The sequence below is a fragment of the Rothia sp. HMSC065C03 genome, from assembly GCF_001837295.1.
GTDB lineage: Bacteria > Actinomycetota > Actinomycetes > Actinomycetales > Micrococcaceae > Rothia.
In genome coordinates this window covers 103,784-161,454 of sequence record NZ_KV832006.1, presented here as the reverse complement: position 1 = coordinate 161,454, position 57,671 = coordinate 103,784, and the positions used below count along the sequence as shown (strand labels likewise).

Below are 57,671 nucleotides of genomic sequence, written 5' to 3'. Positions count from 1 at the left end.
CAGCGCGCGCACGTCTTCGGCGAGTTCGCGGATCAGGTCGCGTTCGGCGGGTTCGAAGGAGGCGGTGTAGCCTCCGGGGGTGCGACGGAAGGGCCGTGCCATTAGTTTTCTACTTTCTCGAAGGTTGCCAGCAGACCCCAGGCGTGCATTGCCTGGGTGTGTTTTTCGGCGTCTTCGCGGGAGCCGGTGAAGACGATTGCCTTGCCGTTGTTGTGCACCTGCAGCATGAGTTCTTCGGCGCGGGCACGGGAGTAGCCAAAGTGGCTACGGAAAACGTAGGACACGTAGGTCATGAGGTTGACGGGGTCGTTCCAGACGATGACGTTCCAGGGGATGTCTGCGGCGAGGATGTTCTCCAGGGCGGTGTCGAGGTCGGTGTCCTCGAGGGTTCCGGTGGAGAGGGTCACGGCGGTAGTGTTCATTGGTTTCCTTTGCGGCCGGTTCCCTTTGATTATACGGGCGGGTATGTGTTGCCCCTGTGTGGCCCCTGTGTTCGTCCTGTACTGCTCCCGCACAGAGTGCTGGTAATTTGTCATACTACAGTACTTAGAGTCAAGAATACTTTATGTAGTGATTGACACGCCGACTCAAGAGGAAAAATACCCTAATCCCCCACTACAATAAACACATGGCTACTACTTCCCTTCTCACCGACCACTACGAACTGACCATGCTCCAGGCGGCACTCGCCTCCGGCGCAGCCAACCGTAAGTGCACCTTCGAAGTCTTCACCCGCCGCCTGCCCGCGGGCCGCCGCTACGGCGTCCTCGCAGGCACCGGCCGATTCCTCGAAGGCCTCGCTAACTTCCGCTTCAACGACGAAGAACTCTCCTTCCTCTCCTCCCGCAATATCGTCAACAAAGAGACCCTCTCCTACCTCGAATCCTTCACCTTCAGCGGCAATATCCGCGGCTACGCAGAAGGCGAAGCGTTCTTCCCCCACTCCCCCGTCCTGCAGGTCGAAGGCACCTTCGCCGAAGCGTGCGTCCTCGAAACCTACCTGCTGTCCATCCTGAACTTCGACTCCGCCGTGGCAAGCGCCGCCTCCCGCATGAGCGCAGCCGCAGGCAACCGCCCCTGCCTCGAAATGGGTTCGCGCCGCGCCCACGAACGCGCCGCCGTCTCCGCCGCACGCGCCGCCGTGATTGCCGGCTTCGCGGGCACCTCCAACCTGGAGGCTGGCCTGCGCTACGGCCTGCACACCATCGGCACCAGCGCCCACGCCTTTACCCTGCTGCACGACAGCGAACGTGAAGCATTCGAGGCGCAGCTGCGTTCCCTCGGCGCCCGCACCACCCTGCTCGTCGACACCTACAACGTGGACGAGGCAGTCCGCCTCGGCGTGGAACTCGCGGGCGAAGAGCTCGGCGGTGTGCGCCTGGACTCCGGCGACCTGGTCGCCACCGCGGCACGTGTGCGTGAACTGCTCGACTCGCTCGGCAACACCCACACCAAGATCACCGTCACCAGCGACCTGGACGAGTACGCCATCGCATCCCTGGCGGCAGCGCCCGTGGACTCCTACGGCGTGGGCACCAAGCTGGTCACCGGCTCCGGCGCGCCGACTTCCTCCATGGTGTACAAGGTTGTTGAGCGTGAGAACTCTGCCGGTGAAATGCAGCCGGTCGCTAAGGCGTCGGCTGGCAAGGCGTCCATCGGTGGCGCCAAGCGTGCGGCCCGCCGCCTCAACAGCATGGGCATTGCGACCGCCGAGGTTCTGGGCACCCACGAGGACCCGAACCTGCTCGAGGGCACCCGCCCGCTCATGGTGGACTTCGTCCGCAACGGCGAGCTGCTCCCCGGCTTCACCGGCGAGGAAGGTGTGCGCCGCGCAACCGCCCGCCACGTAGCATCCCTGGCTGAGCTTCCCGAAGCTGCCCACCGCCTCTCGGAGGGTGAGCCGATCATTCCGACCGAATTCATCTAAACCACCCTTCTGAGATACTGTTTTCACCTGGCGAATCAGAGTGAAAACTCATTCCTACTTGTAAAGGACAGACATGTCTAAGGCACTGATTATTGTTGACGTGCAGAACGATTTCTGCGCCGGCGGCGCCCTCGCCACCGAGCGCGGTGCGGACGTTGCCGCGCTGATTAGCGAATACGTGGAGAACAACCACCACCGCTACGACGCGATTGTCGCCACCCAGGACTGGCATATCGATCCGGGCTCGCACTTCTCTGACACCCCCGACTACGTTGACTCCTGGCCGGTGCACTGCGTCGCCAAGAGCGAAGGCTCGCAGATTCACGAGAACCTGGACACCGACTACATTGAGGCGTACTTCCGCAAGGGCCGCTTCGAGGCAGCGTACTCGGGTTTTGAGGGTCTTCTCGCCCCCGAGGATGAGGTCGCAACCGGCGAGCACGAGCCCGGTGCGGATGCGTCCGAGGACGGCCCGCAGACTCCCCTGTCGGAGTGGCTGGATGAGCGCGGTATCGAGTTCGTCGATGTTGTCGGTATCGCCACCGATTATTGTGTGTCGGCAACCGCTCGCGATGCGGTCGATGCAGGCTACGAGACTCGCGTTCTGGTTGACCTGACCGCGCCCGTGCACGAGGACAAGCTCGACGACGTGGTTGCCGAGCTTGAAGATGAGGGCGTCGAGGTGGTTGAGGTTCTCTAACCTCCACTAGCTCTGCCGATGACTCGCCATTTCAGGCGGGTACTAAAGATACAGAGACGTTGAATACACAGAGGCGGGGAGCCTGGGATGTACTATCCCAGGCTCCCCCCCTCTTAGCGTGCCCAATATCCTGGCGTGCCCATAACTTATCGTGCCTGCAACCAGCCGAGGTCATGAAACCTCTGCGGTTATGCAGCAGATTGAGCCGCATTACTTGAAGCGGACCTCCGCCATGCCGTTCACGCGCACGTTCGGGCCGGCCGGCGCCTCCTTAGTGCCAACAATCGCGCCGTTACGCACGCTCGGCGCCAAGTAGGATCCGCCAGCACCACCGGCACCGCCCTGCTGAACGTAGCCGACCGCGCGGCGCGGGTTCTTCGGGTTGTTGCACCACTGCTGCGAGATGATGATTGCCGAAACCGCGTTCGCCACGCCGGAGCCGCCACCACCGTAGCCTGCACCGCCGCCAGCAGACACCACGGTCTGGTAGCCGAAGAAGTTCTTGCTGATGGTGATGCTGGTGGTTCGTGCGGTTGCGGTGCCGGTCAGGTTCGCGGGGTCGTTCTTGTCGTACTGGTAGGCGTACGCACCCACGCCGTCCGCACCATTCGCGTTGAAGCCGTTACCGCCGGTTGCGCCCGCGGCACTGGTGCTGTGGATGACCTGCTTGTTCTGGGAACCGAAGCCGACCAGACCGTGGTCGCCGGTGGGCAGGCTATTGGGAATAGCGCCCATGCCGCCTCGACCGCCAGAGCCACCCGTGCCGGGGGTTGCGATGATCTGCAGGTTCGCCTCGACGCTGTAGGCGTCGCTTGCGGCGGCACCTTCATAGCCCATGGAGGCTTCTGCATTGCCGCCGGAGCCGCCGCGCACCCATTCCAGGCCACAGACCGGACTAATGGCGTAGCTGGAGCCGGGCAGCGGTGCGGTGGAGCTGGAGTTACGCACGTGTCCACCGCCACCACCTGCTGCGATAGCAACCACGGTGCCGTTGACCAGCAGTGCGGAGGAGCCGCCACCGGATGCGGCGTAAATGCTGCGCTTGAAGTGGGTGTGGGGTGCACCGTCGCCTGCGGTGGGGTTACCGTAGGTGCGGGGGTTTGCCGCGTCGATAATAGCCTTCGGACCTGCGGGAACGGTGACCTGAGCGGCGGAGGAGCCGCCCTTGCCGTAGCCTTCGCCGCCGGTGGCGGGCTTGGATTCGTTCCAGCTTGCGCCGTTGCGGGTGACGCGCTCAAGCACGCCGATGCCGCCGGCTGCCGCGACGATTTCTACGGTTGCGCCCGGGGTGACGCTGACGGTGCCGGTGACCTTGGCACCGCATCCGCCCTGGCTGCGTGTCATGACGGTGCCGCCTGCACCGCCGGTGAGGGTGAAGCTGAGTTCGTGTACGCCCGCCGGGACGGTGAAGGTTTTGACGGTCTTGCGGCCGTTTGCCTGTCCCTTGATGGTGTGGGAGGTGCCGGTTTGCGCGCCGTTGGCGGCGTATGCGGGTACGGCTGCGGAGGCTGCGATGATGGGCAGTGCCCAGGCAGCGCCGGTGAGGATGGTGCGGCGGGTGGGGTGTGCGTTGTGTGGCATAAGGTTTTCTTTCATGAGGATTGAGAGGATGCAGGTTGAGTGGGGTGAATAATTTACACCTATGTGCACTGAGTGCAATATTCATTTTCTAGAGTATAGACACCGAAAAACATTCTCAACTCACCACGCCATGACTTCGACCAACCCGGCATTTCTCAGACATAGCGAAGGCCCGCAGACATCAAAGTGTCTGCGGGCCTTCCAGTTGGCGCATTACTACCAACCTTTTCCTCAAAGCCATTGGTTTCATCGTTGAGACTCAACGAGACATCACTCAATGGCGTTCTCCGTGAGTGGCCAAAATACACCAAGAGACCACTCGCCAGAGAAGTACACAGTCCTCATGCCAGATATGCGCGGATGCGCCACTGGAAGGACTAAAACTTAGGGGCCGATTCTCCCGCTCCTGAGGAAAATTTCAGGAGCGGGAGAACCGGAGGGGCTAGTATCTAACCCACCGAGTAACCCAAGAGGGGGACTCGGATAAGCACGCTATTAGGAGCGCTTGCAGAGGAACACTGCAACAGAGCCGTTACCGCGGGTACCGCTCTTGGTGGGAGCATTGCCAGCAGTCTCGATGCGGCCGCCGGAAGCGTTGGGGGCAATGTAGGAGCCACCCGCACCGCCGCCACCGCCAAGCTGACCGAAGTCAGTGTTCTGACGGATACCGTTGGGGTTGTTGTTCCACTTCTGGGTCAGAATAATACCCATCGAGGAAGTAGAAGCACCGGAACCACCGCCGCCGTAGCCTGCACCGCCACCTGCGGAGATGACAGACTCATAGCCGTTCCAGTTAACACCGTTGGGTGCATCGTCAGGCTCGTCGCTGCCGTAGTAGTGCAGGGCCTTCGTCTTACCGTTGCTGAGAGTGATAACTTCAGGGCGGGAGGTATCGTTGTTGTCAAGCATGTAGGAGTAGGAGCCCACACCATCGCCACCGTTACCGTTGAAGCCTGCGCCACCATCGTTACCGGAGTTAGAGGACTGGAAGATTTCCTGGTTGTTGGTGGAGTAGTAACCGATTACACCATTGGTGGACTTGTCGGTAGGCAGAGCGGTCTTGGTACCACCGTTACCACCGATACCTGCGGAACCACCCTTACCAGGCTCAACAATGGTGACCTGAGTGGTGTCCGCGGTGCGAACCAGCGAACCTTCCTTACCTGCAGAACCTGCAGCAGCCTCAGCGGAACCACCGGTGGAACCGATAACGGGGTAAGCGTTGCGCTGCTTGTTACGCGGCTTTTCAGTGGGCCACAGGTAGCCAGCATTCACCGCGCCAGGGAAGGCGAACTTTTCGTTGTTGTTAGCGCCACCGGAGTTAATGAAGCCAGCGCCACCGCCGCCACCTGCAACAGCAACGGGGGTACCATCGATAACCAGAGCGGAGGAGCCGCCACCGGATGCGGAGTAGGTAATACGCTTGTTTGCAGAGTCTGCAGGCCACACAGCATTAACACGCTGCATAACGCTGTTAGGAATCGGGGTAGGCAGGTTGGAGGAACCACCGTTACCGTAGCCCTCACCACCATCTGCGGGCTTCAGAGGGCCGTTACCGATACCACCGGCACCAGCCACAAGCTGCACAGTCTGGCCGGGCTTCACAGCAATTTCACCGGTCAGCTTAGCGCCGGAACCTGCGAGGATATCCTCATAGTTGGTACCACCAGCACCACCAATAACAACGAACTTAATCTTGTCGACCTTCTCGGGAACGACGAAGGACTGGGTGCCCTTAGCACCTGCGTCGGTACCGGAGATGGTGTAGTCAGCAACGGTATCGCTTGCGTACTCACACACAGTGGAAGAAGCGAAAGCGGGAACTGCAGCAGATGCTGCGACAACCGGAGCAGCCCATGCTGCGCCAGCGACAACCTTGCGGCGAGAAATGTTAGTAGACATGTATGTCCTTCGAGAGTGATATCTTGGGCACTCACTCTCACCAAGAACGCGGCCGATAAATCCACGCAGGGCAAACGCACACACAAAAGTGAAGATAGCGTGCAGAAGAGAGTGAATGCATGATGTTTCTATACAAGCGTCAGCCCCTGCACGCCCAGAAGATCAAAAAACACATAGGTCAGCTTCAAAAGCACAGGGAAACCCAACACTTGGAGAAAGCATACCCCCCCCCGTATTAAATTTTCAAGCGAAAAACGCACATAATCTTCCATAAACCCACTTTGACATGCAGTATTCAACCAGTACTTGAACTTTTATTCACACACATTTCTCCCCTAAATCCCTCTGATACATCTTCCATAAACAACCTTCAGACGATGTTTTTCTCAAATTAGGGGGCAAAAACCAACATTAAGTTTTTTAAGAACCACCTATTCCCACTATCTATCCAACTTATTTCCCCGCGTATGTGCTTTTAAGCACCTGAGAAAACCTTCAGGTAAAAATCACTCAAAGAGGTACAGCTTTCCTCCACGCACAGAAGCCCCGCGAGCGCACACACTCGCGGGGCTTTTCCCTCCGTTACGTTCTATTCACGTTCTAGCGTCGACCCACGAACCAGTCCGACAGCTTATCGATACGCGCCTGAATCTGCTCAGCCGAAGCCTGCGCGACCGCCGGGCCGCCACAAATCTTACGCAGCTCATTGTGAATCACGCCGTGCGGCTGACCCGAACGAATCGACCACGCCGCCACATTCTTCGCCAGCTTATTGCGCAACTCCTTCAGCTGACGGTGATCCACCACCGATGGTGCCGCGGTTGCGGGGCGGCGTGCCGCGTGTTCACGCTGATGCGCGCGCAGCAGCGTACCGACCTGCTCGGCGTCCAGCAGCCCCGGAATACCCAGGAAGTCCTGCTCCTCCTCGCTACCCACGGCGAGGTTGCCGGAGGCGAACTCGGCACCGTCAAACAGCACGCCGTGGAAGGACGCCTCGGAGCCGAGCGCCTCGAACTTGCCGCGTGCCAACTGCTCGGAGGCGCGCTCCTCGCGGTTCGCTTCCTCAATCAGGTGGTCGTCCAGACCCTCGACCATGGGGTCGATTTCTTGGGGTGCGCCGCGGTCGAGGGCGTGGTCGCGCTCGACTTCCATATCGTTGGCCAGCATCATCAGCTGCGGCACCGAGGGCAGGAACACGGATGCGGTTTCGCCGCGCTTGCGGGCACGCACGAAACGTCCGATAGCCTGCGCGAAGAACAGCGGGGTGCTGGTGCTGGTGGCGTACACGCCCACGGCGAGGCGGGGCACGTCCACGCCCTCGGACACCATGCGCACGGCGACCATCCACCGCTGCATGCCCTCACGGAACTCATCAATTTTCGCGGAGGCTTCGCGATCGTCCGAGAGGATCACAGCGGGGTATTCGCCGGTAATTTTCTGCAGCTGCTCGGCGTAGGCCTTGGCATCCGCATGGTCGGTGGCGATGACGAGCGCACCGGCGTCGGGCACGGTGCGGCGCACCTCGGTCAGACGCTTGTCGGCTGCCGCGAGCACGGTCGGAATCCACTCGCCGTTAGGGTCGAGGGCGGTTCGCCACGCCTGGGAGGTAATATCCTTCGTGAAGCCCTCACCCAGGTTTGCCGCCATTTCCTCACCAGCGGAGGTGCGCCAACGCATCTGGCCCGAGTACGCCATGAAGATGACGGGGCGCACCACGTGGTCCTTAAGCGCGGGACCGTAACCGTACGAGTAGTCTGCCTTGGAGCGGCGAATACCGTCGTTATCGACCTCGTAGGTGACGAACGGAATCGGGGAGGTATCCGAACGGAACGGGGTACCGGTCAGCGCCACGCGGCGGGTCGCGTCATCAAACGCTTCACGCAGACCGTCGCCCCAGGAGAGGGAGTCGCCGGCGTGGTGAATCTCGTCAAAAATAACGAGGGTCTTCGTCGCCTCAGTGTTGCGGGCGTGTAGCTGCGGCTTATTCGCCACCTGCGCGTAGGTCAGCGCCACGCCCTTGTAGTGGCGGCTGATGGTCACATCCGCGTTCTTGAAGTTCGGGTCAATGGGAATGCCGACCTTCGCGGCGGCGTCTGCCCACTGCTTTTTCAGATGGTCGGTGGGCGCCACCACAATAAGCTGGCGGACCGTGCCGCGGTTGAATAGTTCCTTCGCGAGGGTCAGCGCGAAAGTGGTTTTACCCGCGCCGGGGGTTGCAACTGCCATGAAGTCGCGGGGGTTGGTTTCGAAGTACTTCTGCATGGCTTCTGCCTGCCAGGCGCGCAGGCTGACGGAAGTACCCCAGGGGGCGCGGTCGGGGTATGCCGGGGAGAGCTTCGGCTTCACCATACTGTCGAATAGGGTGGGTTCCTCTGCGGGTGCGCTCATTCTCTCCTTCTTCCTCGTCTGCCTCTGCTGTTGCGGCGGGTTAGGCTCGGGACGGCTGATGCCCGCCGGGCACAGCGAGGTTAAATTCTAGCACCACATCCGCGGGTTGGGCCGGGCTGTGGTGCAAGAATTTGGTGCTCGTCAGCAAAGTCTCATAAGCGGTGTTGGGCCGTTGAGTCTCGCTGTTGCGGCGTGCTATTTATTCGTATTTATTCAGGCGTATCGCCCAGGTTGTATCGCCCAGGTTGTATCGCCCAGGTTGTGTTGTCTGAAGCGTGTCGCCTGGCGCGTATTATTCGCCGGAGCCGTTGTCGCCGTCGTTGCCGGGTGCAAGGCCTTCGTAGATTTCCTTGCACTGGGGGCAGACGGGGAACTTCTGCGGGTCGCGGCCGGGTACCCACATTTTGCCGCAGAGGGCGCGTACGGGTTCACCGGTCAGCGCCGATTCGAGAATCTTTTCCTTGCGTACGTAGTGGGAGAAGCGCTCGTGGTCGCCGGGCTCAGAAAGCTGGGTTTCTTCGCGTTCGAGCAGGGCGGTGCCGCCTGCGGTTCCGGGGCCAAAGGGGTCTTCGATGCCTTCGATCGAGCTCATGTTTCTCCTTGATGATGAGGTGGGATACATAGGGTGAGGGGTGCCGCTGCACGGTTGGGTGATTGGCGCCTTCTCTATTTTAGTAGCAGTTGGGAGGTGCCGAGCCCCCGGGCGGTCAATATGGAGGCAGGCCACAGCTCAACCATAGGCTCTTAGGTATTGCGGTGAGCTTCTTTCCGTCAGAAGTTCGAGGCTAGAATTTCGGGCGGCATAGAAGCATAGAAAAGGGGTTCCGCGCCAGGCGTAGTACCTAACACGGAACCCCTCTCGTTTATTCCTGATGTGCTGGAGCTTCAACTCTTGTTAGTTCGCTTGGAAACGTGCCACGCGTTCCAGCATCTTGGAGCTGACCTTGTCGTAGCGGTGACCGCCCCACGCCACGCCGCCCACGAGCAGTGCGGCACCAATCAGCAGCTGAATCAAGCCGCCGAAGACGAGGGTCAGCATATCCTGCGTGCTGAAAATATACACGATAACGGAGATACCGCCGGGTAGTGCGCTGAGCATCACCAAAATAATGGTGAGCATCAGCAGTAGCTGCTTAGCGAAGCCCTCATTGTTCTTCGGGTTCTTGAACGGGTTAGCCCCGGGAGGCGCCACGGGCGGACTAATGAAGGTGTCCATCACGCTGCCCATGCCAGCCGCTGCGGCGAGCACGCCCAGCTGGTGCATCAGCACAATGGGGAAGAGCTCCAGGTGCCCATTTACCGCTGAGGCGACGAACACCATCACCACTACGATCGGAACCATCAGGATGCTGTAACCCCAAAGACGGCCGATGCGGTCATCAATACCGCGCAGCGGAGAGAGTACGTGCAGGCTGAATGCAGTGTTGTCGTATGAGACGAGGTAGCACATGTAGTAGCCGGTGAAAACGGTGCAGAAGTACATCCAGAATCCGAAGAGCTGCATGACGCCGCTATTGATAATCTGGTTGGCTTCAGCCGCGTTGATGCCATTAAAATCAACATGAGTTTTAACGGACCCTACAGAGCTCAGGAACAGCGGCATGCCCACCGTCAGTATCAGGTAAAGCATGGCGGTGCTTACGGTTAGCAACTGCAGACGGTTGTCTTTCATGAATGAGTGCAGGGTTCGTGCTGCCACGGCGCCACGCGGGGTTGCGGGGAACCGTGCAAACAGGCCCAAATCGCCTGCAGCGACTTCGGCAGCGCTGGCGTGGTGGGCGCTACCGCCCACATTCGCCATGGAGCGTGCCAGGTTCTTACCCCACAGCCACCAACCGCCGACCAGGTAGACGAGGGTCAGAGCCAGGCAGCCAAGGGCGGCGCCCATATTGCCGCTCGCCATAAAGTAGGGCACCGCAAACGCGGAGCCGAAGGGGGTCACGCTGAGCCACGGCAGGTAGGGCAGCACCTCTTCCCAGTGCTTGGTCAGGTAGGTTATCGTTCCACCGAAGATAAAGCCGGCGCTCATCATCAGTAGCATGGCAACGATCATCAGGGTATTGGCGATGCGCGGGTTATCGTTCAGCGCCATGCCCAGGCGGTTAGCGAGGCGCGCCCACACCATGAGGTTCGCAAGGCCGAGCACGCAGCAGATGAGGTACACGACCAGCGCGAGCGGCTGCGATATAAACGCGATCGCGCCCAGCAGCACGGCAATGATGCTGGCAATGCCGGGGATACCCACGAACCCGCCGAGGAACTGGCCCTTCTGCAGGGTGGAGGGTTTGATGGGGAAGAGCACGAATCGGCTCTCGTCCAGGGTGCCGTCCAGTCCGCTGAAGAAGATAGGGACGATAGCCCAGGCGAGCGCAATAACCGCGCCTACCAGGAGGGTTCCGAGCTGACCGTATTCGGGTACCTCCGAGTTAGCGATAACGTATGCGGAGCCGAGGCCGAAGAGCATACCGCCCGCATAAAGCGCCGCAAAAATCAGGCCGATGAGCGCCCAGATGCTTCGGCGGAAGGAAGCGAGCACATACTGCCACTTTAGTGAGACGAGGTGCCCAACCATGACAATCCTTCCGAGGAGGTGCGGCCACCGACCAGCTGCACAAATCGTTCTTCAAGGCTCACGCCGGCGCGTACTTCGTCGACGGTTCCGGCGGCGAGAATACGGCCGGAGTCCATGACGGCTACGTGGTCGCACAGGCGCTGCACAAGGTCCATCACGTGCGAGGAGATAATGACAGTTCCGCCGGATGCGACGAAGCCGCGCAGAATGTCCTGAATATTGGCGGCAGAAACCGGATCGACCGCCTCGAAGGGCTCATCCAGAATCAGCACGGAGGGTGCGTGGACAAGCGCGGCGGCGAGCGCAATCTTCTTGGTCATACCGGCAGAGTAGTCGGCGACGGCGCGGCCCGCAGCGTCGGTCAGGTCCATGGCCGCGAGCAGATCCTTAACGCGGGAGGCGACGGTTTCCTTATCGATTCTGTGCAGGTAGCCGGAGTAGGTGATGAGCTGCTCGCCGGTGAGCTTGTCGAAGAGGTGCACGCCGTCGGGCAGTACACCCAGGTGTGCCTTGGCTTTGAGCGGGTCGGCCCACATGTCGATGCCGCGCACGTAGGCGGTGCCTTCGTTGGGCTTGAGCATGCCGGTGACCATGGAGATGGTGGTGGTTTTACCGGCACCGTTGCGGCCGACCAGTCCGTAGAAGGATCCGGAGGGGATATCCAGGTTGATGCGGTCGACGGCGACCTTCTGACCGAATGCCTTGGTGAGGCCGCGGATTTCGATGGCGGGGCGGGCGCCAGCGGTCGGTGCGGTCTGCGGGGTGACGGGTAGCTGCGGTGCTACCGATGCGGGAACTACAGCTTCTGGAGCTGCAGGCTCAGGGTTTACAGCTTCCGGGGCTACAGATTCGGGGACTATAGCTTGAGGTACTGCCGCGGCGGGGGTTGCCTCTACTGCGGTCTCTTGTACCGGGCTGGTCTCTTGTACCGGGTTCTGCGGTGAACCTGGTTCTTGCGGATTCGGGTCCTGGGAAAAATGACTAGTGTTCATATTGTCACCCTATCACCCCTTGTAGAAAGGTCTATAGGGTTTGGCGATAAAACCGGCATATTACGCATCTGTCATGCAGTATATGGACATTCCGGAGCTCTATTTGTAGCGTTCAGCCACGCTATCTGTCAGGTTGGGCTGGTCGCTCTCCCCCACCCCGAACCCGCTCTCAACAGCAGACGCAAAACGGGCTACCGCCCACCCAGCAGCACGAGTGCAGAGGTAGACGATAGCCCATCCGTATTCAAAGTTTCAGCCGGTTAGACCGGCTCAGCTCCCTTCGCGAGCTGTTTTGAGAACAGCGCCTTTTAGAACAGCGCCATGGTCAGTGCCGCACGCGCCTTCACGGTGCGCGGGTCAGATGCACCCACCACGTCGAAGAGCTGCACGAGGCGCTCGCGCACACGCGCCTTATCGTCGGGACCTACCGCGCTGAACAGGCGCAGCAGACGGTTGTAGGAGTCCTCCACGTGGCCGCCCACCAGATCCAGATCTGCTACGTTGAATGCCGCCTCAATGTTCATGGGGTCTGCCGCGGCGGCCGCACGTTCGGTTGCCATGTTCAGGTCCTTCACGCGGGCGAGCAGTTCAACCTGTTCCAGGCCGAGCTTCGCTTCCTTATCGCCGGGGTTCTCGGTGATTGCCTTGCGGTATGCGGCGCGGGCGCCCTCCAGGTCGCCGCGGTCGAGGGCGGCGACGGCTTCTGCGTGCAGGGGTGGCAGGGGCTTTTCGTCGTCGGGAACGACCGGGTCGAAGCCGCCGGGCAGCTGGTACTGTGCCGCGAGCTGCAGAACCTGGGAGAGCACATCGCCGAGGTCTTCTGCGCTGACCGGGCCGGTGTAAATCGGTGCCGGGCGGCCCGCCAGAACGGCAACGCCCGCGGGCACGCCGCTCACGCCGAATGCCTGGGCAGCTTCGGGGAGCTTGGTGACGTCCACGGCGGCGCAAATCATGGTGCCTGCGGCGGAATCAACAAGCTTCTGCACGCCTTCGAGCATCTGCAGGGAGGAGGGCGAGTGCGGCGCGTAGAGCGCAAAAATCACGGCGCCCTGGTTGGAGAGCTGAACGAACTTCTGGAACTCTTCAGGGGTGTTGACCTCGTAGCGCCAGGTGGGAGCGGAGGGGGTCTGCTCGCCACCCTGTTCGCCAGCAGACTGTGCCGCGTTGGGGTTCAGTTCCATGGCGTTGCGTACGGAGGCGGGAATCTCCTGCGCTGCACCACCCTGTGCGACATTACCCTGCGCCGCGTTCTGGGATGCGCCGCGGTCTGCCGGATCAAAAATAATGCTCATCCTGGGCTCCTTTACGTTCTGTATCTATTGTTGCGTGCGGGCTAGACCCTTCACGCGTTCCTTCCTCTATTATCTCCACAACGCGCCGTTGCGAGCGCCCGTTCTCTGTCGCCTACGCTCTGAGCTCATGCCGGGACTAGCGCTTAGACTAATTCTTGAACAGCGCGCAGATACCTCTCCCACATGCACTCCCCTGTCCTTGGGATTCACCGTGGACGCCGTAACAAAGTAAACCAGCCGGTAGAATGGCACAGTAGAGAAAAAATACCCGGAATGATCCGGAAAGGAAGAGCATGAGCGAGAAGAAAGCCTCAGCAGCTCACGAAGAGACAACATCGTCCCACGAGCCGCGCAAGAAGGAATCCCTCACCGATCAGCTAACGGAGACCTTCAGCGAGCTGACCGAAAGCATTAGCCAGGTGCGTTCCAACCGCCGCCGCGCTTCTATGCCTCCTACGGATACCATTCCGGTGGTTCCCGCCGCTTCTGAGGACGCTCCCCCGGCGCCGAAGGTGGTCGGTAACGGCAAGACCTCCATGATGCACAACCCGGTTGCGTTCGGCTTCCTCATGACCGTTGGCGTTGGTTTGGCGCTCTTCGCCTACTACATTTTCAATAATGTGGGTGCCCTGGTGGGTTGGGTGACCGGTGCTATTTTCATTGCTTTGGGTCTGGACCCGATTGTGCGTCGCCTGGAGTCGTGGGGCATTAAGCGCGGTATCGGTGTGATTGCTGTGCTTGCTGGTTTTGCTGGCGCCGTGACCGGTCTGGTCATGACCATTGGCCCGATTATTAGCGAGCAGGCGTCTAAGTTTGTTCAGTACGCGCCGGGTATCTATCAGAACACGATTGATTCTGATTGGTACCACGAGCTTGATCAGCGCTTTGATATCAGCACCTGGGTGAATGAGAACATCCCGAAGTTCTTGGAAACGACTTTCTCTTCGTCTCAGGTCAATAGCTTCATGTCGAGCCTGGTTTCTGCGGGTTCTACTCTGGCGCAGAGCGTGACCGGCGTGATTATTGTGCTGTTCCTGTCTCTGTACTTCCTCACTTCGATGGAAACCATCAAGGCGTGGGGTGTTCGTCTGGCGCCGGCGTCTAAGCGTGTGCGCGTCAAGTACATTACCGACAAGATTACCGAGTCGGTGGGTAACTACGTGATGGGTCAGGCTCTGGTTGCTGTTCTGAATGCTTTTGTGGCGTTCTTTATTATGCTGTTTCTGGGCTTCAGCTTCCCGCAGTTGATGGCTTTGGTGGTCATGATTCTGGCGTTCATTCCGCTGGTTGGTGGCGTGATTGCGCTGATTTTGACCTCGCTGATTCTGCTGACTCAGGGTTGGAGTCTGGCGCTGTGGTTTGCGGTGGCGTACTTCCTGTACTTGCAGGTGGAGGCGTACCTGATTTCTCCGCGTATTATGGCTCGCGCTGTTTCGGTTCCTGCCGGTGTTGCGATTATTTCTGTGGCTGCCGGTGGCGCGCTCTGGGGCGTGCTGGGTGCGCTGATTGCTATTCCGGTGGCGGCTTCCATGCTGATTCTGGTGCGTGAGGTGTTCATTCCTCGCCAGGACCAACTGTAGTCACCGCCCAGTTGTAGTCGCCTCCCAGCTGTAGAGTCCCCTCTAGGTTCTCTACGCGCTCACGGCTCTTCCACCGAGCAGGCGTTTAAGACATAAGGCGGCGGCTTTGGATGTTCTATCCAAAGCCGCCGCCTTGATATTTTTATGCAGTGTTTTTACGCTGTGTTTTTATGCCAAACCTTTAGAGCTCAGTGATTTCTTCTGTCACCGGGCCATTGTATTCGGTGGGCAGCTCAGTGGGTACACCGGTCACGATGCTGACCACGGTGTTGAGGACCTGCTGCACGGACTTCTCGCCCACCCACAAGTGCTTGCACCCCTCAAAGGGAATCACCCGAGTACGCGGTACAGCCGCAAAACGCTCACGCGCTGCCGGAGGCTGCAGGTAGTCGTCGTGCTCGGGCACCAGCGCGTACAGCGGGTTCGAGATCTTGTTCCATTCGTCCAGCTCAGCCGGGTGCACGCGGTGCAGCGGCGGGGAGAGCAGAATAGCGCCGGTGAACTCGTTCGCGTATTCGGGCGCGTACTTGAGCACCAGCTCGGTGCCGAAGGACCAGCCGACCAGCCAGGGGTTCGGCAGGGCGCGCTCGCGTACGAACTTCAGGATTGCGTCGAAGTCCTTCTTCTCGGCAAAGCCGCCGTCAAAGACGCCTTCGCTGGTGCCGCGAATCGAGGAGGTGCCGCGAGTGTTGAAACGCAGCACCGCAATGTTCGACAGCGCCGGCAGGCGGAAGGACGCCTTCTTGTACACGTGCGAGTCCATGTAGCCGCCGTGGGTGGGTAGCGGGTGGAAGGTCACCAGGGTTGCCTTGACTTCGCCTTCGGGCAGGGCGAGTTCACCGACGAGGCGCTTGCCGTCCGCAGTGGTGACGGTAAAGTTCTCACGGCGTGCCGGAAGCACAGTACGTGCCTTAATGGGGGTGGGCTCAGCGGCGGTGCTGAAGACGTAGCGGGCGGGATCAAATTCCTGCGCGCGGGTGATATCGGCGGTGTTGCTCATTGCGTTCCTTCAAGAAATGGATTCGAGAATGTGGTTTTGGTCAAGAATGTAGTCTTAGGCTGCACCTTAAGTGCAGTGTTCAGCCTATTTGCGGCGGGTGCGCCAGCAATGCTGATGCCAGTGCCTGCGCTCATCAATGGCGCGGCTACGGCCCATCGTGTGGCTTTCCTGCCACACCACCAGGTGCGCTGTTCTGGGCGGAATCGAGCGGTAGCATTCGGGGCAGGTGTAGGTTTTTTGGGCGTTGACGGCGGGAATGTATTGCACCAGCCAGTCACCGTATCGGTCACGTTCCAGTCGAGGTGCAGGGTCGAGGATCCTGCTGATATCACGCCCTGCGGGTGCTTGACGGTGCCACTTATCGCTGGTGGTGCCGGATACTCGCCTGCCGGGATGATTCTTACGTGCCATGAGCCCTATTCTACCGCGCTGCTCAGCTATCTCTATCTACCTACCCTGCCGCTGTTCGCTCTGCGCTCTTCCTCATACTGGCGTGGTACTCATGCTGAGGCGGTACTCCCCCGCTCTGTGCCGCACCTCCCTACTGTGCCGTACTTCCCTACTGTGCCCCCGTACCGCGACCTGTACCAAGCTCAGGTTCCCTAGCTCATACCCTCACCTGCTAGAGCCAAACACTCGTACCTGCTAGAGTGGACGGATGCGTATTGTCATTGCTGAATGCTCCGTAGATTATGAGGGCCGCCTCCGCGCCCACCTGCCCCGCGCTACCCGCCTGCTGATGGTCAAGAATGACGGCTCCGTCCTCATTCACTCCGACGGCGGTTCCTACAAGCCCCTGAACTGGATGAGCCCTCCCTGCTCCCTGCTGGTAGCTGAGCGTGAGGACGTTCCGCAGAGCATCCGTGAGGACCTAGAGTCCGATGTTCAGCAGCTGTGGACCGTTCAGGCAGCTAAGAGCGATGACCGCCTCATGATTCGCATCTACAAGATTGAGCACGAGCACGCCACCGACCTGGGTGTTGATCCCGGCCTCATCAAGGACGGTGTGGAGGCTGATCTGCAGCGTCTGCTCGCAGAGCAGATCCACACTCTCGGTGAGGGCTATTCGCTGGTGCGCCGCGAGTACCCGACCGCTATCGGTCCGGTAGACATCATGGCGAAGGATGCGCACGGCGTCTCCGTGGCGGTTGAGCTCAAGCGTGTGGGCGATATTGACGGTGTGGAGCAGCTGACCCGTTACCTGGAGTTGCTCAACCGTGACCCGCTGCTGGCACCGGTGCGCGGCGTATTTGCGGCACAGACGATTAAGCCGCAGGCACGTACCCTGGCTGAGGACCGCGGTATCCGCTGCGTGAGCCTGGACTACGATGCGATGCGCGGCGTGGACGACTCCGCTGACCGTCTGTTCTAGCTGACCGTCTGTTCTAAACGGCTCTAGGCTAAGCAGCTGCACATAGCTTGAGGGGCGCCTCCCGACCATGGGAGGCGCCCCTTTTCAGCCCATCATCTTTCTGCCCGCGCTCTTTCGGCGCACGCGTTCTTTCTGTGCACACTCTCGTTCTGCGTAAACAATCTACCCCCGGATACACCAATCGCCGGTGCCCCTCCCCTTTCAGGGTGGAACACCGGCGAGGTGTACACAGTGGCTAATTCCCGCTGAGGGGAACCAGCTTTAGATCTGTGCGTGCTTTGCAACGATGGTCACGTGATCGTTCGAGACGGTCAAGAAACCTGCGTTGAGGATGGTCTTAATGGGCTCACCATCAACGGGTTCAATGAGCAGCTCGCCGTCCTGTGCCAGCAGCGTGCAGGTGGGGATCATGCCCGGCAGGATGCCGAGGTCACCGCTGACGGAGCGTGCACGAACGTACTTCGCTTCGCCAGTCCACACGACGCGTTCGCGGGAAACAACTTCAACTTTCAGAGCCATGATTACTTAGCTCCAGTCTGTGCCTTGATTTCCTCGTAGCGGCGCATAACGTCGTCCATACCACCAATGTTGTAGAACGCCTGCTCGGGGATGTGGTCGACATCGCCGTTGCAGATCATCTGGAAGGACTCGATGGTGTCCTTCAGCGGAACGGTCGAACCCTCGACACCGGTGAACTGCTTTGCAGTGTAGGTGTTCTGGGAGAGGAACTGCTCGATACGACGTGCACGTGCCACGACGATCTTCTGCTCCTCGGAGAGCTCGTCCACACCCAGAATCGCGATGATGTCCTGCAGTTCCTTGTTTTCCTGCAGAATAGCCTTCACACGAATTGCGGTGTCGTAGTGCTCCTGACCGATGTACTGTGCGTCCAGAATTCGGGAGGTGGAGGACAGCGGGTCAATTGCCGGGTACAGACCGCGCGATGCGATTTCACGAGAGAGCTCGGTGGTCGCATCCAGGTGCGCGAAGGTGGTTGCCGGCGCCGGGTCGGTGTAGTCATCCGCAGGCACGTAAATTGCCTGCATGGAGGTGATGGAGTGACCGCGGGTGGAGGTAATACGCTCCTGCAGCAGACCCATTTCGTCCGCCAGGTTCGGCTGGTAACCCACTGCGGAGGGCATGCGGCCCAGCAGGGTGGAAACCTCAGAACCTGCCTGAGTGAAACGGAAGATGTTGTCGATGAACAGCAGCACGTCCTGGTTCTGAACATCGCGGAAGTACTCCGCCATGGTCAGACCGGTCAGTGCCACGCGCAGACGGGTTCCCGGGGGCTCATCCATCTGGCCGAACACAAGAGCGGTGTCCTTCAGAACGCCTGCTTCTTCCATTTCGACCCACAGGTCGTTACCCTCACGGGTACGCTCGCCAACACCGGTGAACACGGAGGTACCACCGAAGTTACGAGCCACACGGGTAATCATTTCCTGGATCAGCACGGTCTTACCCACGCCTGCACCACCGAACAGACCAATCTTACCGCCCTTGATGTAGGGGGTCAGAAGGTCGATGGACTTAATACCAGTCTCCAGCATTTCGGTGGAGCCTTCCAGCTCTGCGAAGCCGGGAGCGGCACGGTGGATCGGCCAGTAGGTGTCAGCCTTGATCTCGGAGTTCGGCACGTCGAGTGCGTCACCGAGAACGTTGAAGATGTGGCCCTTCACGCCGTCACCAACGGGGACGGAGATCGGTGCGCCGGTGTCGACTACAGCCTGACCGCGGACCAGGCCGTCAGTCTGCTGCAGGGAGATAGCGCGAACGATCGAGTCGCCCAGGTGCTGTGCGGTCTCGAAGGTGATGGTGCGGGTGCGACCGTCGAGGGTCAGCTCGGTGGTCAGAGCGTTGTAAATCTCGGGGACCTGACCGGCGGGGAACTCGACGTCGACCACGGGGCCGATGACGCGGGCAATACGACCCGTTGCGCCCTGAGTCGGTGCGGAGACCGATTCGTTGTAGGTGGCAGTCATATTTCTCACTTACTTAGAAAGTTTGGACAGTTGATGGCTTCGTTGGCGTACAAGTACTAGGAGCCGAGGGCGTCTGCGCCGCCCACGATTTCGGAGAGCTCCTGAGTAATTTCCGCCTGACGTGCGTTGTTCATCAAACGGGTGTACTTGGTAATCAGCGTCTCAGCGTTGTCACCTGCGGTCTTCATCGCGCGCTGGCGGGATGCCAGCTCACTTGCTGCTGCCTGCAGGAGGCAGGAGAAGATACGCGATGCAATGTAGCGCGGCAACAGCGCGTTGAGCACTTCCTCGGCGGAGGGCTCGAACTCGAAGGATGCCGCCTGCTCGTACTCAGCCTTGGTCAGTTCCTGGTCGGGAACGATTTCCTCGCCCATAGCCTTTGCGTCACCCACGTGGATGGGCAGCAGGCGCAGGATCTTGGGTTCCTGAACAACCATCGACTTGAACTCGGTGTATACGATGTGCAGTTCGTCCACGCCGCCCTCTTCGAAGGGCAGGTCGTAGGCTTCGAGCAGCGCGTCACGAATTTCGACGGCAGTTTCAACACGAGGTGCATCGGTGTGCCCCTCCCACGCACGGGCGTAGGGGCGCTCACGGAACTCGAAGTAAGCCTTTGCCTTACGGCCAACCAGGTACAGCTGTACCTCCTGGCCGTTAGAGCGCAGCCTCTCAATCAGAGATTCGGTACGACGCAGGATAGCGGAGGAGTACGAACCTGCCAGACCGCGGTCACTGGTAACAACCAGGATTGCGGAGCGACGGTGTTCGTAGGTTCCGAACTCGTGCGGCTTGTGAATCAGCGGGTGCTTAATACCGTGCTGAGTCGCAACCGCAGTCACCACGCGGGTCAGAGCGTTCGCGTAAGGGCCGGCTGCCTGAGCAGCGTTACGAGCCTTGTTAATGCGGGAGGTCGCGATCATCTCCATCGCCTTGAAGATCTTCTTCATAGACGACGTCGAAGCAATCTTCTGTCGGTAAACCCTAATCTGGGCTCCCATAGAGCTTCCTTTCTCCTTGCTTTCTGCCCCGCCCCAGCCTCATAGCTGAGGCGGGGAGAAGGCGAGGACTAATCGCTAACCGATGGTTTCCTGAGTGATGTCGCTATCGCGAGCTGCCTTGTGCTCCTCGTGACCTGCGTCGACGAGGTGGCTGCTGCCCTCAGACTTGAAACCCTGCTTGAAGTCAGCAACTGCGGACTTCAGAGCTGCAACGGTGTCATCCTCAAGCTTGCCGGAGGAAGCGATATCGGTCAGTACCGAGGTCTTGTGACGCAGGTACTCGATGAAGCCTTCCTCGAAGCGCAGCACGTCGGAAATCTCGATGTCGTCGAGGTGACCGGAGGTACCAGCCCAAATGGAGACAACCTGCTCTTCAACTGCGTACGGGGTGTACTGCGGCTGACGCAGCAGCTCGGTCAGGCGAGAACCGCGGGTCAGCTGTGCCTTGGTTGCATCGTCCAGGTCGGATGCGAACATTGCGAACGCTTCCATCGAACGGTACTGTGCCAGCTCCAGCTTCAGGGTACCGGAGACCTTCTTCATAGCCTTGGTCTGTGCGGCACCACCAACACGGGAGACGGAGATACCGACGTCGACTGCCGGACGCTGGTTAGCGTTGAACAGGTCGGACTGCAGGAAGATCTGGCCGTCAGTAATGGAGATGACGTTGGTCGGAATGAAGGCGGAAACGTCGTTTGCCTTGGTCTCAATGATCGGGAAGCCGGTCATCGAACCTGCGCCGAGGTCGTCGGAGAGCTTAGCGCAACGCTCCAGCAGGCGGGAGTGCAGGTAGAAGACGTCACCGGGGTATGCTTCACGTCCCGGCGGGCGGCGCAGCAGCAGGGACACAGCGCGGTATGCTTCTGCCTGCTTCGACAGGTCGTCGAAGATGATGAGGACGTGCTTGCCACCGTACATCCAGTGCTGGCCGATAGCCGAACCGGTGTAGGGTGCCAGGTACTTGAAGCCTGCTGCGTCAGATGCGGGAGATGCCACGATGGTGGTGTACTCCAGCGCGCCGCGAGTCTCAAGGGTGTGGCGGACAGCTGCAATGGTGGATGCCTTCTGGCCAACAGCCACGTAGATGCATCGAACCTGCTTCTCGGGGTCACCGGAAGCCCAGTTGTCCTTCTGGTTCAGAATGGTGTCGATCGCAATAGCGGTCTTACCGGTCTGGCGGTCACCAATGATCAGCTGACGCTGACCGCGACCAATCGGAATCATCGAGTCGATTGCCTTCAGACCGGTCTGCAGCGGCTCGTGAACCGACTTACGCTGGGTCACGCCGGGAGCCTGCAGCTCCAGTGCGCGGCGACCTTCAGCCTCAATGGGGCCCAGGTCATCGATCGGGTTACCCAGGGGGTCAACAACGCGACCGAGGTACGCGTCGCCAACGGGCACCGAGAGGACCTCACCGGTGCGGTGTACGACCTGGCCCTCTTCAATACCGGTGAAGTCACCCAGGACGATCACACCAATATTGCGGGTATCCAGGTTCTGTGCGAGGCCGAGGGTGCCGTCTTCGAAACGAAGCAGCTCATTCGCCATAACCGAGGGAAGGCCCTCGACACGAGCGATACCGTCGGAGGCCGATACAACTCGACCCACCTCAACACGTTCTGCATTGCCGGGTTCGTAAGACGCTGCAAACTCGTTCAGCGCATTACGGACATCTTCGGCATTGATGGTCAGTTCGGCCATCTTGTGTCCCTGCTCTCTCATTGTGGTTGCGTTCCGTCAACGGAACCAACCGAAACTTGCAATTCGGGTTGAACGGGCGGGCAATGCCGCCGCTTCTGCGAAGGAGGCATCTGCCACGCACCCGCTACCCGAGGTATCTTCTAAATCACCGTTGCGACGAACGGTTCAGCGTCGCTAGCTTGAGCCGCTAGCCGATGGAACGAGCCAGGTCGGACATGCGGGTCTCGACGGTACCGTCGATCACCTCGTCGCCCACCTGAACACGCAGACCGCCCAGAACGGCGGGGTCCACCGAAACGTCGAGCTTCAGCTCACGGCCGTACACGGCGTTGAGCGTGCGACCGAGACGTTCAAGCTGTGCCTGCGACAGCGCAATCGCGCTAGTTACTCGCGCAATGTAACGGTTCTGTCGCGTGACGATGATTTCTGCGAACTCATCGGCTACCCGTGCAGCGTGACGGCCGCGGGGGTTGGAGCCAACTCGTTCGAGCAGAAGCACACCTTCGGCGGTGGTGGCGGGGCCACCGAGCGCCACGGCGAGCTTCTTCTTTGCTTCTTTGCTTGCCTGATGGTCGGACAGCGCTTCCTGCGCCTGAGCGTTGGAATCAACGGTACGCACAAAGGTGAGTAGTTCGTTGAGTACCTCGTCCAGGGCGTCCACGCCACCGCGAGACTGAGCCGATGCGGTCACGGCGAGCACTGCTGCACGCTCCAGGGCATTCGCCAGATCAGCATCATCGGACCAGCGCTGAGCCACCGCACTGGTGAGCACAGCCATAGCCTGAGAAGAGATCTTGCCGCCGAAGACGGTGTTAGCGATACCCTGACGTGCTGCTGCATCACGCGAAGAATCGGTGACAGCACGGCGCAGGGTGCCGTTGTGGTCGAGAACATCAACCACAGCGAAAAGCTCGCTCGCCAGGTTCAGGGGCTGCAGGGAAGCGTGAGCTTCCAGCACCTCTTCCACCTTGCTCAGTGATTCAGTAGATACTCCTGCCATTACCGAGCCGCACCTGCGTTCTGCTTCTCGGTTTCAAGGTCAGCAAGAAAACGATCTACCACACGGGCCGATCGCTCATCATCGTTGAGGGCTTCGCCCACAATCTTGCCGGCAAGGGTCGTAGCAAGAGTGCCAACCTCGGAACGGAGGGACACTGCTGCTGCCGCACGCTCTGCCTCGATAGCCTTTGCTGCATTATCGCTAATGCGCTGAGCCTCAGCGGTTGCACGCTCGCGAGCATCGGCAATGATTGCCTCGCCCTCTGCGCGTGCCTCTTCACGAATCTTCTGAGCCTCCAGTCGAGCGCTTTCGAGCTGCTGGGTGTACTCATCGCGAGCCGCTGCAGCCTCTGCCTGTGCCTTCTCGGCCTTGGCAAGGCCACCTTCGATTGCTTCCTTACGGTCCTGGTAGATCTTCTCGAACGCCGGGACAACGTACTTAGCAACGATGTAGTAGAGGATCAGGAATCCGATGAGGGTAATGACAATTTCCCCGACGTCGGGAATCAGGGGGTTCGAAGTTGCCTCCGCTCCCCCTTCGCTTGCCAGATAAATCATGGAGGGAATCCTGTTCTATGGGATGGGTCGTTTAGGATGTGGCAGAGCCGGTTACTTGATGAAGACGAGAACCAGGCCCAGAATTGCCAGCGCCTCGACCAGTGCGAAGCCCAGGAACAGCATGGGCTGCAGGGTCTTCTGGGACTCGGGCTGACGAGCAACGCTGGTCATGTATGCCGCGAAGATCAGACCCACGCCGATGCCGCCGCCAATAGCTGCCAGACCGTAGCCAACCGCAGTGATGGAACCAACCATTATTTTTCCTTTCAACAGTGTTCGACCGGGAACATACCCGGACCGAACAGAGTTTGATTTGAGTTAATAGCCCGCACAGTGAACGTGTGGGTTGCTTTATTCACGCCCAATGACGAACGCGAAAACCTAAAAAACTAGAGAGTTTAGTGTCCCTCGGAAACCGAGCCCTGCAGGTACACAGCCAGCAGCAGAGCGAACACATAAGCCTGGATGCACTGAATCATGAATTCCAGGAAGTACAGGAACAGGCCCAGAGCACCGGGAGCAATAGCAGCCAGGTAGCCGATACCACCCAGGGTCTCAACCATGTAGGTCACCATGCTGGATGCAACCATCAGCGCCAGGTGACCACCGAACATGGTCGCGAAGAGACGTAGCGCGTGAGTTGCGGGACGAATCAGCAGGTTCGAGAAGAACTCGATCGGGATCAGGATGGGGTAAATCCACACCGGCAGACCCGAGGGCATGGTGATGTCCTTGAAGAAGCCGCCCAGGCCCTTGCGCTTGATACCAACGCCAACCCAGGTCAGGTACGCTACGCCAGCCAGCGCGTAGGCGCTACCGGGGTGCGAGAAGGTGGGCAACTGAACAAACGGAATCGAACCGTAGAGGTTGTTCACCAGAACGAAGAAGAAGGAGGCGAACAGAATCGGCACGAACGGCTTGTAGTGCTGTACGCCCAGGGTTTCCTTACCGAGGGAGTTACGAGCAAACATGTAGCCGGACTCAGCGATGAACTGAGTCTTGCCGGGAACCATGGCGCGCTTACGTGCTGCGGTGAGGAAGAAGACCGCGATAATCACCACGGACAGCAGAATCAGTACGTTCTGCTTACCGAAAGCGAAATCACCAATGGTGAAGAAGGGTGGCAGATGCATGTCTTCGGGGGTCGGCGGCACATAGGCTTCCGCGAGGATCAACCCGTTCTCGATCAAAGCAAGTCCTTTCTTGCTACTAGTGGCTATCAAGAGCCCATGTCTGCCTATAAACGACTGACATGCTAACTACATGGATGAATGTGTGACCTGGCGGTCCGCGTTCAATGACCTAACGGTCTTTATTCTGCCTGGTCATGTGGGTAAAGACGAGGGTCAAACCTCCAATAGCGCCAATCAAGACGCCAACCCACACCAGCCAGGTGGTGGAGAAGACCAGGTCACCGAGGTAACCGATGCCTCCCCACACTGCTACACCGATGATCAGATAGAGAATCGACATGACTGCACCGGAGAGACCTCCGTCAGATACCAATTCTCCGGTGGTGCGGAGCTTTTTATCTCCGTCCCACCACTTCTTCTCTTCGGCCAAACGTTTTTCCTTTCAAACACCGATCGTGTTACCGACCATGGTCTTCCGAGTCGGTGTCGAAGTACAAAATTCTCAGTCGTGCGATGCTAACTGTTTCAATAACAATCCACAGAATCACGCCGGTACATGCGCCTGCGAGAGTCCAACCGTGCCTCAGATTCTCGGGGAACGGCACAAACATCAATACCAGACCGAGCAGAGCAATCTTCACGAGGTAGCTCACCACCAGCGATTTGGGTACACCCCAGTCGAAAATGGGAGCAACCAACATAACCAATACGCCCAGAGTGAAGCATATATAGATTATCAGAAAGCCCAATGTTATTCCTAGCGCGCCCACGGGGCCCGCAAACAGGTACGCACTCATCATACCGCCCAACCAAGCCAGCAGAGAGTAAGCCGATACCCTGTAGAACAAAAATTTCCAGGAAAGCTCTTGACTCTCGAAAGAAGAGGCCTTCAAACCTGCTTGAGCACGCTCTCGGCGGTGTTTCTGCTGCTTCTTGCGCTCCGCCGGCGGATACCACAGAACGTCCACCACGCGCCTCCAGAGAGGCTCTGCAGGAGCCTGAGATTTAGGCTGCTCAGAAGCCATTAGTGTTTCTCCCCACGGTTGCGATGAGAAGAAGGCTGAACAGAGGAGCGAGCAGCAGAAGAGCTATCTGCACGGTCTTTCACGGAATCCGGCATGATCGGCTCCGGATGCAGCGAGGTCGGCTCTACGTTCTCAGGAGTCGCCGGAACGCCAGTCGCCGAGGTCAAAGAGCCGGTAGCAGGCTCTGCAGTTGCCGACTTCGCCTTCGGCGCCGAACCCTTCGAATCCGCCGCAAAGCGCTTCGACAGGTCAATCGCAGAAGTAGGTGCCTCACCGCCAAAGAGCTGCGGCATACGCAGGTACACCACCAGCACGGCAAGAGCCACAAGAACCACACCAACAGCCGCCAGCACGGCGCCCGAAGCAAACAAATCAGAGGCAAACGCCAGCAGCACCCACACCAGAATGGTCGTACCGGTCACCACGGCGGTCGAACCAAGGTGGCTGAAACCAACATCCGTCAGACGCTGATAGGTGTGAGTGCGGTGCGGCTTGTACCACTGCTCCCCCGCCATAAAACGACGGAACAGAGTCGTACCCGCGTCCGCCAGATACGTCATCAGCGGAGCAAAAGCCAACAGGAACGGAACATCCGCAAACCACGCGCCCACAGCCAACGTGCCCAGCGCCGCGCCCAAAACATAAGAACCCGCATCGCCCAAAAACACGTTCTTACCAGGGCGCACATTCCACGGCAGGAACGCCGCAAAAGCACCGGCAACAGCCACACCAGCCAAAGCCAGCCACGGAAGGTTCACCATCCAACCGGTCAGCGCATACGCCAAACCAGCCACCAGACCGTGAGCACCAGAAATACCGTTAATGCCGTCCATAAAATTCGCCACGTTAATGTAGCCGGCAACAAAAATCGCGCCCAGAATCAGCAGCAGAATGTTCGTGCCCTGCACCGTCGCAAAGCTCACGCTCACCAGTACGCCAATCACCAGCTGCAGGCCCGCACGACGCACAATGCTCACGCCGCGAATATCCTCAAGCCAGCCCAGGGCAAGAGCACACAGAATCGCCGCGGCAATCGTCACCGCCAGCTGCAAAGACTCAGCAGAACGGTACGTCCAGCCGAACAGGGTAGCCGCCACAAACGCCACAAAGGTCGCAGCCGCAGTCGCCAAACCCATACCGCGGTAGGTCGGAGCAGTATGCGAAGAACGCTCATTAGGAACATCCACCATGTTGTAGCGGTGCAAAATCGGGCGCACCGCAAACGGCAAAAGGGCACCCAAAACAAAAGCAAGAGCAAAAATGCTCAACAGCTCAGAAAAGGAGGTCATACCAGCTCCAAGGCATTGGCGCCGCTCCCCTGGACGCAAGCTCCAGAATTGCAGCTAAGGGACGATGTGTGCGTAGTGTGTGTGTGTTTACTTCGTATTCTATAGAACTCTTCAGTAGCCCGGGACTAAACATTACAGATTCTCTCCATACGTTCTGCATATTCTGCGTCCTGAAATGTTCTACACCCGAGAAAGAGAAAACACCGGATACCGCACCCGCCACGCAAGTGCAGCATCCGATGTCATTCCCTAAAGATTAGAACGTCTGCGCATCCGCCAAAGTACGCGGATCAGGGGCACGCTCCAGGCCATGACGCTCATAGCCACTGTGCTCCCGATAGTTCTGAATCCACAGCTCATAATCGAGCTCATCAGGGTCAAGCGCCGGAGCACTCGACCGGGAAATATACCGGTTCTCCTCACTAGGTACCAGCTTCTCGGTACCGCCGAAGAGAGCCTCATCCAGCTTCTCACCCTTGCGAAGACCAATCTCCTTGATCTCCACGTCATACCGCTCATACGCCTGGCGCATCGCCTTCGCAACGTCCAGGATCTTGACCGGCTGACCCATATCCAGCACCATGACCTCACCCGGGCGACCAATCGCACCGGCAAGCATCACCAGCAAGCAGGCATCGGTAATCAGCATGAAGTAACGGGTCGCGCGCTTATCCGTCAGGGTAATCGGACCACCCGAGAGGATCTGCTTCGTAAAGAGCGGCTTAATCGAACCGCGCGAACCAAACACGTTGCCAAAACGAACCGACACGTAGGTATTGCCGGTCTTCTCACCAAAGTACGCAGTCAGACGCTCCGCCACACGCTTGGACTGACCCAGCGCAGTCTTCGGATCCGCAGCCTTATCGGTCGACACGTTCACGAAGGTCTTCACGCCCACCGCCTCCGCGGCACGCAGCACGTTCAGAGTACCCAGAGAGTTCGTCTTCCACGCCTCCTGCGGGTACGCCTCCAGCGCCGACACATGCTTCAAAGCTGCAGCGTGGAACACTACCTCGGGGCGACGGTCACGGAAAATCTCCAGCAGGTTATCACCCTCACGAATATCAGCCAGGATGATGCGGTCATCGTCCAGGCTCGACTCGTGAGTAATCGAAACCTTCGTCTCCATCAGCAGAGTCTCATCATGATCAAGCATCATGAGGGTCTCAGGCTCAAACTCGCTAATCTGACGGCACAGCTCAGAACCAATCGAACCGCCCGCACCTGTGACCAGCACGCGCTTACCGTGCAGGTACGAACGCAGAATATCGCGGTCAATATCGTAGTTAATCTCACCACGAATCACGCGCATCAGGTCGTTATCGCTCGCGGTAATCAGACGCTCACCCATCAGTCGAGCATTCGCGCTACTAATACGCTGAACCTCAACCTTAAGCTTACGCATGCGGTTGCAGAAGGACTCGAAGTAATCCTCCGACATATCCGAAATCGTCACCAGAATCTTACGGGTACCCGACTCACGAATCACCTGCTCCAGCTCGCGGTACGTCGTAATCACCGAAATGCCGTGGAACTTCGTACCAGCCTTCAGCTGATCATCGTCGAAGACCGCAACCGGGCGAAGCTTCGCATCCTCATCGTGCAGCATCGAATCCATGACCATGCCGCCAATAAAGCCGGCACCGTACACAATCACCGGTTCACCGGTCAGCTCACGCACAGCACCGCGCTCAGTGTACACACGCTTCGCCATGCGAGCGCCCGCCATCATAATCAAGCTAAATGCCGCCGCAATCGCAGGCACACTATGCGGCATATGGGGCAGACCCAACAGCTCATCCACAAAGGAGAAAGCAGTCAACGCCGCACCCGCGCTCAAAGCAGCCGCGCCGGCACGCCAGGACTCGTCAAACGAACCGTACGAATACACGCCGTTATAAATCTTCACACCCGCCAGACCAATGACCAGGTGCAACACCACAGCCAACGTAGCGGTCATCGTCAACGACGCCGGGTGAATAATATCGAACACCGAACCGTTACTGAGCAGCACACTATAGCGGAGCATGTACGCGAACAAAACCGCCAGCAGCCACGCGCTCGAATCGATCAGAGCCTGCGCAATCAGCCACCACGGCTTACGCTCATACAGGCGGTTCACCAGCATCGTGCCAGAGTCACCCTCCGTCACCATCGTGCCGCGCTGAGCCGCCTTCCGCATCACCACATGAGCGTGAGGTTTCAACTGAGCCACTACATGCCTCCTTCAGATGCGGTACCAGAAGAACGAGAAGAAGCACGAGCCGTCAAAGACGACAACGCACGAAACGCCGAACGGCGCGCCTGCTCAGGAACAAAACGGTACACACTACGCACCGCCATATTCTGAGCCCACTGAAGCTTAGAAATACCGTGACCGGTGTACAGTCGACGCTGAATCGCCACATCCTGCAACCAGGCGTCCACTCCCCCGCGCTTCGTGTACGCGCCCGCACCCACGCGGTAACGCACCAGAGCCTCAGGGATATTACCCAGACGATAGCCGGCATCGCGCAGACGCATCCACAGCCACCAATCCTCAGCGCCGGGCACGAACTCGTAACCGCCCAGCTGCTGCACGGCACTCTTCACGAACGCCACGGACGGGTGATAAATCGGGTTACGCGAATCCATCGCGCTGAGCAGACGCGCAGAATCAACAATCGCCTCGCGGGTCGACTCCACCGAAGTATTGCTCTCATTCACCTCAAGCATGGCAGAGCCCAGCACCGTGTAGCCGCCCTGCACCAGGGCAGGAATCAGACGCGCAAAACGAGTCGGCTCAGACAGATCATCAGAATCAGCACGAGCAACCAGCTCATACAAACACGCCTGCAGACCGGCGTTCAGCGCCTCCGCCAAACCAACATTCTGAGCCAGATCCACCACCTGAATCGGCGGGCAATCCAGATTCTCGGCGCGTTGAACCCAGCGGTCCACCACGGCATCCAGCTCGGGGGTCAGCGGACCATCCTTCACCAAAACCAGCTCGGAAGGACGCACCGTCTGGTTCAGCAGATTCGACTCCAACGCCTGATCCAGATAGGAGGGGTTCTCCTTCGCGTACACGCTCATCAGCACCGAAAAATCGGGTACGGAGCTCACGCAACCGCGCGCCTTCTCAGACTCAACGGCGTTAGCAGTAGCCGGCACGCCATAGCGGCCGGGGAAAGTCAGCGGGTAAATACCCTCAAGCACCTGGCGGTTCGGGGTGGGTGCCCGCAAACCGTCACGCACACCATCGAGGAAATACCCCAGGTAGGTGCGGCGATCATCAGTACGCAGAACAGTAGAAATCCACAGGCGCGCCGAGGAGCCACCGTAGAGCAGCTTCTCCAGCGGGTTCAGGGTACGCGAACGGGTGAAGACCCACAGCTTATTACGCACATCGTTATAGAAACGCGGGCCCGGGTCAGCGTTCGTCGTACCAAAAGTCTTCGTGTGGTGCTTAGCCACAGAGGACGGCACCGCAATGCCGTCGCGGTGATGAATCAGACGGGTCGAAAACTCGAAGTCGTCATTCCAGATGAAGAACTCAGCAATCGGCAGGCCACCGTTGCGGCGAATCGCCTGCGCATCCATCAGAATCGACACGAACGAGGCGCTACGAATCGGGCGGGCACCCACAGCCTGCGCACGAGCATGACGCTGCCCCCCCGCCGCAAACATGGTGCGCGGGGTGTTCATCGGGTGGTCCTCACCGTTCGTCCACACCACACGGGACGCCACCACCGCGGGGCGCTGCGAAGGCACCGGCGAATAGTTCAGCCAGGCGGCAACCGCCTCCGACAGGGTGTTCTCGGTTGGCTCGGTGTCATCATCCATAACCCACACCAGGTCCGGGTTGTGGCGTTCCAGGGCACGGTCAATGCCCACCGCAAAGCCGCCAGCACCACCCATGTTCTTCTCCAGGCGGATGCAATCCACCGGCAGCTCATAGTCCAGGGTGCGCAGATACTCGGCAGTACCGTCCGTGGAGGCGTTATCAACAATCACCACCGCCGCAGGCACACGCTCACCAGAAGCGATACCAGCGAGGGTCTTCGGCAGCAGGTCCTCACGGTTATAGGTCACCACCACGGCGACCGTGCGGGGATACTCGTTCAAAGAATCAGGAGAAGAAGACTGTTCGGAAGAAGGCTGTTGGGAAGAAGGCTGGGCAAAAGCGGTCACGTCGCTGTACTTTTCTGCCATAAGTTCTCCCTCCACGGCGCGATGCGCCTGAATCAGCCGGTACGCGATATAGCCATCCCGTGCTAGGCGCTTCTGGTGTTTCTCGCGCCCGCGGCATTCAACCGTGTGGATATATCACTCAAAGAAAATATTCTACCTGCGGTCTCCACTAGAGAGTGAACCATCACCCCAAAAGGCGCACTTTATGACAAATAAACAACCGAATTCAGTTGATTTATCCGCATAGCGGACGTACCGGCACACCCAGTTTTGGGTATCCATCAAGCTACCAGCTTCACAGCCTGTGTTTGCGCTGTGCACCCCGTGCGAAAAAACGACCAGAGACCGAATAAAAACCCACAAATTCCCCATAAACTGTTCAAATATGGGAAAGTTGAAATGACCCCATTTTTCCCCGCAACGTACGCGGGCTCGTGAGAGGTAAAAGAGATGTCCGAATCCAAGTGGAAAGTCATTGGCGCCAGCGGCTTCGTTGGTTCCTCCATCGTCGCGCGTCTGAACGCAGAAGGTATCAGCGTCGACCCCATTGAGGCACCTCGACTCGCAACCCGCGCTCTCGACGTAGACAGCATCATCGACGAAGCAGACCAGCTTGAAGGCATCATCGACTCCCTCGCAGAAGCCTTCGCCGGCGCGCAGGTCGTCGTCAACGCGGCGGGCCTCGCAGCACCCAATATGCAAGATCTGCCCCCGCTCGTCGGCGCAAACGCCCTGCTTCCCGCCGTAATCGCCATCGCCGCGCAGCGCACCGGCGTGCGCCGCGTCATCCACCTCTCCTCCGCAGCGGTACAGGGCCCGCGCCTCGTACTGGATGATTCCGAAGAGACCAACCCGTTCAGCGCCTACTCCTTCTCCAAGGCACTCGGCGAAGAAGCGCTGCTCGACCTGCAGGACTACTTCCTCGAAGAGCACCCCGACTGCGCACCCGAACTGTGCATCCTTCGCGCAACCAGCGTGCAGGGCCAAGGCCGACGCACCACCGAACTCTTCGCCAAGATGGCCTCCTCCCCCTTCGCGTCTGTTGCGGGTGCAGGCACCGGCAAGTCCCCGGTCTCCAGCGTGCACGCCCTCGCAGAATTCGTGGTCATGCTCGGCACCTTCCCCGGCGAGCTACCCACCATCGTGCTGCAGCCTTGGGAAGGCGCAACCGTCGCCTCCGCATCCGTGGATGCTGGTCGCCGCCACCCGCACCGCCTACCCGAGTGGCTCTGCCGCGCAGCCGTCAAGGCGGGCTACACCGTCTCCGAGCTGATGAACGACAAGTTCGCAGGCTCCGTGCGTAAGGTCGAGGTCATGTGGTTCGGCCAGGGCATCGACGACTCCTGGGCACGCGAAAACAACCTTCTGCCCACCCCGCGCGTGCGTGAAGTACTGCGCAACGCCCACACCGCGTTGGGTAAGAAGAAGGACCGCCGCTTCGAGAAGAACTAGGTAGCGCGCGTGCTCCCCTAGCAGCGCACAACCTAGAGGACTCATAGCAGAAGGGAACCCCCGATATATCTGAACGATATATCGGGGGTTCCCTTATACGTTTTATGCTCTGAGTTTTTACACTCAGCAGAGAGTTCTTACAGCCCGCAGAGGTTTAGAGGTGATCCTCCGGGGCGTCCTTCTGCTCGGCCTTTGCCTCAGTATTTGCTGCGGGTTCAGCATCTTCAGCCTTAGCTTCTGCAGTCTTTGCCTCGCTCTGAGCAGGCTTGCTCTTAGCGGCAGTCTCAATCTTCGACTCGCCAAAGACCAGCGCGCGAGCAGTATCAGCAGGAACCGGGTTGGTCTGCGGCTCATCCGCACGAACCGGCTTCGGAGTGTTGTCACGGTAGCCGCGCGAACGCTCCTGATCCACGCCAGTGCTGAAAGCAGAAGACAGAGCCGAAGTAGCGCCCAGCAGGGACGCCGCGACAGAACCGGCAACCGGTGCCGAAGCGCGACGAGCAGGCTCACCGCTCACAGTGTGGGTGCTGTCCCACTGCTCGTACGCCTCATCCAGGTCAGCCTGCTCATCCAGAGCACGCTCAGAAGGAGTCGACTCAGACGGCGCGGAAGAAGCAGCCTCAGCCTCCTCAACCTTACGAGCTGCCTGCTCGTCAGCCTCCGCACGAGTCAGGATAGTCGGAACGACCTCGCGCAGCTCCTCCACCGAAATTGCGCCCTCACGAACCACCACGTAGGGGAAGGAGGTGCAATCCAGAATCGTCGACGGTGCCGGGTCACGCTCAGTCACCACAACCACGCCGTCCTCATTCGGCTCAGACTCAAGCGGCTTAGGACGAACGCCACCGTCAATAACCACGGCAACATCCTCGCCCAGGGAATCCATGGCGGTCTGTGCGTCCAGTGCGGCTTCCTGACCGGTCTTGTTCGCGCTAGAAACCGCCAGCGGACCGTGCTCAGTCAGCAGCTTCAGGGCGAACTCGTCATCGGGAACACGCACGGCAACGGTGCCGCGAGTCTCGCCTAAATCCCAGCTCAGCGACGGGTACGCGTGAAGAATGATAGTCAGCGCGCCGGGCCAGAAGCGACCACCCAGATCGTAAATATCGTTCGGAACGTCGTCGACCACGCCAGCGAGCGCAGCAAGATCAAAGATCAGCACGGGCGGCGGCATGGTGCGGTCGCGGCCCTTATCTGCCAGCAGCTTGGCAACGCCCTGATGCGAGAAAGCATCGGCGGCAATACCGTAGACGGTATCGGTGGGCATCACAATCGTGTCGTGCGCCTTCAGCGCCTCGCGGGCAGCCTCGATGGCCTCGCGGGTCTCAGTTTCAGTCGTTACGGGGTACAGCTTTGCAGTCACGGGTCTTATTCTCTCATGTTTTTCTGGATGCGGCGAGACACCGGCACCCACAACGCGCCATGTGGAAGCGCTCTTCCGAGGGTTCGCCATATTTCACCGGCTCTGAGCTGGTTATTGAGGCGGACGCGTTGCCTTCATGCAGCCCGGCACGGGCTAGGTGGTACATTTACTAGTCTAAAGGCTCTAGTGGGCGCGGTTTATAACCGACGCTATGGCGCGGACGATTATTCAGGTCACGCACCGGGTAGCAGCTCTCAAAGCCGACGCGCGCCAACAGCTCGGCGACGGCGTCTTCCTGGGTGTCGTCGTGCTCCATGATGAACAGACCGCCGGGGGTAAGAAGTTCGAAGGCGCGGGCGGCGATTGCGGAGGGCATCTGCATGCCGTCCTCTCCCCCGCCGTACAGAGCCATGTCCGGGTCGTGCAGGGCGGCTTCCGGGTCGGCGGGTACATTCGCCGGCGGAATGTACGGAGGGTTCGAGAGTACTGCGTCGAAGGTTCCGGCAAGTTCGGGCAGGGCGGTGAGAGCGTCCCCCTGTACCAGGTGCACGCCGAGCGGCTCCAGGTTTTTACGGGTGTAGGGGATGGCGTCTTCGGAGAGTTCCACCGCGAACACCTGGGCGTTCGGCAGTTCGCTCTTGATTGCCGCGGCGATAGCGCCGGAGCCGGTGCACAGGTCGACGATGCGCAGCGCACCGGTTGCCGAATCTGTGCGTGCGCTTAGCACTTTGAGGGCTTCTTCGACGAGTAGCTCGGTCTCGGGGCGGGGTACGAACACGCCCGGTCCGACTGCCAGTTCTAGGCGGTAGAAGGGAGCGGAGCCGGTGATGTGCTGCAGCGGTTCGCGGTAGGCGCGGCGGGCGACCAGCGCCTCGTACTCTGCGACCTGTGCGGGGGTGAGCCGCTCCCCCATGAGCGCGGCGTGCTGTAGGCGCGAGCGCGAACCGTCGTAGAGCAGGTGCGCGGCGAGGAGCTCGGCGTCCACGCGGGGGCTGGGCACCTGCGCCAGTGCCGCGGTGGCGCGCGTGAGTACCTGCGCGAGTTCTTCCCCGCGCGGGTCGTGCACATTCACCTTCATGAGCTCTCCTTACGCTCTCTCAACAGCTCAAAACCTGTCACAGCATATGGCTAAGGGGCTCCACCGCCGTAGCGGCGAGCCCCTCACCAACATCTCACGTCGATTCAGTGAATCGACAAGAGTCTATATACAGAACCTACGTCTGCACAGAACTACTTCTGTTCCTGGCCCACCTGAGCGAGGCGGTGCGCCTCATCCATCTCAATAGCGGACTGAACCACAGGCTCCAGGTCACCATTCAGTACAGCATCCAGGTTGTACGCCTTGTAGCCGGTACGGTGATCCGCAATGCGGTTCTCTGGGAAATTGTAGGTACGGATACGCTCCGAACGGTCCATGGTACGCACCTGCGAAGCACGGTGCGCCGCGTTCTCAGCGTCAATCTGCTCCTGCTGGTGAGCCAGCAGTCGCGCACGCAGCACGCGCATTGCAGCTTCACGGTTCTGCAGCTGAGACTTCTCATTCTGCATCGCCACGACAATACCGGTGGGCAGGTGGGTAATACGCACCGCCGAGTCAGTGGTGTTCACCGACTGGCCACCGGGGCCCGAAGAACGGTACACGTCAATCTTCAGGTCGTTCTGGTTAATCTCGATTTCCTCGGGCTCGTCCACCTCGGGGAACACCAGCACGCCGGCGGCGGAGGTGTGAATACGGCCCTGAGACTCAGTCGCCGGAACACGCTGCACGCGGTGCACGCCACCCTCGTACTTCAGGTGCGCCCACACGCCCTCAGCAGGCTCGTTCGAGGAACCCTTAATAGCAATCTGGGCGTCCTTGTAACCGCCAACATCGGTGCTGGTCGAAGAAATAATCTCAGTCTTCCAGCCCTTGTGCTCGGCATAACGCATGTACATGCGCAGCAGGTCACCAGCGAACAGAGCCGCCTCGTCACCACCGGCACCAGCCTTCACCTCAAGAATGACGTTACGGCCATCGTCCGGGTCACGCGGAATCAGCAGGCGGCGCAGCTTCTCCTGAGCAACCTCCAGCTCCTCCTCCAGGCCGGGAATCTCCGCCGCAAAATCCGGATCCTCATCAGCCATCTCGCGAGCAGCCTCAAGGTCATCCTTCAGCGAAGTGTACTTGTTGTACGCAGTCACAATACCGGTCAGTTCCGCGTAACGGCGGCCCACACGGCGTGCCTTACCCTGATTCGCCTGCACGGCGGGGTCAGCCAGCTGATTCTGCAGGTCAGCGTGCTCATCCAGCAGAACCTGAATAGATTCAAACATTCTGTTCTCTCTTCCATCTCCCGCACTTTACGCCGCACGGGCAGGCACTAGACATCTCACACCCCTCACAACGGGGATGCACAAAACGAACGGCTCACGCGCCCCACCCACAATGAGGAGGTGGGGCGCGTGAGATACGAGCCTTAGTCGACCAGACGCAGACCGTTCTTCTGAACCGTCAGAAGGAACTCCACGTTGCTTTCAGTCTTACGCAGCTGGTTGGTCAGAACACCCAGAGCCTGCTCGGGTTCCATACCCGCCAGGGCACGGCGCAGACCCCACATAATCTTGATCTCATCCGGGGAGAGCAGGTTCTCCTCGCGGCGAGTACCAGAAGCATTAATATCAACCGCCGGGAAGATACGCTTATCCGCCAGCTGACGGGACAGGCGCAGCTCCATGTTACCGGTGCCCTTGAACTCTTCGAAGATCACTTCATCCATCTTCGAACCGGTCTCAACCAGCGCGGTAGCCAGAATGGTCAGCGAGCCGCCCTCTTCAATGTTGCGGGCAGCACCGAAGAACTTCTTCGGCGGGTACAGTGCAGCAGAATCCACACCACCGGACAGGATACGACCGGATGCGGGAGCCGCCAGGTTGTATGCGCGGCCCAGGCGGGTCATGGAGTCCAGCAGCACGACCACATCGTAGCCGAGCTCCACCATACGCTTCGCACGCTCAATAGCCAACTCAGCCACAGTGGTGTGATCCTCAGCGGGACGGTCGAAGGTCGAGGCAATAACCTCACCCTTGACGGTGCGCTGCATATCGGTCACTTCTTCAGGACGCTCATCCACCAGGACCATCATCAGGTACACGTCCGGGTTGTTCACAGTAATCGCGTTCGCAATGGACTGCAGCATGAGGGTCTTACCCGCCTTCGGCGGGGACACAATCAGACCACGCTGACCCTTACCGATCGGGGACACCAGGTCCACCACGCGGGTGCCCAGCTTCTTCGGGGTGGTCTCCAGGCGCAGACGCTCCTTGGGGTACAGCGGAGTCAGCTTCGAGAACACGCGGCGGTTCGCTGCTTCCTCAACACTCTGACCGTTAATCGCCTCAACCTGGACCAGGGCGTTGAAACGCTGGCGGCTGTTCGACTCACCCTCACGCGGCACACGAATCGCGCCGAGCACGTGGTCACCCTTACGCAGGTTGTACTTCTTCACCTGAGCCAGGGAGACGTACACGTCGTTGGTGCCGGGCAGGTAGCCGGTGGTACGCACGAAAGCGTAGTTGTCGAGAATGTCCAGAACACCCGAAATCGGTGCCAGCACATCGTCTTCGCTCAGGCGAGGCTCGTTCTCCTCGCGGCGGCGAGCCTGCTTCTCAGCACGCTCAGCCTGACGGTCACGCTTAGAACGGCGCTCAGTACGCTCGGCACGCTCTGCGCGTTCTGCACGCTCAGCAGCCTTACGCTCGGCACGTTCGCTACGCTCAGTGTTGCGCTCTGCACGCTCTGCGTTACGCTCACGCTTAGTGCGACGCTCGGTGCGCTCGCCATCCTGGTCGCGGCGACGCTCACGGGTGCGGGTACGCTTCGAGCTCTTCTCACCGTCGGGGGTGCCAAAAGTCATGTCCAGGGCAGCGTTCAGGCTGTCCAGGCTCGCGGTGCCGTCAGCGGTAGTAGCCTTCAGCTCAGCAGAGTTACCGGGCAGGTCAACCTGCTCCGCACGCTCGCCAATACGCTCAGCAGCCAGCTCAGCGCGCACATCCAGCGGAGGAAGCTCAGCGGGCTTCTCGTCCTTACGGGTGCGGGTGCGGCGGGTACGCTTCTCCGGCTTCTCGTTATTCTCAGTCTTCTCGGACTGCTCAGCCGATGCGTCCTCACCCTCAGCGGCACGGCGAGCGCGCGCACGCTTCTGAGCGGGAGTCTCGTAACGGGAAGAGCGGGTACGCTTCTCAGACTTTTCAGCCTTCTCAGCGCCCTCGGCGGGAGCCTCAGCAGACTCAGCGTTTTCGGTCTTCTCAGCCTTCTCCGCCTTCGCCTCAGCATCCTTCTGGGTGCGAGTACGACGGGTACGGCGAGGCTTAGACTCCTCAGCCTTCTCAGTAGCGGGGGTCTGGGCAGACTCAGCGGGAGTCTCAGACTTGGGCGCAGCAGAAGCGGCTACGGCGCCGCCACGCTGATGCTCCTCAAGAGCCTGAACCAGCTCAGCCTTCTTCAACTTCAGATAGCCGCGGATACCAAGCTGCTGGGCGAGGACACGCAGCTGCGCGACCTTCAAGTTCGCAAGTTCCGGTGCGGCAGCCGCCGTACCGTACTCATCGGTGACAACAATATTCTTTGCCAACTACAATTCCTTTGGTTATAAGCCCTGAAAATCTTCAGAATAAAGATCGGGCGGGCGCTATAGCGCGGTCAAAGGCTTAGACACTGCCGAAAGAAAACAGCAGTCTGCACCTTCGACTCCCTCGAACCGCACTGGAGGCGGTTCGCGTCTCTTACCGTACCCGCTGATTCAGACACAGCGAGCACACACGGAAGATAAGGCGCTCTATCACAAACGTGGGCAAGCCCAAACCATCATCTATAGAACCATCTACACGAGATGAAGAGGACGGATTGGTCACTTTGAAAGGGCACCCGCCGCGAAACCGAACCCTCAGAAAAGTCTTCCCCTATGCGTCAGAAATAAAGAAAGACATGAATCCCAAAGGCACTCCCCCGAACCTTGCCGGCTCCCACCCAGATACAAAAGTATCTGAGGCATCAGGGAAAACGGAAGTACGTTACGAAGGATAGTATCGACGGTCTACATTGAACGACGGGCGAACCTCAACATAGGACGAACTAATAACGTCCTACTGAGTAACTATAACACCTTCAGTATCAATTTCAAGAGGAAGAACCCGCCAGTTCAGGCGACGATCCACAATAGCGCTACAGGGGTGAGTCGCCGCGAACTCGGCAATAGCCTCCTGCACCTGCTGCACCTGCTCATCGCCGTGCGCAAAGGTCAAAACAGTCGGGCCAGCGCCAGAAATCACCGCCGCAAAACCCTGACCGCGCAGGTACGCAACCAGCGCAGCCGACGGCTCCATCGCGGTCACGCGGTAACCCTGATGCAGGTAATCCACGGTCGCATCCATCAGGTGCTCGGGAGCATCAGAGAGAGTACGCACCAGCAGCGCCGCACGAGCCGAGTTCGCCGCCGCCTCAACGTGGGGCATCTGTGCGGGAATCAGCGAACGAGCAAGCTTCGTCGACACCTCATAATCGGGTACAGCCACCACCGGGTGAACGTCAGGGTGCACCGGAATAATCAGAGACTTCCAATGACCCAGCTCGCCCCAGGACACCGACAGGTTACCGTAAATCGCCGGAGCCACGTTATCCGGGTGGCCCTCCATATCGGAGGCGACCTGCAGCATCTGCTCACGGCTCAGACGGTACTCTTCCGGCAGCAGACCGCTCGCAGCAGCCACACCCGCCACAATAGCCGACGCCGAAGAACCCATACCGCGAGAATGCGGAATCTTATTATCAGCAATCAGCTTCACCGGAGGCAGCTCATCCAAACCAGCCGCCGCGAAACCAGCCTTCATCGCCTGCAAAACCAGGTGGCTCTCATCGCGAGGAACATCCGCGCTACCCTCACCGCTGAGCTCAAACTCCAGGCCGGATTCAATACGCTCAACAACCAGTTCATCATAAAAGCCAAGCCCCAAACCCATACTGTCATAGCCGGGGCCCAGGTTAGCGCTCGTAGCGGGAACGCGAACCTTAACGGACGCGCCCACCGGAATATCAGAAATATGCAGGGAAGACATGAGAAGAACCTCGCGATCGGTGACGTAATGAGTGAATAGGTGAAAGATACAAAAAGGGGCTGTCATGCAGGTGCACCCCGCCCCGCAAACACGGGACGGAGTGCACATCGTAGTATGAACAGACTAGTTCAAATCAAGAATATCTGCCACAGCAACCACGTCGAAGGGAGCCTTAGTCGGCTCAACCTTCACACCGTTAACAGCCTCAAGAGCCCACTGCGGGTCCTTCAGACCGTGACCGGTCACGGTGATGACGATGGTCTTACCCTCGGGAGCTTCACCGGCGCGGTGCTTCTTCAGCAGACCCGCAACGCCAGCAGCCGAAGCCGGCTCCACGAAGACACCCTCGCGGGCAGACAGCCAGCGGTGCGCCTCCAGAATCTCCTCATCGGTGACAGCCTCAATCACGCCGCCAGACTCGTCACGAGCAGCTTCAGCCTTCTCCCACGACGCGGGGTTACCGATACGGATCGCGGTCGCAATGGTCTCAGGAGCCTCAATCGGGTGACCAGCAACGATCGGTGCAGCACCAGCAGCCTGGAAGCCCCACATGATCGGGCGCTTGGTCGCAACCGGTTCCAGAACCTCACCGTCACGGTTGGTGTAAGGCTCCGAGTACTCCTTGTAGCCCTTCCAGTACGCGGTAATGTTACCCGCGTTGCCAACCGGCAGCAGGTGGTAATCGGGAGCGTCACCCAGGGTGTCAACAACCTCAAACGAACCGGTCTTCTGACCCTCAATACGGTAAGGGTTGACCGAGTTCACCAGGAACACCGGGTAGTTCTCGCTGAGCTTGCGAGCAATCTCCAGGCAGTTATCGAAGTTGCCGTCAATCTGAATGATGTCAGCACCGTGAGCGATAGCCTGAGACAGCTTACCCATAGAAATCTTGCCGTCCGGAACCAGCACTGCACAGCGCATACCAGCCTGCAGAGCGTACGCAGCAGCCGAAGCGGAAGTGTTACCGGTCGAAGCACACACAACAGCCTTCGCGCCGTCACGCTTAGCGGCGGTCATCGCGCTGGTCATACCGCGGTCCTTGAACGAACCGGTCGGGTTCATACCCTCAAACTTCAGGTAAACGGTGTTACCGGTCTCAGCAGACAGTGCCGGCGCGTGAATCAGCGGGGTGCCGCCCTCGCCCAGGGTCACAGCCTTCACATCGTCTGCGAAGGGCAGACGGTCACGGTACTCATTGATAACGCCCTGCCACACGTGTGCCATTGGCTTCTCCTTCAATCTTGGCGCCCCGCCCGCCGAACCTCCCATGGGTCCGGCGCGGTAGCGGGTACGCGGGTTAGTTAGTGAGCGATGCACCCGCAAGCGAACATCGCACGTTTAGTGAGCGGCGCGTGCCGCACATAGATAACGCTTTTGGGCCTTAGTGCTTCTCGGACTCCACGCGGATGACCGAGTTCACCTCACGCACAGTGTCCAGAGCGTCAATCACAGCAATCGCACGGCGTAAATCAGCGTCCTTCGCAGAGTGGGTGACCATACGAATCTGAGCCGCACCCTCCTTCGGGGCGGACTGGCGCAGAGAATCAACAGAAATACCGTGCTCAGTCAGGATGCGGGTAATGTTCGCCAGAACGCCCAGGCGATCCTCCACCAAAACACCCACCGAGTAGCGAGACACCACGTTATCCAGACCGGTTGCGTGCAGCTGCGCGTGGGAAGTCTCCGGAACACCGGGACCGCCCAGCACCAGACGACGAGCCAGGGACACGAAGTCACCCAGAACAGCCGAAGCAGTCGGAGCGCCACCAGCGCCGGGACCGTAGAACATCAGCTCGCCAGCGTTCTCCGCTTCAACGAACACAGCGTTGAACGCACCGTGCACGCCCGCCAGCGGGTGCTGACGAGGAATCAGGGTCGGGTTCACGCGAATGTTCGCGCCGCTCTCACCCTCGCGCTCGCAAATAGCCAGCAGCTTGATGACGTAGCCATCAGCATCCGCGGCAGCAACATCATCAGCGGTGATGGAGGTAATGCCCTCGGTGTGCACATCATCGATGGTGAAGTCAGAGTGGAACGCCAGCGAAGCAACAATCGCAGCCTTCGACGCGGCATCGTGGCCCTCAACGTCAGCGGTCGGGTCAGCCTCCGCGTAGCCGAGCTTCTGAGCCTCAGCCAGTGCGTCCGCGAAGGATGCGCCGGTGGTGTCCATCTGATCAAGAATGTAGTTGGTGGTGCCGTTCATGATGCCCAGAACGCGGGTCACACGGTCACCAGCCAGGGAGTCACGCAGGGGGCGCAGAATCGGGATAGCACCCGCAACAGCAGCCTCGTAGGAGAGCTGAGCACCGGACTCATCAGCGGCAGCCTGCAGCTCCACACCGTGCTTAGCCAGCAGCGCCTTGTTACCGGAAACCACGGACTTGCCCGCCTTCAGAGCACGCAGAATGCGAGTGCGAGCCGGCTCAATACCGCCGGTCAGCTCGATGACCACATCCGCCGCATCAATCAGGGATTCAGCGTCAGTGGTGTACAGCGAGGGGTCCGCATTCCAGTGGCGGGATGCATTAGTATCGCGCACAGCAATACCGATCAACTCCACGGGGGCGCCAATGCGCTTTTCAAGGACGGCGTTATCCTCGACCAGGATGCGAGCAGCCTGGGAACCGACATTACCGGCACCAAGCAGTGCTACTTTGATCTTTTCAGCCACGATAGTCTCTTTCTACGGTCTGTTCCGGGTTCGCCCCGGTATCTCTTCGGGCTACGGCGTGGATGCGGCGCAGAGCACGCACTCAACAACCACTTTATCAAGAGGCGGGGACGGCTCAGCAGCCTCAAGGTGCGACTTTTACTCTCTGAGATGAGGTATCCCTCACAGTTATGAGGTGAACCTTATCTTCTGCCATGCTGTAAACGCGCAAAACCGTGAAGCCCCCGCCCGCAACCGCCACCTCACGGCGTCCATTGCCAGAAACGGGAACTTCACGGCTTTTCATGATGTCAAACAGGGTTCTTAGATATCCGAACCCATATCCAGCGCCAACATATCCTCCTCACGCTGACGACGAATCATCACGCGCGAAGGCTTACCCTCAGCGGTCGCAATCACCGGCGGGCGAGTCAAGAAGTTATAGTTCGAACCCAGCACATAGCAGTACGCGCCGGTCGCCGGAACCGCCAGAATATCGCCAGCCTGCAGGTCAGCCGGCAGGTAGCAGTAACGAACCACCACATCGCCAGACTCACAGTGCTTACCCACCACGCGAGAGAGCACCTGCTCCCCCGCCGGAGCACGATTCGCCAGGGTCACCGAATAATCCGATTCGTACAGCACCGGGCGGGCGTTATCACTCATACCGCCGTCCACCGAAACGTAGCGGCGCACACGAATCTCGCCGTTCTCATCCTCAATGCTCACGTTCTTAATGGTGCCCACCGTGTACAGGGTCGCACCCGAAGGACCAGAAATGGAACGGCCCGGCTCAAACGACATATGCGGAATCGCCATGCACAGGCGCTCACAGGTCGCCGCGACGGAAGCGGCAATCGACTCGGTCACCTCGGTAATGGAGCGGGGGTGATCCGCCTCGGTGTAGCCAATGCCGTAGCCACCACCCAAATCCAGCTCCGGCAGCGTCACACCCAGGTCACGGTTGAGGCGGTTCATGAACTCCAGAGCGGTAGTAGCCGCTTGCTCGAAGCCCTCCGCTTCAAAAATCTGCGAACCAATATGGCAGTGAATACCGCGGAAATCCAGGGAATCGGTCGCGTTCAGAATCGCGGCAGCCAGAGCCGCGTAAGAATCGGTAGACTCAACACCCCAGTGCTCCAGCTCCTCTTCATCCAGACCAGCAAGCGCGGCGGTGCCGGGCTGCAGGGACATGCCGAACTTCTGATCCTCGTGCGCGGTCGCAATGGATTCGTGGGTCGAGGCATGCACGCCGGGGGTGATGCGAATCAGCACCGGAACCGGGGCGTACGGCTCCTCGCCCTCAGCCACACGCTCGGCGGCAAGCTCGGCGTACACGCACTCAATGAGCTTGAGCTCATCCACCGAGTCAGCCACCACACGGCCCAGGCCGTTACGGATCGCGCGGGCAAGCTCAGCCTCCGACTTGTTATTACCGTGCAGGGCGATGTTCGCACCGGGCACCTGTGCGCGCAGAGCCAACGCCAACTCACCACCGGAGGCGGTATCCAGGCACAGGCCTTCCTCGGTCGCCCAGCGCGCCACGGCAGTGGACAGGAACGACTTACCGGCGTAGTAGACGCTCACCTTCGCACCGTGCGCGGCGAAAGCCTGCTCAAAAGCGGTGCGGTAGGCGCGGGCGCGGGCGCGGAAGGTCGTCTCGGAGAAGACGTACTGCGGGGTTTCGTGCTCAGCAACCAGGTCGCTGACGGTCACGCCATCAATGCAGAGCTCGCCCTGATTATTGCGGGTAAAGGAATCCGTCCAGATCGTGCGGGACAGGGCCTCGGGGCGCTCGGGGTAGGTGAGCCATTCGGGGGCGTAGAGGGCGCGGGCTTCGCTCATCGTATCTCTTTCTTAGCTATCTTGCCGGCATACGCTCAACCCCCGCCCCGGTAGCACCGGGTCGGGGGTTGAAACGAGAGTATTACATGCGCTCGGGTGCGCTCACACCCAGCAGGTTCAGGCCGTTAGCCAGCACCTGCTGTGCCGCGTTGTTCAGCAGCAGGCGGGTACGGTGCAGGTCGGTGACCTCTTCATCCGCCTTGGGGGTGACGCGGGAGACACCGTACCAGCTGTGGTACGCCGAAGCGAGCTGCTCCAGGTAGCGGTTCACGCGGTGCGGCTCGTAGAACTTCGCGGCATCACGCACAGCAGCGGGGAACTGGCCGAGTACAGCCAGCAGCTCGCCGTCAGCAGCCGAGTCGAGCAGGGAGGTGTCCACGCCCTCCTCAACCTTCACGCCAGCCTCCGCAGCGTTACGTGCCACAGCGTCGGTACGTGCGTGAGCGTACTGCACGTAGTAGACCGGGTTCTCGTTACTCTTGGAAGTCAGCAGGCCCAGGTCAATGTCGATGGGGGTGTCCACCGAGTAGCGGGTCAGCTCGTAGCGAGCCGCGTCAACGCCCACAGCCTCGACCAGGTCCTCGAGAGTGACCACGGTACCGGCACGCTTGGACATGCGGACGGGCTTGCCGTCCTTGACCAGGTTCACCAGCTGACCGATCATGACCTCAATCTGGTCGGCGCGGTAGCCAAGAATCTGGGCGATAGCCTTCAGACGGCCCACGTAGCCGTTGTGGTCAGCGCCGAGCATGTAAATCGCCACGTCGGCGGGGTTTACTGCACGGGTCATCTTGTCCTGGTAGTAGGCGATATCGCCCGCCACGTAGGCGTGGTTGCCGTCAGACTTAATGACCACGCGGTCCTTGTCGTCGCCGTAGTCGGTGGTGCGCATCCACCATGCGCCGTCAGCCTCAAAGAGCTGACCGTTCTCACGCATGGTCTCGAGCAGGGCGTCCACCTTGCCGCCTTCGAACACGGAGTTCTCGTGGAAGAACACGTCAAAGTGAGTACCGAATGCCGCCAGGGACTCCTTGATCTGATCAAACATCAGGTGAGTACCGATTTCGCGGAAAATCTCTTCGGGGTTCTCAGCCTCAAGCGCGTCGGGGCGCTGAGCCAGGATCTGGTCCTTAATATCAACAATGTACGCGCCAGCGTAGCCGTCCTCGGGGGTCTCCTCACCGCGGGCAGCGGCAATCAGGGAGCGCACGAAACGGTCAATCTGGGTGCCGTGGTCGTTGAAGTAGTATTCACGCACGACGTTAGCGCCCTCAGCCTCAAGGACGCGGGCGAGCGCATCACCGACGGCAGCCCAGCGGGTACCACCCAGGTGGATGGGGCCGGTGGGGTTCGCGGAGACGAACTCAAGGTTAATGGTCTTACCGGCGAACTTGTCGCTGCGGCCGTATGCTTCGCCAGCCTCAACGATGGTGGCGGCAAGCTCACCAGCAGCTGCGGCGTCCAGGGTGATGTTCAGGAAGCCGGGGCCAGCGATGTCTACGGATGCAACACCGGGGATAGCGCCAATCTTCTCTGCCAGAAGAGCTGCTGCCTCGCGAGGGTTCTTGCCCACCTTCTTGGCGAGCTGCAGAGCGACGTTGGTTGCCCAGTCGCCGTGTTCACGGGACTTGGGGCGCTCCACTCGGACGGCAGGCAGTTCAGCGCCCTCCACGAGGGTCAGCTGGCCGGAGGAAATGGTTTCTTCAAGGGCAAGCGCAATGGCTTCAGAGAGTTCTTCAGGAGTCATAACAAACTATTCTAGCAAGCATTGGCGGGTGCCTGACCGTATTATCTAGCGCATATCTGATACCATGGTGGGGTTGCCTCTGTAGCTCAGCGGATTAGAGCACCAGTTTCCGGTACTGGGGGTCGAAGGTTCGAATCCTTTCAGGGGCACGATGTTCTTATTCGAGAGGGAACACGGGAGCCGATATCCGAGGCGTATTGTTCGGGTATCGGCTCCTTTTTATTTAACAACTCAACTTTATTGAGCCGCTCACCCTGTTGTGCATAAAGCCTGCGCCGGGCGACCGTTCCCGCCACCTCCCTCTTCAACCTCAGACTTCAACCTCAGGCTTCAACCTCAGAGGGTGGACACTACCCGCCTACCTGTTGTGGCAACGCTAACAGCCTTGAGAGAATGGGAAAACGCGCACACCCGTCACATCAGCACGGCTTCAAGCCACAACAGCGGAGGTAACCCGATGACCACCATGCGCCAGATTCAGCTCACCGAATGGGGCGACGAAAGCGTTCTGCACGAAGCAAACGTACCTATCCCCTCGCCGGTGCGCGGTCACGTGCTCATCAAGACGGTTGCCGCCGGTGTCAACCCGATTGATCTGACCACCCGCAAGGGTCTGGGCCCTGCCGCACAGCTTGCCGACCCGTCGTACAAGCCCTTCGTGCCCGGCTGGGATGTTGCCGGCACCGTGGTTGCCACCGCCGGCGACTACACGGGTTTTAAGGTGGGCGACGGCGTATTTGGTCTTGTTTCTTTCCCCTCCCCCGCCGGTGCGTACGCCGAGTATGTTCTCGCCCCGGCGCATCAGCTAGTGAAGGTGCCCGCCGATGTTCCCTGCGCGCAATTGGGCGGCGCTCCCCTGGCGGCTCTGACCGCATACCAGGCGCTCTTCGAAGTGGCGCGATTGAAGGAATGCGAGCGCGTGCTTATTCACGCCGGTGCCGGAGGCGTCGGTCACCTCGCTGTTCAGTTGGCGGCGCAGGCTGGCGCTCAGGTTTTTGCGACCGCCTCCGCGGCGAACTACGAGTTTGTGCGCTCGATGGGTGCCCAGCCTATTGATTACCGCACCGAGGATTTCCGCGCCGTACTGGGCCAGACCATGGACGTGGTACTCAATTCCACCGGTCAGCAGACCATCCTCGATTCGCTGGAGGTGCTGGTTCCCGGCGGCCGCATTGTCACCCTGACCAGCCCCGACCCGCTGGATGTTGCGCGTGAGCGCGGCTTCGAGGCGCAGTGGCTGACGGTTCACCCGGATCGTGTGCAGATGCAGGAGATTGCCCGCCTCATGTCCCTGGGCCTGTTGAAGGTGCACGTGGATCAGGTGCTTGATTTCTCGCAGGCTGCGCAGGCTCACGCCCTGGTGGCGACGGGTCGCACCCGCGGCAAGATTGTTCTGGCTCCCTAGCGCAGCGGTGATTTATGCAGACTTCTGAGAGCGCGCCGAACGCTGAGAGCGCGCCGAACATTGAGAGTACCGAGTACCGCTCCGGTTTTTACCGCGAGGCGGACTTTTACGATGCCCACTCACTACCCGACTACGGTGCACAGTCGCCGGTAACTCGAGAGGCGTTCGCCTACGACTTCTTCCCCGCGACCGCGGATGCGTCTTCCCCCGCGCCGCTGCTGGTGTGGGTTCACGGCGGCGCCTGGCGCTTCGGCACCAACCAGGCACTACGATACACTATCCTGCGTACCCCCGCCGGGGAGCAACCCAATACCCAGGCGCTCATGCGCACCGCTTTCCAGCAGGCAGGCTGGGCGGTCGCCTCCATCAACTACCGGTATTCGCATCAGGCGCTCTTCCCCGGTGCCCTGCACGATGTGAAGGAGGCAGTGCGTTTCTTCCGCGCCAACGCGCACGAGTTCGGCATTGACCCGCAGCGCATCGCAGTAGCGGGTGGAAGCGCGGGCGGGCACCTGAGCATGCTGGTTGCGCACACGGGAGATTCCGCCGCCGGTAACTCTGTATTTGGGGATTCTGCGAACGCACCCAAGCACGACGAATACTTTGAAGGCAGGGCGGCGAGCGCCTACCCGTCCCATAGTTCGCAGGTGGCGGCGGGGGCGTCTTTTTACGGGGTCAGCGATTTGAGGACTATCTTCACCGATCGTCCTCTGGCTGGCTATGCCCTCGACCATCCCGAGGATGACGGAGCGGAATGGCGGCTGTTGGGAAGCACCCACCCTGTCCCCGCAAATGTGTCTACTATCGACGCCGCCAAGGGTGAGCGAGCGGTTCCGGGTGTAGCTCTCGAGCGCGCCAAAAAGAACTGGGAGCGTGCGCATCCCATTGATGCGGTACGCCCCCAGAAACGAGTGAATAAGATCGAAAGTGCCTGTGCACCGGGAGTGAGCGGCGGTGCCACTCCTCTCATGCTCGTGCACGGTATTAGTGATTCGTGTGTGCCGTACCAGCAATCGGTGCGGGTGTATCAGGCGCTGCGCACGCGGCAGGTGCCTACCGATTTGGTGCTGGTTCCGGATGCCGAACACGGAGATTCGCGCTGTTTTAGCCCCGACATTGTTCAGCAGATGCTGCTATTTCTCAACCACGCTGTTCAGTTCAACCGCGGCGTGTAGCTCAACCGTGCTGTGTAGCATGAGCGGTTCACAGGTTAGCGAACGCGGCGGTTCACGTATTCGTGCTCAAGGCGGTAGCGTTCGAGGTCATCAAAAGCAACGCGACGGTGCGTGTTAATGCGCTCGAACGGAATATCTCCGCGCTCCAGCAGGCGTACAACGGTCGGGCGGGATACGCCCAGGTAGTCTGCCGCCTCCTGCGTGGTCATGAGGCGGTCCTGGCGTACCACGCAGACGTCCTTACGGTCGGCGAATGCGCGCGCTACGGAGGTGAGGGGTCCGTACATTTCGGGGGAAATCTGTACGCGCTCGCCGTCGCCGGTGACCAGGTAGAGGGTTTCTTCGGCGCTGAGGCGGTCGAAGTGGGTGCGCAGACTCGCGTGAACGAGGGCTTGGAAGAGCTCTTCGCAGCGGTGGTGAATTTCTTCGTGCTGTCCGTCTTCGTAGCAATCCAACACTGCAACACGTGTTGCCGGGTACGTCTTTGGTGATGGCATAGTCACTCCTTCGTTACTGTGTTATTCACCACTGTAGCAGTTGAACGAAACTATCGAAAGAAAGTTAAGAAGCGCAGTTAATTCGCATCTACGGTGCATAAAATTCAAATGAATAATTATTAACTCTTTAGATAGCATTTGATGCCATTTATTGTACCTTAATTGCTCGCCCGGGGTTAGTATTCCACCACTGTCAGTCCCGGGGATTCCACGAACAAACCCAAATATGACAAACAAAGCACACCCCAAGCCCACCGCGGGCAAGGCGAGTACACTGGATAGGATATGTCTGAGCAGAAATCCACGAAGAAACACGCAGATACTTCTAAGGCCCCCCGCACCGCCCCCACCATGGCGAGCATGGCCGCCGCAATCCACGCGGCAAAGGTACGATCCTCCGAAAAAGCCGCTGGCAAAACCGCAGATAAAACTACTGAGAACTACGCGGTAAAAAACGACGCCCCGAAAAAGGGTGCGCAGAAGAATAACGCAGACCGCAAGAGCTCCTCCCGCGGCGCATCCGAACGCAACTCCAACGCCTCCCGCTCCAACCGACGCGGAGTCGCCAACAACCGCGCCCGCAAGCAGGGCAACCAGCAGGGCGGCACCAACGGTAACCGCCAGGGCGAGCAGCAGAACCGCCCGGCACCGCGCCGCTACGAACCCTTCATTCCCGAGGTCATCACCTACCCCGAAGAGCTGCCCGTCAGCGAACGCCGCGACGACATCATGAACGCGATTCGTGACAACCAGGTCGTCATCATCGCGGGTGAAACCGGCTCCGGTAAGACCACCCAGATTCCTAAAATGTGCCTCGACCTGGGCCTGGGCGAGAAGGGCCTTATCGGCCACACCCAGCCGCGCCGCCTCGCCGCGCGTTCCGTGGCCGAACGCATCGCCGAAGAACTCGGTCAGAAAATCGGCGAAACCGTCGGCTACCAGGTGCGATTCACCTCCGAGGTCGGCGAACACAGCGCCATCAAGCTCATGACTGACGGTATTCTGCTCGCCGAAATTCAGAACGACAAGCTGCTGCGCCGCTACTCCACCCTCATCATTGACGAAGCGCACGAACGCAGCCTGAACATTGACTTCATCCTCGGCTACCTCAAGCGCATCCTGCCGCAGCGCCCGGACCTGAAGGTCATCATCACCTCCGCGACCATCGACCCGGAGCGTTTCGCACGCCACTTCTCCCCCAGCTACGTGCCGGGCAAGGGCATCGTCGACGAAAACCTCAGCGCCGAAGAACGCGAAATCGCCGAAGCAATCCTGCCCGACGACGCGCCGCCCATCATTGAGGTGTCCGGCCGAACCTACCCCGTGGAAATCCGTTACCGCCCGCTCGACGAGGAAGACTACCTCAGCGACGACGAAATCGAAGACGACCACGACCCCACCGACGGCATCCTCGACGCCATCAAGGAACTCTCCAAGGAAGCGCCCGGCGACATCCTCATCTTCTTCTCTGGCGAACGCGAAATCCGCGACGCCAAGGACGCCATCGAGGCAATGGTTCTCAAGTCACCGCGCCTGAACTACGAAGTGCTACCCCTGTACGCGCGCCTCTCGCTCGCCGAACAGCACCGCGTATTCTCCCCCGGATCGCGCCCGCGCATCGTGCTCGCCACGAACGTTGCCGAAACCTCGCTGACCGTACCCGGCATCAAGTACGTCATCGATACCGGCACCGCACGCATCTCCCGCTACTCGGCACGCACCAAGGTTCAGCGCCTGCCCATCGAACGCATCTCGCAGGCAAGCGCCAACCAGCGCTCCGGTCGATGCGGCCGCGTCAGCGACGGCATCGCAATCCGCCTCTACTCCGAGGAAGACTTCAACTCGCGCCCCGAGTTCACCGACCCCGAAATTCTGCGCACCAACCTCGCAGCCGTCATCCTGCAGATGATTGCAATCGGCGTGGTCCGCGAGCCCGGCGACATCTCCCGCTTCCCGTTCGTGCAGCCGCCCGCATCTCGCGCCATCAACGACGGCGTGAACCTACTGCGCGAACTTGGCGCGCTCACCGAACGCCCCCGCCAGCCCCGCAAGGGCCGCGGCAATAGCGCAACCCTCACCGCCATCGGCCGAGCCATGGCGGCATTCCCCGTGGACCCGCGCCTGGCCCGCATGATCATCGAAGGCGGCCGCCGCGGCTGCGCCAAGGAAATGATGGTGCTCGCCGCCGCCCTGACAATCCAGGACCCGCGCGAACGCCCCGCCGACGTGCGCGCAGAAGCCGACGCGTTGCACGCCCGCTTCGTCGACGACACCTCCGATTTCTCATCCTTCCTGCTGCTCTGGGACTACATCAACGAGCAGCAGGCGGCGCTGTCCTCCTCGCAGCTGCGCAAAATGTGCCACCGCGAATACATCAACTACCTGCGCATCCGCGAATGGCAGGACCTCTTCGCCCAGCTGCGCGAAATGGGCCGCACCGCCAATATTCACGCCAGCGGCGGACGCGACATCAACGCCTCCGCCCACGAGGTCGACATCCACAAGAGCCTGCTCTCCGGCCTGCTCTCGCACGTGGGAGTCAAGGAAGAACGCGAAAAGGACTCCAAGGGACGCACCCGCGGCCCCCGCGAATACCTCGGCGCACGCGGCACCAAGTTCGCGATCTTCCCCGGCTCCGGTCTGTTCAAGAAGAGCCCCGACTGGGTGCTCTCCGCCGAACTCGTCGAAACCTCCCGCCTGTGGGCGCGCACCAACGCCTCCATCGACCCGCAGTGGATCGAAGAGGTCGGCAAGCACCTCATCAGCGTGCAATACTCCGAACCGCACTGGTCCCTCAGCTCCGGCGCGGCAGTCGCCTACGCCAAGGGCACGCTCTTCGGCCTGACCATCTACGCCGACCGCCCCGTGCAGTACGCCCGCGTAGACGCCGCTGCAGCCCGCGAAATCTTCATTCAGTCCGCCCTCGTCGAAGGCCAGTGGCACACCCAGCACAAGTTCTACCTGCGCAACCAGCGCGCCCTCGCCGAGGTCGAAGAACTTGAGGCACGCCTGCGCCGCCGCGACCTGCGCGTGGACGACTCCGTGCTCTTTGCCTTCTACGACGCCCGCATCCCCGCCCACGTGACCGATGTGCGCGCCTTCGACAAGTGGTGGAAGCAGGCACGTCTCGAAGACGACAACTTCCTGGACTTCAACCCCGAGAAGCTCATCAACGAGGAGGCCGCCGACTACGACGACTCCCAGTTCCCGCGCCAGTGGGTGCAGCGCACCGACAGCGGCGAACTGACCCTCGACCTGCGCTACGAATACGCCCCCACCGCCGGCGTGGGAGGTGCACGCACCGACGCCGCAAAACGCGACGGTGTGGCTGTGCAGGTGCCTATCCTCTTCCTCAACCAGCTGAGCCCCGAACCGTTCCGCTGGCAGATCCCCGGCCTGCGCCACGAGCTCGTCACCGCGCTCATTAAGTCCCTCCCCAAGGCGATTCGCCGCAACTTCGTGCCCGCACCCGACGTGGCACGCGCCGCCTGCGCCGCCCTCGAGGAAGACTACTCCCCCGCAACCGACGAGCTGCTCCCCTCCCTCGCGCTCGTGCTGCGCCGCCTGCGCGGCGTGGTCGTCGAACCCGAAGCCTTCAACTGGGACGCCGTGCCCGAGCACCTGAAGATGGGCTTCCAGGTGCGCAACGCCCGCAACAAGATCCTGGGCGAAGGCAAGGACCTGCGAGCCCTGCAGCAGCAACTGCACAAGGAGATTCGCAGCGCCCTCGCCGACTCGCTCGGCGCATCCGACGAGGCCATGGCAAAAATGGTGGCGTTAGCACAGGGCGGTTCAAGTAGCTCAGGCGGCTCGGCAGCTTCGGCTAAGAAGGGCGCGAAGAACCCGGGGACCCCTGCCAACGCGGACGCATCCGGCGGAGTACGCGAAATCAGCAGCCTCACCGAATTCCCCGCCGATCTCTTCCCCAACGGAGAGATCCCCCGCAAGGTACAGCGCATCATCGCAACCCAAGCGGTCAACGGCTACCCCGCCCTCGTAGACGAAGAAACCAGCGTAGGACTGCGCATCTTCCCCACCGAAGCCGAACAGCTCCACGCGCAGCGCCGCGGCATCATCCGCCTGCTGCAGCTGCAGGTGCCCTCGCCCGTGCGCTACGTGAGCGAACACCTCTCCCACAAGGAGAAAATCGTCTTCACGCAGAACCCGCACGGCTCCATCGACGAGCTCATTCGCGACTGCACCGTCGCGGCACTCGACCACCTCGTGCCGCACACGCCCATCTTCACGCACGCCGAATACAGCGAACTCTACGAGCACGTGCGCGCCGAACTCATCGAGACGGTCTTCGACGTCACCAAGCTCGTCGCCGAAATCCTCTCCGAAGCCACCGCGCTGAAGAAGGCAATCAAGAAGGCAACCTCGCTGACGACCATGCACGCCGTCTCCGACGTGAAGGCACAGATGGAAAACCTGGTCTACCCCGGATTCGTCGCACAAACCGGCTACGACCAGCTGGTTCACCTGCCGCGCTACCTCAAGGCCGCCCAGGTGCGCCTGACGAAGCTCGGCCCGAATCTACACCGCGACAACCAGCTGATGCTCACCGTGCAGGATCTTGAGGACTCCTACGATAACGCGGTCAAGTCGCTGCCGGCAGGCACCATCGTGCCGGATGCGCTCCGCCGCGTGAACTGGATGATTGAGGAGCTGCGCGTCAGCTTCTTCGCCCAGGAGCTTGGTACCGCCTACACGGTGTCTGAGAAGCGCATTGCGAAGGCTCAGCGTGAGGCGCTGGACGCCATCAAGCGTTAGATTGTGAGCTTGCGGGTTGTCTGCGGCTTGCGCGGATGGCGGTGTTCGTCCTCGCTCCTACTCAGGTGTAGGTGCGCCGCATGTTTCCTCCGCGCCTACGCAGGGGCACCCGTCACCCGGACGCTCCGCCCTCTCCTTGCTTCGCTGCGGAGAGCGTCCGGGTTGACACCCTGAGGGCGCTTCCGGAAAACACGGCTGCACCTGCAGCACAAGCAAAGAGCCCCCACACGAGGTAATCGTGTGGGGGCTCTTTGCCGTTCACAGCGCAAGCTAAGCCGGGAACCTAGCGCGGAAAGGCGGTGTCGTCCGCAGCGACATCAGGGTGCCCGAGCTCTGCGAGGGCGGGTGCCCCTGTAGGAGCGAGGACGAACACCGCCTCTCAGCGTGAGAAACGGTTAGGCTGCCGCCTCGCAGAAGGTCACCTTTACGGAGCCGTTACCGCGCTCGCGCATCCACTGCGGCGCGTTCTCAGCCGAAACAATCGCACCCTCACTCACGGACGGTGCAATGTACGAGCCGCCCGCGCCACCGGCGCCGCCCTGCATCGTGTAGCCGAGACCCTGGCGCACGCCCGTCGGGCTGTTCAGCCACTTCTGGGTCAGCACAATCGAGGAGACGGACTGCGCCGCGCCGGAACCGCCGCCGCCGTAACCTGCACCGCCGCCACCGGACACCACGGACTGGTAGCCGTTGAAGTTCTGTGCGTACGCACCTTCGTCGTTGTAGACGTCCAGGTCCCAGCTGCGGTCCTCGTAGGTGCCCTTCTCGTGCACGCTGGCGGGGTTCTCATCGAGCTGGTAGGAGTATGCGCCCGCGCCGTCGCCGCCGTTACCCGCGAAGCCGTTGGTGCCCGCGTTACCGGCAACGAACTGGCTGAACAGAACCTGGTTGTTGGTGGTCTCGAAACCGATGATGGGGCCGCTTGCCGGCAGGGTGCCTGCCGCGCCGCCAGCACCGCCTACGCCCGCTGCGCCGCCGGAACCGGAGTTGTAGGTCAGCACCTTGGAGCGTTCAGCCTTGTAGATTTCGTAGCCGGGGGTACCGTTGGAGCCTGCCGCTGCGGAGGCGCTGCCCGCCGCATCGAACTGCGGGGATGCGTCCGAGCCGAGTGCCGCCACACCTGCGTCGATCTGGCCGTCGAGGTTGGAGTACCAGGGGTCTGCGTAGGACACGCCGGAGCTGGTCATGCCCGCGCCGCCACCGCCGCCTGCAACCGCTACCACGGTGCCGTCGATGAGCAGCGCGGAGGAGCCGCCACCGGATGCGGCGTAGACCTGGCTCTTGGAGTTTGCCGGGTCAGCGTACTTTGCGTCGACCTGCGCAGTGACGTTGGCGGGGATGGTGTAGGCGGGTACGGAGCCGCCGTTGCCGTAGCCTTCACCGCCGGCGGTGGGGGTGAGCGAACCGTCGCCGATGCCGCCTGCCGCGGCGATAATCTGCACGGTGGAGCCGGGGGTGACGGGGATGATGCCGGTGACCTTCGCGCCGGAGCCGGCGGGGGTCATGCGGTTGTTGGTGCCGCCCGCGCCGCCGACCAGTTCAAAGCGGAGCTTGTAGACGTTGTTGGGGACGGCGAAGCTCTGCACGGTTTTGGCGCCTTCGTCGGTGCCGGAGATGTTGTACGCCGGGTGTGCGGCGAGCGTGCAGTCTGCGGAGACGGACGCTGCGTAGGAGGGGATGGTTGCCGAGGCTGCGACGACCGGTGCCGCCCAGGCTGCACCAGCGACGAGCTTGCGGCGGGTCAGGGAAGTAGACATGGTATGCCCTTTATTCAGGTGGGGTGATGTGTTTGCGGCGCAGCGATGTTTGATTCCAAGCAGGCCTCGATTTGCTTGCCGCGGAAAGAAAATCAGCGCCGAGGAAAAGCATACCTTGAACCTCAGCCTTAACATAAATCCCTGGTTGGAGCGCGGCATGGGAGCCTTTGGGCACCTCGCGCCGCTCTCTTCCTGCGCTCCTGCAGGGGAACCCGCCGCACCCGGGCGCTCCGCTCTTCCTTGCTTCGCTGCGGAGAGCGCCCGTGCGGGCACCCTGATGTCGCTTCCGGAAGGTGCGGCTTTATGCGAGCCGCAGGTTCCGCCCGCGCACGCAACGCCAGCAGAGGGTCTGCAGGTTTTCGGGTTCGTTGTTGCCGCCTTCGGACAGCGGCACCTTGTGGACGACCTCCAGGATGAGGATTCGTTCACGCATGATGGAGTTGCCGCATCCGGGATTTTGGCAGGTGTAGTTGTCGCGCTCTTTGATGCGTTGGCGCAGCTGGGCGGTCATGAGGGTGCGTTTGCCGCCTTCGGGCCATGCCCAGCGTATTTTGCGTTCGAGGGTTTCGGAGAGCGCGTCGAGGGTTGGGGTGTCGAGGGTGACGGTGACGGCGCGGTTTTCTTTGCCGTTGATTGAGGTGTATTCGAAGCGATAGACGGGGTATGGCACGGTCAGCCCTACGTGGCAGACGTTGAGTTTGTCCCAGAACTCGTCGGCATAGTGCTTGGTGATGAATTGGGGCGGGTTGATGTGTGCGAGCATGTCGTCTTCGCGGCGTCGCACGTTGTCGACGGCGGTTTCTAGACGCGCGATATCGTCGGAGAGGCGCTGCACGTCTTTGAGGGTTTGCAGGTCGGCTTCGATGTGGAAGTATTTGGTGAGGCTGCCGATGGGGTCCCGTTCGGCTTCGAGGACGACCTGTTTTGAAGAGTTGTAGACGTGCGGGTGGCGTTCTTCGGGTTTCTTCCGCAGCAGCGTCTGCCAGGTTTTGGGTTGTTGAACTTCGACGGTGGCGAGGTGGCTGTACATGCCGTTGGTGGAGGCGCCGAGTTCGTAGATTCCGCGAGTATAGATGTCGTGTACGTAGCTGGCGACTTCGTTGTATTCGCTGGCGAGTGTGGCGGTGCGTTGGCGGTGCGTCTGGAATTCGGGGGTTGCGAAGTACCGGTTTTTGCGGATGGTCAGGACAATGCCCACGATGAGCACGATGATGGCGGCGCCGAGGATGACGTACCAGAGGGAGAAGGCGAGGCATACGGCGAAGAAGATGCCGAGCCCTTTGAGGAATTTCATGGGTGTTCCTTTGTGATACGGCGGTGTATCTGTGAGTGTAGATTTCCTCCATTAGGGTATCGGAGGTAGGCTCGGTGCGCAAAGCATTTGGTCACGTCAGTGAGCTATTGAAAGGATTGGCGGGCAGACTACACCTTCCGGATGCGCCCTCAGGGTGCCCGAAGCGGAGCGAGGGCGGGTCCCCTGCGACGGCGCGGAGGACGTGTGTAAGATGCACGCCCTACAAATGTAGACTCGGCGGAGCCAGCAAAAGATTGAGAAGGCGACAGCCCCCTCCCCTTCCAGTTCGTTATGCCGGTATCGCGCACCCAAGCCCTGCACTTACTGAACCGGGGTCGAGTGTTTTACCTACGAGGAGAGGGATGGTGTCCTCCATCGTGACATCGGGGACGCGGAGCGGGGCGAGCGTATTTTCCGGAAGCGCCCTCAGGGTGCCCGAAGCGAAGCGAGGGCGGG

General features: G+C 60.3%; 45 protein-coding genes and 1 tRNA gene (1 of these 46 cut by a window edge). 9 read left to right on the top strand and 37 right to left on the bottom strand.

From position 1 onward, the window contains the following. Nucleotides 1-102 carry the 5' end (the start) of a DUF2017 domain-containing protein gene (locus HMPREF2605_RS06415; RefSeq protein ID WP_070641903.1) on the bottom strand. It extends 531 nt beyond the left edge of the window, so 102 of the gene's 633 nt are visible here — the first part of the coding sequence; the start codon lies at nt 100-102; its stop codon lies off the left edge, out of view. Next, nucleotides 102-422, bottom strand: a complete 321-nt coding sequence (clpS, locus tag HMPREF2605_RS06410) for an ATP-dependent Clp protease adapter ClpS (protein ID WP_070593485.1) — start codon at nt 420-422, stop codon at nt 102-104. The genes HMPREF2605_RS06415 and clpS overlap by 1 nt, the downstream gene beginning before the upstream one ends. Before the next feature lie 206 nt (nt 423-628). Here clpS and HMPREF2605_RS06405 point away from each other — a divergent pair, with 206 nt between their 5' ends. Further along, nucleotides 629-1,927 (top strand): nicotinate phosphoribosyltransferase, encoded by a 1,299-nt coding sequence (locus HMPREF2605_RS06405; protein ID WP_070847437.1) that lies wholly within the window; start codon nt 629-631, stop codon nt 1,925-1,927. A 73-nt stretch (nt 1,928-2,000) separates the two neighbouring features. After that, on the top strand, nt 2,001-2,627 hold the full coding sequence (locus HMPREF2605_RS06400; protein WP_049326936.1) for an isochorismatase family protein: 627 nt from the start codon (nt 2,001-2,003) through the stop codon (nt 2,625-2,627). Nucleotides 2,628-2,837: 210 nt separating this feature from the next. Here the strand turns inward: HMPREF2605_RS06400 and HMPREF2605_RS06395 are convergent, their stop codons facing one another. From HMPREF2605_RS06395 to HMPREF2605_RS06365, 8 genes are all read right to left on the bottom strand, one after another. Beyond that, nucleotides 2,838-4,208, bottom strand: coding sequence for a hypothetical protein (locus HMPREF2605_RS06395; RefSeq protein ID WP_070847436.1), 1,371 nt, complete (start codon nt 4,206-4,208; stop codon nt 2,838-2,840). Between the two features lie 495 nt (nt 4,209-4,703). Continuing rightward, nucleotides 4,704-6,110 carry a hypothetical protein gene (locus tag HMPREF2605_RS06390; RefSeq protein ID WP_070847434.1) on the bottom strand — a complete coding sequence of 469 codons (1,407 nt, stop codon included), beginning with the start codon at nt 6,108-6,110 and terminating at the stop codon, nt 4,704-4,706. Between the two features lie 128 nt (nt 6,111-6,238). Further along, nucleotides 6,239-6,382, bottom strand: coding sequence for a hypothetical protein (locus HMPREF2605_RS09585; protein WP_210401041.1), 144 nt, complete (start codon nt 6,380-6,382; stop codon nt 6,239-6,241). Nucleotides 6,383-6,710: 328 nt separating this feature from the next. After that, the gene (locus HMPREF2605_RS06385; protein WP_049354840.1) at nt 6,711-8,498 is read right to left on the bottom strand and encodes a DEAD/DEAH box helicase; all 1,788 of its coding nucleotides are present in this window, start codon (nt 8,496-8,498) and stop codon (nt 6,711-6,713) included. Between the two features lie 292 nt (nt 8,499-8,790). Beyond that, the gene (locus HMPREF2605_RS06380) at nt 8,791-9,090 is read right to left on the bottom strand and encodes a DUF3039 domain-containing protein (protein WP_005506434.1); all 300 of its coding nucleotides are present in this window, start codon (nt 9,088-9,090) and stop codon (nt 8,791-8,793) included. Between the two features lie 303 nt (nt 9,091-9,393). Then, nucleotides 9,394-11,070: a transporter gene (locus HMPREF2605_RS06375; RefSeq protein ID WP_070687940.1), complete on the bottom strand. Its 1,677-nt coding sequence runs from the start codon at nt 11,068-11,070 to the stop codon at nt 9,394-9,396. Continuing rightward, the gene (locus HMPREF2605_RS06370; protein WP_070847432.1) at nt 11,046-12,062 is read right to left on the bottom strand and encodes an ABC transporter ATP-binding protein; all 1,017 of its coding nucleotides are present in this window, start codon (nt 12,060-12,062) and stop codon (nt 11,046-11,048) included. The genes HMPREF2605_RS06375 and HMPREF2605_RS06370 overlap by 25 nt, the downstream gene beginning before the upstream one ends. Before the next feature lie 308 nt (nt 12,063-12,370). Continuing rightward, nucleotides 12,371-13,354 (bottom strand): tetratricopeptide repeat protein, encoded by a 984-nt coding sequence (locus tag HMPREF2605_RS06365; RefSeq protein WP_070847430.1) that lies wholly within the window; start codon nt 13,352-13,354, stop codon nt 12,371-12,373. A 293-nt stretch (nt 13,355-13,647) separates the two neighbouring features. On the opposite strand from HMPREF2605_RS06365, the gene HMPREF2605_RS06360 reads away from it, so the two are divergent. Further along, nucleotides 13,648-14,934 carry an AI-2E family transporter gene (locus HMPREF2605_RS06360; protein ID WP_070847428.1) on the top strand — a complete coding sequence of 429 codons (1,287 nt, stop codon included), beginning with the start codon at nt 13,648-13,650 and terminating at the stop codon, nt 14,932-14,934. Nucleotides 14,935-15,115: 181 nt separating this feature from the next. On the opposite strand, the gene HMPREF2605_RS06355 is transcribed toward HMPREF2605_RS06360, so the two are convergent. Both HMPREF2605_RS06355 and HMPREF2605_RS09300 read right to left on the bottom strand, forming a co-directional pair. After that, nucleotides 15,116-15,934, bottom strand: coding sequence for an alpha/beta hydrolase (locus tag HMPREF2605_RS06355; RefSeq protein WP_049357681.1), 819 nt, complete (start codon nt 15,932-15,934; stop codon nt 15,116-15,118). 84 nt (nt 15,935-16,018) lie between these two features. Continuing rightward, entirely contained in the window at nt 16,019-16,345 is a 327-nt protein-coding gene (locus HMPREF2605_RS09300) for an ATP/GTP-binding protein (RefSeq protein ID WP_080975040.1), read from the bottom strand. A gap of 247 nt (nt 16,346-16,592) precedes the next feature. Between HMPREF2605_RS09300 and nucS the strand changes: the two genes are divergently transcribed. Then, nucleotides 16,593-17,306 (top strand): endonuclease NucS, encoded by a 714-nt coding sequence (gene nucS / locus HMPREF2605_RS06350; protein ID WP_005506450.1) that lies wholly within the window; start codon nt 16,593-16,595, stop codon nt 17,304-17,306. A gap of 261 nt (nt 17,307-17,567) precedes the next feature. Here nucS and HMPREF2605_RS06345 read toward each other — a convergent pair whose 3' ends face one another. From HMPREF2605_RS06345 to HMPREF2605_RS06285, 13 genes are all read right to left on the bottom strand, one after another. Next, a complete protein-coding gene (locus HMPREF2605_RS06345; protein ID WP_049340652.1) occupies nt 17,568-17,825 on the bottom strand; it encodes a F0F1 ATP synthase subunit delta/epsilon in 258 nt (85 codons plus the stop codon). Nucleotides 17,826-17,827: 2 nt separating this feature from the next. Continuing rightward, entirely contained in the window at nt 17,828-19,291 is a 1,464-nt protein-coding gene (gene atpD, locus HMPREF2605_RS06340) for a F0F1 ATP synthase subunit beta (protein WP_005507810.1), read from the bottom strand. A gap of 56 nt (nt 19,292-19,347) precedes the next feature. Further along, nucleotides 19,348-20,289: a F0F1 ATP synthase subunit gamma gene (locus HMPREF2605_RS06335; RefSeq protein ID WP_049340654.1), complete on the bottom strand. Its 942-nt coding sequence runs from the start codon at nt 20,287-20,289 to the stop codon at nt 19,348-19,350. A 75-nt stretch (nt 20,290-20,364) separates the two neighbouring features. Beyond that, nucleotides 20,365-21,990, bottom strand: a complete 1,626-nt coding sequence (atpA, locus tag HMPREF2605_RS06330) for a F0F1 ATP synthase subunit alpha (protein WP_005506458.1) — start codon at nt 21,988-21,990, stop codon at nt 20,365-20,367. Between the two features lie 187 nt (nt 21,991-22,177). Then, entirely contained in the window at nt 22,178-22,990 is an 813-nt protein-coding gene (locus HMPREF2605_RS06325) for a F0F1 ATP synthase subunit delta (protein ID WP_049347483.1), read from the bottom strand. Beyond that, nucleotides 22,990-23,547, bottom strand: a complete 558-nt coding sequence (locus tag HMPREF2605_RS06320; protein WP_049326923.1) for a F0F1 ATP synthase subunit B — start codon at nt 23,545-23,547, stop codon at nt 22,990-22,992. The genes HMPREF2605_RS06325 and HMPREF2605_RS06320 overlap by 1 nt, the downstream gene beginning before the upstream one ends. A gap of 51 nt (nt 23,548-23,598) precedes the next feature. Then, nucleotides 23,599-23,802, bottom strand: a complete 204-nt coding sequence (gene atpE / locus HMPREF2605_RS06315; protein ID WP_005506461.1) for an ATP synthase F0 subunit C — start codon at nt 23,800-23,802, stop codon at nt 23,599-23,601. A gap of 143 nt (nt 23,803-23,945) precedes the next feature. Next, nucleotides 23,946-24,737 (bottom strand): F0F1 ATP synthase subunit A, encoded by a 792-nt coding sequence (gene atpB, locus HMPREF2605_RS06310; RefSeq protein WP_049347485.1) that lies wholly within the window; start codon nt 24,735-24,737, stop codon nt 23,946-23,948. Nucleotides 24,738-24,849: 112 nt separating this feature from the next. Then, a complete protein-coding gene (locus HMPREF2605_RS06305) occupies nt 24,850-25,110 on the bottom strand; it encodes a hypothetical protein (RefSeq protein ID WP_049347487.1) in 261 nt (86 codons plus the stop codon). A 28-nt stretch (nt 25,111-25,138) separates the two neighbouring features. After that, nucleotides 25,139-25,705, bottom strand: coding sequence for a hypothetical protein (locus tag HMPREF2605_RS06300; protein ID WP_052265079.1), 567 nt, complete (start codon nt 25,703-25,705; stop codon nt 25,139-25,141). Further along, nucleotides 25,705-26,994: an MraY family glycosyltransferase gene (locus tag HMPREF2605_RS06295; RefSeq protein ID WP_049358658.1), complete on the bottom strand. Its 1,290-nt coding sequence runs from the start codon at nt 26,992-26,994 to the stop codon at nt 25,705-25,707. Before HMPREF2605_RS06295 ends, HMPREF2605_RS06300 begins: the two co-directional genes overlap by 1 nt. Before the next feature lie 256 nt (nt 26,995-27,250). Continuing rightward, a complete protein-coding gene (locus tag HMPREF2605_RS06290) occupies nt 27,251-29,209 on the bottom strand; it encodes a polysaccharide biosynthesis protein (protein ID WP_070847427.1) in 1,959 nt (652 codons plus the stop codon). Beyond that, on the bottom strand, nt 29,209-31,188 hold the full coding sequence (locus HMPREF2605_RS06285) for a glycosyltransferase family 2 protein (protein WP_070847424.1): 1,980 nt from the start codon (nt 31,186-31,188) through the stop codon (nt 29,209-29,211). Before HMPREF2605_RS06285 ends, HMPREF2605_RS06290 begins: the two co-directional genes overlap by 1 nt. A gap of 429 nt (nt 31,189-31,617) precedes the next feature. On the opposite strand from HMPREF2605_RS06285, the gene HMPREF2605_RS06280 reads away from it, so the two are divergent. Continuing rightward, nucleotides 31,618-32,619, top strand: a complete 1,002-nt coding sequence (locus HMPREF2605_RS06280) for an NAD-dependent epimerase/dehydratase family protein (protein ID WP_070847423.1) — start codon at nt 31,618-31,620, stop codon at nt 32,617-32,619. A gap of 154 nt (nt 32,620-32,773) precedes the next feature. Here the strand turns inward: HMPREF2605_RS06280 and HMPREF2605_RS06275 are convergent, their stop codons facing one another. The 9 genes from HMPREF2605_RS06275 to argS all read right to left on the bottom strand — a co-directional run bounded on the left by HMPREF2605_RS06275 (nt 32,774) and on the right by argS (nt 46,314). Continuing rightward, on the bottom strand, nt 32,774-33,982 hold the full coding sequence (locus HMPREF2605_RS06275) for an L-threonylcarbamoyladenylate synthase (RefSeq protein WP_070847421.1): 1,209 nt from the start codon (nt 33,980-33,982) through the stop codon (nt 32,774-32,776). A gap of 169 nt (nt 33,983-34,151) precedes the next feature. Next, nucleotides 34,152-35,060 carry a peptide chain release factor N(5)-glutamine methyltransferase gene (gene prmC, locus HMPREF2605_RS06270; RefSeq protein ID WP_070847419.1) on the bottom strand — a complete coding sequence of 303 codons (909 nt, stop codon included), beginning with the start codon at nt 35,058-35,060 and terminating at the stop codon, nt 34,152-34,154. Between the two features lie 152 nt (nt 35,061-35,212). Then, the gene (gene prfA / locus HMPREF2605_RS06265; protein ID WP_005507792.1) at nt 35,213-36,295 is read right to left on the bottom strand and encodes a peptide chain release factor 1; all 1,083 of its coding nucleotides are present in this window, start codon (nt 36,293-36,295) and stop codon (nt 35,213-35,215) included. 143 nt (nt 36,296-36,438) lie between these two features. Further along, nucleotides 36,439-38,592, bottom strand: a complete 2,154-nt coding sequence (rho, locus tag HMPREF2605_RS06260; protein WP_070847417.1) for a transcription termination factor Rho — start codon at nt 38,590-38,592, stop codon at nt 36,439-36,441. Between the two features lie 511 nt (nt 38,593-39,103). Continuing rightward, nucleotides 39,104-40,072 (bottom strand): homoserine kinase, encoded by a 969-nt coding sequence (gene thrB, locus HMPREF2605_RS06255; RefSeq protein WP_049354857.1) that lies wholly within the window; start codon nt 40,070-40,072, stop codon nt 39,104-39,106. Nucleotides 40,073-40,195: 123 nt separating this feature from the next. Then, complete coding sequence (thrC, locus tag HMPREF2605_RS06250; protein ID WP_049337338.1) at nt 40,196-41,296, bottom strand: threonine synthase; 1,101 nt, start codon at nt 41,294-41,296, stop codon at nt 40,196-40,198. Nucleotides 41,297-41,453: 157 nt separating this feature from the next. Next, nucleotides 41,454-42,743 carry a homoserine dehydrogenase gene (locus HMPREF2605_RS06245; protein ID WP_070847416.1) on the bottom strand — a complete coding sequence of 430 codons (1,290 nt, stop codon included), beginning with the start codon at nt 42,741-42,743 and terminating at the stop codon, nt 41,454-41,456. A gap of 303 nt (nt 42,744-43,046) precedes the next feature. Beyond that, nucleotides 43,047-44,567 (bottom strand): diaminopimelate decarboxylase family protein, encoded by a 1,521-nt coding sequence (locus HMPREF2605_RS06240; RefSeq protein ID WP_070847414.1) that lies wholly within the window; start codon nt 44,565-44,567, stop codon nt 43,047-43,049. A gap of 82 nt (nt 44,568-44,649) precedes the next feature. Beyond that, nucleotides 44,650-46,314 (bottom strand): arginine--tRNA ligase, encoded by a 1,665-nt coding sequence (argS, locus tag HMPREF2605_RS06235; protein ID WP_070847413.1) that lies wholly within the window; start codon nt 46,312-46,314, stop codon nt 44,650-44,652. A 75-nt stretch (nt 46,315-46,389) separates the two neighbouring features. Between argS and HMPREF2605_RS06230 the strand changes: the two genes are divergently transcribed. The 3 genes from HMPREF2605_RS06230 to HMPREF2605_RS06220 all read left to right on the top strand — a co-directional run bounded on the left by HMPREF2605_RS06230 (nt 46,390) and on the right by HMPREF2605_RS06220 (nt 48,894). Beyond that, a tRNA-Arg gene (locus tag HMPREF2605_RS06230) sits at nt 46,390-46,463 on the top strand. A gap of 308 nt (nt 46,464-46,771) precedes the next feature. Further along, nucleotides 46,772-47,719 carry an NADP-dependent oxidoreductase gene (locus HMPREF2605_RS06225; RefSeq protein WP_070847411.1) on the top strand — a complete coding sequence of 316 codons (948 nt, stop codon included), beginning with the start codon at nt 46,772-46,774 and terminating at the stop codon, nt 47,717-47,719. 14 nt (nt 47,720-47,733) lie between these two features. After that, nucleotides 47,734-48,894 carry an alpha/beta hydrolase gene (locus HMPREF2605_RS06220; protein WP_070847410.1) on the top strand — a complete coding sequence of 387 codons (1,161 nt, stop codon included), beginning with the start codon at nt 47,734-47,736 and terminating at the stop codon, nt 48,892-48,894. Nucleotides 48,895-48,929: 35 nt separating this feature from the next. Here the strand turns inward: HMPREF2605_RS06220 and HMPREF2605_RS06215 are convergent, their stop codons facing one another. Further along, on the bottom strand, nt 48,930-49,391 hold the full coding sequence (locus HMPREF2605_RS06215; RefSeq protein WP_044150579.1) for a helix-turn-helix domain-containing protein: 462 nt from the start codon (nt 49,389-49,391) through the stop codon (nt 48,930-48,932). 285 nt (nt 49,392-49,676) lie between these two features. Between HMPREF2605_RS06215 and hrpA the strand changes: the two genes are divergently transcribed. Continuing rightward, nucleotides 49,677-54,164, top strand: coding sequence for an ATP-dependent RNA helicase HrpA (hrpA, locus tag HMPREF2605_RS06210; RefSeq protein WP_070847408.1), 4,488 nt, complete (start codon nt 49,677-49,679; stop codon nt 54,162-54,164). A gap of 395 nt (nt 54,165-54,559) precedes the next feature. Here the strand turns inward: hrpA and HMPREF2605_RS06205 are convergent, their stop codons facing one another. Continuing rightward, the gene (locus HMPREF2605_RS06205; RefSeq protein WP_070847405.1) at nt 54,560-55,921 is read right to left on the bottom strand and encodes a hypothetical protein; all 1,362 of its coding nucleotides are present in this window, start codon (nt 55,919-55,921) and stop codon (nt 54,560-54,562) included. A gap of 301 nt (nt 55,922-56,222) precedes the next feature. Then, complete coding sequence (locus tag HMPREF2605_RS06200) at nt 56,223-57,215, bottom strand: HNH endonuclease (RefSeq protein ID WP_070830482.1); 993 nt, start codon at nt 57,213-57,215, stop codon at nt 56,223-56,225. Nucleotides 57,216-57,671: the final 456 nt, after the last annotated feature.

What these genes read in the sequence shown, in the direction of transcription:
- HMPREF2605_RS09300 (WP_080975040.1), bottom strand. Translation starts at nt 16,345, where the DNA reads ATGGCACGTAAGAATCATCCCGGCAGGCGAGTATCCGGCACCACCAGC.
- HMPREF2605_RS06240 (WP_070847414.1), bottom strand. Translation starts at nt 44,567, where the DNA reads ATGAGCGAAGCCCGCGCCCTCTACGCCCCCGAATGGCTCACCTACCCC.
- atpE (WP_005506461.1), bottom strand. Translation starts at nt 23,802, where the DNA reads ATGGTTGGTTCCATCACTGCGGTTGGCTACGGTCTGGCAGCTATTGGC.
- HMPREF2605_RS06395 (WP_070847436.1), bottom strand. Translation starts at nt 4,208, where the DNA reads ATGCCACACAACGCACACCCCACCCGCCGCACCATCCTCACCGGCGCT.
- HMPREF2605_RS06375 (WP_070687940.1), bottom strand. Translation starts at nt 11,070, where the DNA reads ATGGTTGGGCACCTCGTCTCACTAAAGTGGCAGTATGTGCTCGCTTCC.
- HMPREF2605_RS06390 (WP_070847434.1), bottom strand. Translation starts at nt 6,110, where the DNA reads ATGTCTACTAACATTTCTCGCCGCAAGGTTGTCGCTGGCGCAGCATGG.
- clpS (WP_070593485.1), bottom strand. Translation starts at nt 422, where the DNA reads ATGAACACTACCGCCGTGACCCTCTCCACCGGAACCCTCGAGGACACC.
- hrpA (WP_070847408.1), top strand. Translation starts at nt 49,677, where the DNA reads ATGTCTGAGCAGAAATCCACGAAGAAACACGCAGATACTTCTAAGGCC.
- HMPREF2605_RS06285 (WP_070847424.1), bottom strand. Translation starts at nt 31,188, where the DNA reads ATGGCAGAAAAGTACAGCGACGTGACCGCTTTTGCCCAGCCTTCTTCC.
- HMPREF2605_RS06220 (WP_070847410.1), top strand. Translation starts at nt 47,734, where the DNA reads ATGCAGACTTCTGAGAGCGCGCCGAACGCTGAGAGCGCGCCGAACATT.
- HMPREF2605_RS06335 (WP_049340654.1), bottom strand. Translation starts at nt 20,289, where the DNA reads ATGGGAGCCCAGATTAGGGTTTACCGACAGAAGATTGCTTCGACGTCG.
- HMPREF2605_RS06205 (WP_070847405.1), bottom strand. Translation starts at nt 55,921, where the DNA reads ATGTCTACTTCCCTGACCCGCCGCAAGCTCGTCGCTGGTGCAGCCTGG.
- prfA (WP_005507792.1), bottom strand. Translation starts at nt 36,295, where the DNA reads ATGTTTGAATCTATTCAGGTTCTGCTGGATGAGCACGCTGACCTGCAG.
- HMPREF2605_RS06325 (WP_049347483.1), bottom strand. Translation starts at nt 22,990, where the DNA reads ATGGCAGGAGTATCTACTGAATCACTGAGCAAGGTGGAAGAGGTGCTG.
- argS (WP_070847413.1), bottom strand. Translation starts at nt 46,314, where the DNA reads ATGACTCCTGAAGAACTCTCTGAAGCCATTGCGCTTGCCCTTGAAGAA.
- HMPREF2605_RS06200 (WP_070830482.1), bottom strand. Translation starts at nt 57,215, where the DNA reads ATGAAATTCCTCAAAGGGCTCGGCATCTTCTTCGCCGTATGCCTCGCC.
- HMPREF2605_RS06370 (WP_070847432.1), bottom strand. Translation starts at nt 12,062, where the DNA reads ATGAACACTAGTCATTTTTCCCAGGACCCGAATCCGCAAGAACCAGGT.
- HMPREF2605_RS06405 (WP_070847437.1), top strand. Translation starts at nt 629, where the DNA reads ATGGCTACTACTTCCCTTCTCACCGACCACTACGAACTGACCATGCTC.
- HMPREF2605_RS06225 (WP_070847411.1), top strand. Translation starts at nt 46,772, where the DNA reads ATGACCACCATGCGCCAGATTCAGCTCACCGAATGGGGCGACGAAAGC.
- nucS (WP_005506450.1), top strand. Translation starts at nt 16,593, where the DNA reads ATGCGTATTGTCATTGCTGAATGCTCCGTAGATTATGAGGGCCGCCTC.
- atpA (WP_005506458.1), bottom strand. Translation starts at nt 21,990, where the DNA reads ATGGCCGAACTGACCATCAATGCCGAAGATGTCCGTAATGCGCTGAAC.
- HMPREF2605_RS06215 (WP_044150579.1), bottom strand. Translation starts at nt 49,391, where the DNA reads ATGCCATCACCAAAGACGTACCCGGCAACACGTGTTGCAGTGTTGGAT.
- HMPREF2605_RS06280 (WP_070847423.1), top strand. Translation starts at nt 31,618, where the DNA reads ATGTCCGAATCCAAGTGGAAAGTCATTGGCGCCAGCGGCTTCGTTGGT.
- thrC (WP_049337338.1), bottom strand. Translation starts at nt 41,296, where the DNA reads ATGGCACACGTGTGGCAGGGCGTTATCAATGAGTACCGTGACCGTCTG.
- HMPREF2605_RS06345 (WP_049340652.1), bottom strand. Translation starts at nt 17,825, where the DNA reads ATGGCTCTGAAAGTTGAAGTTGTTTCCCGCGAACGCGTCGTGTGGACT.
- HMPREF2605_RS06300 (WP_052265079.1), bottom strand. Translation starts at nt 25,705, where the DNA reads ATGGCTTCTGAGCAGCCTAAATCTCAGGCTCCTGCAGAGCCTCTCTGG.
- HMPREF2605_RS06320 (WP_049326923.1), bottom strand. Translation starts at nt 23,547, where the DNA reads ATGATTTATCTGGCAAGCGAAGGGGGAGCGGAGGCAACTTCGAACCCC.
- thrB (WP_049354857.1), bottom strand. Translation starts at nt 40,072, where the DNA reads ATGTCTTCCCTGCATATTTCTGATATTCCGGTGGGCGCGTCCGTTAAG.
- HMPREF2605_RS06400 (WP_049326936.1), top strand. Translation starts at nt 2,001, where the DNA reads ATGTCTAAGGCACTGATTATTGTTGACGTGCAGAACGATTTCTGCGCC.
- atpD (WP_005507810.1), bottom strand. Translation starts at nt 19,291, where the DNA reads ATGACTGCCACCTACAACGAATCGGTCTCCGCACCGACTCAGGGCGCA.
- HMPREF2605_RS06385 (WP_049354840.1), bottom strand. Translation starts at nt 8,498, where the DNA reads ATGAGCGCACCCGCAGAGGAACCCACCCTATTCGACAGTATGGTGAAG.
- HMPREF2605_RS06360 (WP_070847428.1), top strand. Translation starts at nt 13,648, where the DNA reads ATGAGCGAGAAGAAAGCCTCAGCAGCTCACGAAGAGACAACATCGTCC.
- HMPREF2605_RS06380 (WP_005506434.1), bottom strand. Translation starts at nt 9,090, where the DNA reads ATGAGCTCGATCGAAGGCATCGAAGACCCCTTTGGCCCCGGAACCGCA.
- HMPREF2605_RS06355 (WP_049357681.1), bottom strand. Translation starts at nt 15,934, where the DNA reads ATGAGCAACACCGCCGATATCACCCGCGCGCAGGAATTTGATCCCGCC.
- HMPREF2605_RS09585 (WP_210401041.1), bottom strand. Translation starts at nt 6,382, where the DNA reads ATGGAAGATTATGTGCGTTTTTCGCTTGAAAATTTAATACGGGGGGGG.
- prmC (WP_070847419.1), bottom strand. Translation starts at nt 35,060, where the DNA reads ATGAAGGTGAATGTGCACGACCCGCGCGGGGAAGAACTCGCGCAGGTA.
- HMPREF2605_RS06365 (WP_070847430.1), bottom strand. Translation starts at nt 13,354, where the DNA reads ATGAGCATTATTTTTGATCCGGCAGACCGCGGCGCATCCCAGAACGCG.
- HMPREF2605_RS06295 (WP_049358658.1), bottom strand. Translation starts at nt 26,994, where the DNA reads ATGACCTCCTTTTCTGAGCTGTTGAGCATTTTTGCTCTTGCTTTTGTT.